The sequence below is a fragment of the Brevibacterium linens ATCC 9172 genome (assembly GCF_900169165.1).
In the GTDB taxonomy this organism is placed as follows: Bacteria; Actinomycetota; Actinomycetes; order Actinomycetales; family Brevibacteriaceae; genus Brevibacterium; species Brevibacterium linens.
In genome coordinates this window covers 115,343-173,013 of sequence record NZ_FXYY01000005.1, presented here as the reverse complement: position 1 = coordinate 173,013, position 57,671 = coordinate 115,343, and the positions used below count along the sequence as shown (strand labels likewise).

General features: G+C 63.9%; 46 protein-coding genes, 3 tRNA genes and 3 pseudogenes (2 of these 52 running past the window's edge). 18 read left to right on the top strand and 34 right to left on the bottom strand.

Going from position 1 to position 57,671, the window contains the following annotated elements; genetic code table 11:
* Together BLIN9172_RS06520 and BLIN9172_RS06515 are read left to right on the top strand one after the other, a co-directional pair.
* Window positions 1-970, top strand: partial view of a hypothetical protein gene (locus BLIN9172_RS06520; RefSeq protein WP_101554321.1) — the 3' portion only. Its footprint begins 326 nt before the window's first position; only the last 970 of its 1,296 coding nucleotides appear in the window; its start codon lies beyond the left edge, outside the window; the stop codon is at window positions 968-970.
* A gap of 233 nt (window positions 971-1,203) precedes the next feature.
* Entirely contained in the window at window positions 1,204-2,682 is a 1,479-nt protein-coding gene (locus BLIN9172_RS06515) for a catalase (RefSeq protein WP_101554320.1), read from the top strand.
* A gap of 164 nt (window positions 2,683-2,846) precedes the next feature.
* Here BLIN9172_RS06515 and BLIN9172_RS06510 read toward each other — a convergent pair whose 3' ends face one another.
* Complete coding sequence (locus BLIN9172_RS06510; RefSeq protein ID WP_101554319.1) at window positions 2,847-4,781, bottom strand: aconitate hydratase; 1,935 nt, start codon at window positions 4,779-4,781, stop codon at window positions 2,847-2,849.
* Between the two features lie 135 nt (window positions 4,782-4,916).
* Between BLIN9172_RS06510 and BLIN9172_RS06505 the strand changes: the two genes are divergently transcribed.
* The gene (locus BLIN9172_RS06505; RefSeq protein WP_101554318.1) at window positions 4,917-5,762 is read left to right on the top strand and encodes a DNA-formamidopyrimidine glycosylase family protein; all 846 of its coding nucleotides are present in this window, start codon (window positions 4,917-4,919) and stop codon (window positions 5,760-5,762) included.
* 140 nt (window positions 5,763-5,902) lie between these two features.
* Complete coding sequence (locus tag BLIN9172_RS06500) at window positions 5,903-6,853, top strand: aldo/keto reductase (protein ID WP_101554317.1); 951 nt, start codon at window positions 5,903-5,905, stop codon at window positions 6,851-6,853.
* Window positions 6,854-6,934: 81 nt separating this feature from the next.
* Here the strand turns inward: BLIN9172_RS06500 and BLIN9172_RS06495 are convergent, their stop codons facing one another.
* The 9 genes and pseudogenes from BLIN9172_RS06495 to BLIN9172_RS06455 all read right to left on the bottom strand — a co-directional run bounded on the left by BLIN9172_RS06495 (window position 6,935) and on the right by BLIN9172_RS06455 (window position 17,749).
* Window positions 6,935-8,170, bottom strand: a complete 1,236-nt coding sequence (locus BLIN9172_RS06495; protein WP_101554316.1) for a threonine/serine exporter family protein — start codon at window positions 8,168-8,170, stop codon at window positions 6,935-6,937.
* A gap of 128 nt (window positions 8,171-8,298) precedes the next feature.
* Window positions 8,299-9,793, bottom strand: a pseudogene (locus BLIN9172_RS06490) (GMC family oxidoreductase).
* A 96-nt stretch (window positions 9,794-9,889) separates the two neighbouring features.
* A complete protein-coding gene (locus BLIN9172_RS06485) occupies window positions 9,890-11,167 on the bottom strand; it encodes an MFS transporter (RefSeq protein WP_240812137.1) in 1,278 nt (425 codons plus the stop codon).
* Between the two features lie 134 nt (window positions 11,168-11,301).
* Window positions 11,302-11,922 (bottom strand): annotated as a pseudogene (locus tag BLIN9172_RS06480) (copper amine oxidase); the annotation flags it as partial.
* A gap of 31 nt (window positions 11,923-11,953) precedes the next feature.
* Window positions 11,954-14,260 carry an arylsulfatase gene (locus tag BLIN9172_RS06475; RefSeq protein WP_101554315.1) on the bottom strand — a complete coding sequence of 769 codons (2,307 nt, stop codon included), beginning with the start codon at window positions 14,258-14,260 and terminating at the stop codon, window positions 11,954-11,956.
* 63 nt (window positions 14,261-14,323) lie between these two features.
* Window positions 14,324-15,136 carry an ABC transporter ATP-binding protein gene (locus tag BLIN9172_RS06470; RefSeq protein WP_101554314.1) on the bottom strand — a complete coding sequence of 271 codons (813 nt, stop codon included), beginning with the start codon at window positions 15,134-15,136 and terminating at the stop codon, window positions 14,324-14,326.
* Window positions 15,133-15,780, bottom strand: coding sequence for an ABC transporter permease (locus tag BLIN9172_RS06465; RefSeq protein ID WP_240812138.1), 648 nt, complete (start codon window positions 15,778-15,780; stop codon window positions 15,133-15,135). Before BLIN9172_RS06465 ends, BLIN9172_RS06470 begins: the two co-directional genes overlap by 4 nt.
* A gap of 188 nt (window positions 15,781-15,968) precedes the next feature.
* On the bottom strand, window positions 15,969-16,745 hold the full coding sequence (locus BLIN9172_RS06460; protein WP_101554312.1) for an ABC transporter permease: 777 nt from the start codon (window positions 16,743-16,745) through the stop codon (window positions 15,969-15,971).
* Window positions 16,742-17,749 carry an ABC transporter substrate-binding protein gene (locus BLIN9172_RS06455; RefSeq protein WP_101554311.1) on the bottom strand — a complete coding sequence of 336 codons (1,008 nt, stop codon included), beginning with the start codon at window positions 17,747-17,749 and terminating at the stop codon, window positions 16,742-16,744. Before BLIN9172_RS06455 ends, BLIN9172_RS06460 begins: the two co-directional genes overlap by 4 nt.
* A gap of 134 nt (window positions 17,750-17,883) precedes the next feature.
* Here BLIN9172_RS06455 and BLIN9172_RS06450 point away from each other — a divergent pair, with 134 nt between their 5' ends.
* Entirely contained in the window at window positions 17,884-18,477 is a 594-nt protein-coding gene (locus BLIN9172_RS06450) for a TetR/AcrR family transcriptional regulator (RefSeq protein WP_101554310.1), read from the top strand.
* Between the two features lie 305 nt (window positions 18,478-18,782).
* Here the strand turns inward: BLIN9172_RS06450 and BLIN9172_RS18480 are convergent, their stop codons facing one another.
* From BLIN9172_RS18480 to BLIN9172_RS06410, 7 genes and pseudogenes are all read right to left on the bottom strand, one after another.
* Window positions 18,783-19,325, bottom strand: coding sequence for a hypothetical protein (locus BLIN9172_RS18480; protein WP_240812139.1), 543 nt, complete (start codon window positions 19,323-19,325; stop codon window positions 18,783-18,785).
* A 21-nt stretch (window positions 19,326-19,346) separates the two neighbouring features.
* A complete protein-coding gene (locus BLIN9172_RS18475) occupies window positions 19,347-19,973 on the bottom strand; it encodes a hypothetical protein (protein WP_240812140.1) in 627 nt (208 codons plus the stop codon).
* A 161-nt stretch (window positions 19,974-20,134) separates the two neighbouring features.
* The gene (locus tag BLIN9172_RS06440; RefSeq protein ID WP_257904159.1) at window positions 20,135-20,857 is read right to left on the bottom strand and encodes a MoaF C-terminal domain-containing protein; all 723 of its coding nucleotides are present in this window, start codon (window positions 20,855-20,857) and stop codon (window positions 20,135-20,137) included.
* A gap of 82 nt (window positions 20,858-20,939) precedes the next feature.
* Window positions 20,940-22,061 (bottom strand): annotated as a pseudogene (locus BLIN9172_RS18835) (zinc-dependent alcohol dehydrogenase).
* Window positions 22,058-23,377 (bottom strand): MFS transporter, encoded by a 1,320-nt coding sequence (locus tag BLIN9172_RS06425; protein ID WP_101554307.1) that lies wholly within the window; start codon window positions 23,375-23,377, stop codon window positions 22,058-22,060. The pseudogene BLIN9172_RS18835 and the gene BLIN9172_RS06425 overlap by 4 nt, the downstream one beginning before the upstream one ends.
* 154 nt (window positions 23,378-23,531) lie before the next feature.
* A complete protein-coding gene (locus BLIN9172_RS18460; RefSeq protein ID WP_240812141.1) occupies window positions 23,532-26,663 on the bottom strand; it encodes an amino acid permease in 3,132 nt (1,043 codons plus the stop codon).
* Window positions 26,660-27,964, bottom strand: coding sequence for an MFS transporter (locus tag BLIN9172_RS06410; protein ID WP_101554306.1), 1,305 nt, complete (start codon window positions 27,962-27,964; stop codon window positions 26,660-26,662). The genes BLIN9172_RS18460 and BLIN9172_RS06410 overlap by 4 nt, the downstream gene beginning before the upstream one ends.
* Window positions 27,965-28,245: 281 nt before the next feature.
* On the opposite strand from BLIN9172_RS06410, the gene BLIN9172_RS06405 reads away from it, so the two are divergent.
* Window positions 28,246-29,064, top strand: a complete 819-nt coding sequence (locus BLIN9172_RS06405; RefSeq protein ID WP_101554305.1) for an SDR family NAD(P)-dependent oxidoreductase — start codon at window positions 28,246-28,248, stop codon at window positions 29,062-29,064.
* Between the two features lie 4 nt (window positions 29,065-29,068).
* On the opposite strand, the gene BLIN9172_RS06400 is transcribed toward BLIN9172_RS06405, so the two are convergent.
* From BLIN9172_RS06400 to BLIN9172_RS06390, 3 genes are all read right to left on the bottom strand, one after another.
* Window positions 29,069-30,043 (bottom strand): AraC-like ligand-binding domain-containing protein, encoded by a 975-nt coding sequence (locus BLIN9172_RS06400; RefSeq protein WP_101554339.1) that lies wholly within the window; start codon window positions 30,041-30,043, stop codon window positions 29,069-29,071.
* Window positions 30,044-30,159: 116 nt separating this feature from the next.
* Window positions 30,160-31,425 carry an aspartate aminotransferase family protein gene (locus BLIN9172_RS06395; RefSeq protein WP_101554304.1) on the bottom strand — a complete coding sequence of 422 codons (1,266 nt, stop codon included), beginning with the start codon at window positions 31,423-31,425 and terminating at the stop codon, window positions 30,160-30,162.
* Entirely contained in the window at window positions 31,422-32,474 is a 1,053-nt protein-coding gene (locus BLIN9172_RS06390) for a phosphotransferase enzyme family protein (RefSeq protein WP_101554303.1), read from the bottom strand. Before BLIN9172_RS06390 ends, BLIN9172_RS06395 begins: the two co-directional genes overlap by 4 nt.
* 115 nt (window positions 32,475-32,589) lie before the next feature.
* Here BLIN9172_RS06390 and BLIN9172_RS06385 point away from each other — a divergent pair, with 115 nt between their 5' ends.
* Together BLIN9172_RS06385 and BLIN9172_RS06380 are read left to right on the top strand one after the other, a co-directional pair.
* Window positions 32,590-33,210 (top strand): TetR/AcrR family transcriptional regulator, encoded by a 621-nt coding sequence (locus BLIN9172_RS06385; RefSeq protein WP_101554302.1) that lies wholly within the window; start codon window positions 32,590-32,592, stop codon window positions 33,208-33,210.
* Between the two features lie 135 nt (window positions 33,211-33,345).
* Window positions 33,346-34,668 carry an NAD(P)/FAD-dependent oxidoreductase gene (locus tag BLIN9172_RS06380; RefSeq protein WP_101554301.1) on the top strand — a complete coding sequence of 441 codons (1,323 nt, stop codon included), beginning with the start codon at window positions 33,346-33,348 and terminating at the stop codon, window positions 34,666-34,668.
* A 69-nt stretch (window positions 34,669-34,737) separates the two neighbouring features.
* Here BLIN9172_RS06380 and BLIN9172_RS06375 read toward each other — a convergent pair whose 3' ends face one another.
* On the bottom strand, window positions 34,738-35,880 hold the full coding sequence (locus BLIN9172_RS06375; RefSeq protein ID WP_101554300.1) for a DmpA family aminopeptidase: 1,143 nt from the start codon (window positions 35,878-35,880) through the stop codon (window positions 34,738-34,740).
* A 161-nt stretch (window positions 35,881-36,041) separates the two neighbouring features.
* Between BLIN9172_RS06375 and BLIN9172_RS06370 the strand changes: the two genes are divergently transcribed.
* From BLIN9172_RS06370 to BLIN9172_RS06360, 3 genes are all read left to right on the top strand, one after another.
* A complete protein-coding gene (locus tag BLIN9172_RS06370) occupies window positions 36,042-37,511 on the top strand; it encodes an APC family permease (RefSeq protein WP_101554299.1) in 1,470 nt (489 codons plus the stop codon).
* Between the two features lie 40 nt (window positions 37,512-37,551).
* Window positions 37,552-38,166: a TetR/AcrR family transcriptional regulator gene (locus BLIN9172_RS06365; RefSeq protein WP_101554298.1), complete on the top strand. Its 615-nt coding sequence runs from the start codon at window positions 37,552-37,554 to the stop codon at window positions 38,164-38,166.
* A 519-nt stretch (window positions 38,167-38,685) separates the two neighbouring features.
* The gene (locus tag BLIN9172_RS06360; RefSeq protein WP_101554297.1) at window positions 38,686-40,101 is read left to right on the top strand and encodes an aldehyde dehydrogenase family protein; all 1,416 of its coding nucleotides are present in this window, start codon (window positions 38,686-38,688) and stop codon (window positions 40,099-40,101) included.
* Window positions 40,102-40,222: 121 nt separating this feature from the next.
* Here the strand turns inward: BLIN9172_RS06360 and BLIN9172_RS06355 are convergent, their stop codons facing one another.
* Window positions 40,223-40,831: a TetR/AcrR family transcriptional regulator gene (locus BLIN9172_RS06355; protein ID WP_101554296.1), complete on the bottom strand. Its 609-nt coding sequence runs from the start codon at window positions 40,829-40,831 to the stop codon at window positions 40,223-40,225.
* Between the two features lie 121 nt (window positions 40,832-40,952).
* Here BLIN9172_RS06355 and BLIN9172_RS06350 point away from each other — a divergent pair, with 121 nt between their 5' ends.
* Window positions 40,953-42,689: a CocE/NonD family hydrolase gene (locus BLIN9172_RS06350; protein ID WP_101554295.1), complete on the top strand. Its 1,737-nt coding sequence runs from the start codon at window positions 40,953-40,955 to the stop codon at window positions 42,687-42,689.
* Window positions 42,690-42,721: 32 nt separating this feature from the next.
* Complete coding sequence (locus tag BLIN9172_RS18830; protein WP_101554294.1) at window positions 42,722-42,961, top strand: DUF2316 family protein; 240 nt, start codon at window positions 42,722-42,724, stop codon at window positions 42,959-42,961.
* Window positions 42,962-42,989: 28 nt separating this feature from the next.
* Here the strand turns inward: BLIN9172_RS18830 and BLIN9172_RS06340 are convergent, their stop codons facing one another.
* Window positions 42,990-43,892, bottom strand: a complete 903-nt coding sequence (locus BLIN9172_RS06340) for a LysR family transcriptional regulator (protein WP_101554338.1) — start codon at window positions 43,890-43,892, stop codon at window positions 42,990-42,992.
* Between the two features lie 163 nt (window positions 43,893-44,055).
* Here BLIN9172_RS06340 and BLIN9172_RS06335 point away from each other — a divergent pair, with 163 nt between their 5' ends.
* Window positions 44,056-45,219 (top strand): acyl-CoA dehydrogenase family protein, encoded by a 1,164-nt coding sequence (locus BLIN9172_RS06335; RefSeq protein ID WP_180956945.1) that lies wholly within the window; start codon window positions 44,056-44,058, stop codon window positions 45,217-45,219.
* Between the two features lie 23 nt (window positions 45,220-45,242).
* Here BLIN9172_RS06335 and BLIN9172_RS06330 read toward each other — a convergent pair whose 3' ends face one another.
* Both BLIN9172_RS06330 and BLIN9172_RS06325 read right to left on the bottom strand, forming a co-directional pair.
* Entirely contained in the window at window positions 45,243-46,073 is an 831-nt protein-coding gene (locus BLIN9172_RS06330; RefSeq protein ID WP_101554292.1) for an amidohydrolase family protein, read from the bottom strand.
* A 99-nt stretch (window positions 46,074-46,172) separates the two neighbouring features.
* On the bottom strand, window positions 46,173-47,063 hold the full coding sequence (locus BLIN9172_RS06325) for an oxidoreductase (protein ID WP_205751057.1): 891 nt from the start codon (window positions 47,061-47,063) through the stop codon (window positions 46,173-46,175).
* Between the two features lie 43 nt (window positions 47,064-47,106).
* Here BLIN9172_RS06325 and BLIN9172_RS06320 point away from each other — a divergent pair, with 43 nt between their 5' ends.
* Window positions 47,107-48,783: an ABC transporter transmembrane domain-containing protein gene (locus tag BLIN9172_RS06320; RefSeq protein ID WP_240812142.1), complete on the top strand. Its 1,677-nt coding sequence runs from the start codon at window positions 47,107-47,109 to the stop codon at window positions 48,781-48,783.
* The gene (locus BLIN9172_RS06315; protein ID WP_101554290.1) at window positions 48,780-50,579 is read left to right on the top strand and encodes an ABC transporter ATP-binding protein; all 1,800 of its coding nucleotides are present in this window, start codon (window positions 48,780-48,782) and stop codon (window positions 50,577-50,579) included. Before BLIN9172_RS06320 ends, BLIN9172_RS06315 begins: the two co-directional genes overlap by 4 nt.
* Before the next feature lie 26 nt (window positions 50,580-50,605).
* Here the strand turns inward: BLIN9172_RS06315 and mgtE are convergent, their stop codons facing one another.
* The 8 genes from mgtE to BLIN9172_RS06275 form a co-directional block, all read right to left on the bottom strand.
* The gene (gene mgtE, locus BLIN9172_RS06310) at window positions 50,606-51,973 is read right to left on the bottom strand and encodes a magnesium transporter (protein ID WP_101554289.1); all 1,368 of its coding nucleotides are present in this window, start codon (window positions 51,971-51,973) and stop codon (window positions 50,606-50,608) included.
* A 106-nt stretch (window positions 51,974-52,079) separates the two neighbouring features.
* Window positions 52,080-52,448 (bottom strand): universal stress protein, encoded by a 369-nt coding sequence (locus tag BLIN9172_RS06305; RefSeq protein WP_101554288.1) that lies wholly within the window; start codon window positions 52,446-52,448, stop codon window positions 52,080-52,082.
* A 9-nt stretch (window positions 52,449-52,457) separates the two neighbouring features.
* Window positions 52,458-53,903 (bottom strand): sugar porter family MFS transporter, encoded by a 1,446-nt coding sequence (locus BLIN9172_RS06300; protein WP_101554287.1) that lies wholly within the window; start codon window positions 53,901-53,903, stop codon window positions 52,458-52,460.
* A gap of 64 nt (window positions 53,904-53,967) precedes the next feature.
* Window positions 53,968-54,465: a hypothetical protein gene (locus BLIN9172_RS06295; protein ID WP_101554286.1), complete on the bottom strand. Its 498-nt coding sequence runs from the start codon at window positions 54,463-54,465 to the stop codon at window positions 53,968-53,970.
* A 275-nt stretch (window positions 54,466-54,740) separates the two neighbouring features.
* Entirely contained in the window at window positions 54,741-55,610 is an 870-nt protein-coding gene (locus tag BLIN9172_RS06290) for an SDR family oxidoreductase (RefSeq protein WP_101554285.1), read from the bottom strand.
* A gap of 300 nt (window positions 55,611-55,910) precedes the next feature.
* Window positions 55,911-55,986 (bottom strand) — tRNA-Phe (locus tag BLIN9172_RS06285).
* A 71-nt stretch (window positions 55,987-56,057) separates the two neighbouring features.
* Window positions 56,058-56,131, bottom strand: a tRNA-Asp gene (locus tag BLIN9172_RS06280).
* Between the two features lie 37 nt (window positions 56,132-56,168).
* Window positions 56,169-56,241 (bottom strand) — tRNA-Glu (locus tag BLIN9172_RS06275).
* Window positions 56,242-56,490: 249 nt separating this feature from the next.
* Here BLIN9172_RS06275 and BLIN9172_RS06270 point away from each other — a divergent pair.
* Together BLIN9172_RS06270 and ybaK are read left to right on the top strand one after the other, a co-directional pair.
* Window positions 56,491-56,757 (top strand): metallopeptidase family protein, encoded by a 267-nt coding sequence (locus tag BLIN9172_RS06270; protein ID WP_308297944.1) that lies wholly within the window; start codon window positions 56,491-56,493, stop codon window positions 56,755-56,757.
* 207 nt (window positions 56,758-56,964) lie between these two features.
* Window positions 56,965-57,465 carry a Cys-tRNA(Pro) deacylase gene (gene ybaK, locus BLIN9172_RS06265; RefSeq protein ID WP_101554284.1) on the top strand — a complete coding sequence of 167 codons (501 nt, stop codon included), beginning with the start codon at window positions 56,965-56,967 and terminating at the stop codon, window positions 57,463-57,465.
* A 35-nt stretch (window positions 57,466-57,500) separates the two neighbouring features.
* On the opposite strand, the gene BLIN9172_RS06260 is transcribed toward ybaK, so the two are convergent.
* A protein-coding gene (locus BLIN9172_RS06260) for a YigZ family protein (RefSeq protein ID WP_101554283.1) crosses the window boundary here: on the bottom strand, window positions 57,501-57,671 show its end. It continues 441 nt past the right edge of the window; only the last 171 of its 612 coding nucleotides appear in the window; the start codon falls outside the window, past its right edge — the gene reads right to left on this strand; the stop codon is at window positions 57,501-57,503.

Genomic DNA, 57,671 nt, shown 5'->3' with positions numbered 1-57,671 from the left:
AGGCGCCGCGGCGACCTCGTCGATCATCGGCGGTCAGCTCGGTGTCGCCGGCACGGTCGTAGGCGCCGGAGTCGCGAGCATCGTCACTGCCCTGGCGGTCACCCTCTATGGCCGCAGCCTCGACAAGGGCAAAGAGAAGATCCAAGAAGTCGGGTCCAAACTCGCTCCGGCAGTCAAAGCGAAGATCGCGAAGCACCCCTCCGGAAAGAACACTGCCGTCGATCCCTCGCTCGTCGAGGATTCCGCCTTCGCCCCGCCGGAACCCACAGCGGGCAATGCGAACGTGATGGCCGCCTCGGCGCCGGATGAAGGGAAGTCCGAGGCCGGGGACGGTGATGGCAGCGAAACCGAGAGCGGAGCCCGCACCTGGTGGCAGAAGCTGCGCCGCAAGCGGGTCCTCTATCCGCTGACGATCGGCGTTGCCGCCTTCGGGATCGGACTCGGCGCGGTCGTCGTGGCCGAGAACTTCACCGAAGCCGATATCTCACCGGGCACATCGCAGATCTCACGATCGGTGACCGGGCAGTCGACGAACGACGAATCCGTCACCGACGACGGGACCTCGGATTCCGGAACGGGAGGGGACGAATCGTCGAGCGGATCCGGGTCGGGCACCGACGGCGGCCAGGGCCCTGCGAACAGCGGATCGAGCACGCAGAACGGTCAGTCCACCTCGGCGGGGGAGACCGGCACCGAGGGTGCGACAGAGGGCCAGAGCTCACAGGGCTCGGAGACGACGACGGGCACGAGTGACTCCACCGGCGACTCGACGACCACGGACGGGACCGATGCGAGCAGCGGTTCCACCTCGACCGACGGCACCGGCAGCACCGGGGACACCAGCGGCGGCACGAGCGGCAGCACAGGCTCCGGATCCAGCTCGGATGGTTCGGGCAGCGGCTCGTCGGGTTCGGGCGGATCCGGAACCGGCGTCTCCGGTGGTGGACCGGCCGCCTCGGCGGAGGGGTGAGTCTGACACGTCGAAGACGGGAATTTAGACAGCCCGGCCTTGGTTGTATGAAGTAGAGAACACCGCTAGGTTGAAATTAACTCCGACAGTGTTCTGCCGAAGTCGGGATATCGAGACTGGGCGAACGGCGCTGAGCCGACCGATCAGCTGCACCGCTGGGAACCGCATCTCACCGGTGGCCGTGATCGCGGCTGAGTGACGCCGCCAGAAATCAAACGGTTGAAGGAGATATTATGACGCAACATACAGATCATGAATATGCTGGCCACGACAGTACGAAGGCAACGACCACCGAGTCCGGTGCGCCGCGGGAATCCGATGCTCACTCGCTGAGTGTGGGCGCGAACGGGCCGCTGATGCTCCACGACGTGGCTCTGGTCGAGAAGCTTGCTCGCTTCGACCGTGAGCGAGTTCCCGAGCGCAGCCCCCACGCAAAGGGGTCCGGCGCATTCGGCGAGCTCGAAGTCACCGAAGACGTCTCCAAGTACACGAAGGCCGACTTCCTGCAGCCGGGCAAGAAGACCCCGATGCTCGCCCGCTTCTCCACCGTCGCCGGTGAACTAGGCTCGCCCGACTCCTGGCGCGACGTGCGCGGATTCGCGCTGAAGTTCTACACCGAAGAGGGCAACTTCGACATGGTGGGCAACAACACCCCCGTGTTCTTCGTCCGCGATCCCATGAAGTTCCCCGACTTCATTCACTCGCAGAAGCGCCTGCCCGACTCCGGTCTGCGCAGCAACAACATGCAGTGGGACTTCTGGTCGCTCTCGCCCGAGTCGGCTCACCAGGTCTCCTACCTCATGGGACCCCGCGGCCTGCCCAAGAGCTGGCGCCACATGAACGGCTACTCCTCGCACACCTACATGTGGGTCAACGCCGAGGGCGAGAAGTTCTGGGTCCAGTACCACTTCCATACCGACCAGGGTGTGGAGAACATGAGCAACGAGGAAGCCGGTCGGATGGCGGGCGAGGATGCGGACATGCATCGCCGCGACCTGTTCGATGCCATCGATCGCGGCGACTACCCGTCCTGGACCTTCAGCGTGCAGATCATGCCGTACGAAGAGGCCAAGGACTACCGCTTCAACCCGTTCGACCTGACCAAGATCTGGTCGAAGAAGGACTACCCGCTCATCAAGGTCGGCAAGTTCACCCTCAACGAGAACCCCTCGAACCACTTCGCACAGATCGAGCAGGCTGCGTTCAGCCCCTCGAACACCGTGCCGGGAACGGGGCTTTCGCCGGACAAGATGCTGCTGGGCCGCGTGTTCTCCTACCCAGATGCACAGCGCAACCGCATCGGCACGAACTTCAACCAGCTGCCGGTCAACGCTCCTGTCACGAAGACGAACTCGTACGACAAGGAAGGCCAGATGCAGTACCACCACTCGGGTAATGCACCGGTCTACGCCCCGAACTCGTACGGACGCTCCTACCAGGACGAGCAGGGCCCGGTCGACAACGGCTGGGAGGCCGACGGCGAGCTGGTGCGCAGCGCCTACAGCCTTCACGCCGAGGACGACGACTTCGGCCAGGCACACACCCTGGTCCGCGAGGTCTACAGCGAGGAAGAGCGCCAGGGTCTCATCGAGACCGTCGCGGGCGCACTCTCCGACGGAGTCGAAGAGCCGGTGCTGTCGAACGCGATCCAGTACTGGAAGAACATCGACGCCGAGGTCGGCGCGGCTATCGAGGCCAAAGTCAAGGGCTGAAGCAGCCTGAGATCGTGAGTGCCTGAGAGCTCGCACGAGACGGCGGCCCGGAACCTCCATTTCGAGGGGGATCCCGGGCCGCCTTCTCTTTTCCAATTGCTACCCGACGGCGGCTCAGCAACCTCGCGCGAGGTTGCTGAGCCGCCGTCGGGTAGTTCGTGGAGTCAACTGAGGTGGGCGGCTCGTTGGGCGATGCGACCGCCGGCGAGAACCATCTCGACCTGACGGGGCGATAGACCATGGCGGAATTCGAACTTCCGTCCGGCCGCCTCGGCGGTGATCGTCGTCCCCGCACCGAGCTCATCGCGCAGACCGCGGAACTCAAGCACATCTCCCTCGGACAATGACTCGTAGTCGGCCTCGTTGGTGAACTCCAGGGCGAGGACGCCGAAGTTCGCGAGGTTCTGCCAATGGATCCGTGCCAGCGATTTCGCCACCACGACCCGCAGGCCGAGATAACGCGGAGCGATGACCGCATGCTCACGTGAGGATCCCTGACCGTAGTTCTCTCCACCGACGATCGCATGCCCGCCGTCGTGCTCGGCGGCGCGGGTGGCATAGGTGCCATCGACCTGGATAAAGACGAACTCGGAGATCTTCGGGATGTTCGACCGGTATGGCAGAACGCGGGATCCGGCGGGCATGATCTCGTCGGTGGAGACGTTGTCGCCGACCTTGAGTAGGACCTCCAGATCGATATCATCGGGCAGCGGCTCGAAGTTCGGCAGGGTGGAGATGTTCGATCCCTTGACGAGTTCGACGCCTCGGGCTTCCTCCGGTTCCAGCGGCGGGACGAGCATCTTGCGGTTCGCGGAGTACTTCTCCGGAAGCCGCACCTGGGGGTAGTCCATGTCGAGGTCGCGGGGGTCGGTGATCTTCCCGGTCAGTGCGGCAGCAACCGCGGTCTCCGGCGAGCACAGCCACACGGAGTCCTCATCGGTGCCGGAACGGCCGGGGAAGTTCCGCGGCATGGTGCGCAGACTGTTGCGCCCGACCGCCGGGGCTTGCCCCATGCCGATGCAGCCCATGCAGCCGGACTGGTGGATCCTGGCACCGGACCCCACCAGCGAGGTCAGCCATCCGCCGGCGATGAGGTCGGCGAGGACCTCACGGGATGTGGGGTTGATGTCGAGTGAGATCTGCGGATGGATCTGTCGGCCGGCAAGTGTTTCGGCGACGACGGCGAAATCCCGCAGTCCCGGGTTCGCCGAGGAGCCGACGACGACTTGGAAGACGTCGTCACCGGCGACCTCGCGCACCGGAGTGACATTGCCCGGCGACGAGGGAGCGGCGATGAGTGGTTCGAGCTGGGAGAGGTCGATGGAGTCGTGGAGGTCGTACTGCGCGCCTGCATCGGCTTCGATTCGGGTGAAGTCCTCGCCCCGGTCGCTGGCTTCGAGGAAGTCCCGGACCGCGTCGTCAGCGGGGAATACCGTGGCCGTGGCTCCGAGCTCGGCGCCCATGTTCGCGATCACGTGCCGGTCCATGGCGGTGAGGTTCTTGAGGCCTTCGCCGTGGTATTCGATGATCTTTCCGACCCCGCCCTTGACGCCGTGACGGCGCAGCATCTCGAGGATGACGTCCTTGGCCGAGACCCACGGCGGCAGCGTGCCGGTGAGCTCGACGCCCATGACCTGGGGTGCGCTGATGTAGAGGGGTTCGCCGACCATGGACATCGCGATTTCGAGACCGCCGACGCCGATGGCCAGCATTCCCAAGGCGCCGGCCGCGCAGGTGTGGGAGTCGGAGCCGATGAGGGTGGCACCCGGTTTGCCGAACCGCGACTGGTGGACCGGGTGGGAGACGCCGTTGCCGGCGGGGGAGAACCAGAGGCCGAATCGCTGCGCGGCAGAGCGCAGGAACATGTGGTCTTCCGGGTTCTTCTCATCGGTCTGCAGAAGGTTGTGATCGACGTACTGGACAGAGGTCTCCGTGCGGATCCGGTCGATGCCCAGCGCCTCGAGCTCGAGCATCACCAGCGTTCCCGTCGCGTCCTGAGTCAGCGTCTGATCGATGCGGACCCCGATCTCATTTCCGGGCTCAAGCGTCCCGGATTCCAGATGTGAGCCGATGAGCTTCTGAGCGACGTTCTCAGCCATTGTCACCCTCCTTAAGAAGTGGTCGAATTGCTGGTGGTGCACGCTCTCACGTGGTCTGTCCACGTTAGCTCTCGTGCAGGGAACTCACAAGAGCGGTGTGGTGCCTCCTCGCGCGCAGGGGCGCATACTGGGCCCATGCCGGAATTGCCCGAGGTCGACGCACTTGTTTCGTTCCTGCGCTCGAAAGTCGTCGGTGACTTCATCACCCGGGCCGACGTCGGCGAACTGAGCATCCTCAAGACGGCCGATCCGCCGTTGGAGGCGATCAGCGGGTTGGAGATCAGCGGGGTCTCCCGGGTCGGCAAGGCCCTCATCGTCGAGTTCGACGGACTCGACCTGGTCTGCCGTTTCGCCCGCGCTGGCTGGCTGGTCTGGCATGAGGACGTGCCCGCCGGCCCCGTCAAGATGGGCAAGGGACCGCTGGGCCTGCGCATCCACCTGGCCTCCGGCGCCGGCTTCGACCTGAGCGAAGCGGGAACGAAGAAGAACGCTTCGGTGTCCCTCGTGAGCGACCGCACCGAGGTGCCCGCCATCGGCAACGCCGGACCCGATGCGCTGACCATCGACGAGGACCAGTTCGCGGCGGCACTCGCTGACTCGACCTCACGGATCAAGACCGTGCTCGAGGATCAGCAGCTCATCGCCGGCATCGGCAACGCCTACTCCGACGAGATCCTCCATGCGGCCAAGCTCTCTCCCTTCGCACCGGCCAGCGGTGTCGATGCTCCTGCACTGCTGGAGACGATGCGCAAGGTCCTCGGCCAGGCTAGAGACTCCCTCATCGATCTGCCTCCGGCGAAGGTCAAGGCGGCGAAGAAACGCGGACTGCAGGTCCACGGCCGGGCTGGCGAGACCTGCCCGGTGTGCGGTTCGACCATCGCGGAGGTCTCCTATGCTGACAAGTCCCTGCAATACTGCCCCGGTTGCCAGACGGGCGAGAAGAAACTGAGCGACCGCAGAATGGACAGGCTGCTCAAATAGTCGGGTGCTCGAACAGCCGACCTCACCGATGCTCGAAATTTTCCTGCCGGGCCCGTCGTTGCACCAGGCAGGCGAGCACGTGCCAACCACCGCGTGAACCGCCGTCCGAAATTCTCAGGCCGCCCAGACACAGGAGCATCATGACGCAGCAGGTACACATCCCCGGCACCGACCTGACCATCTTCCCCATCAACCTGGGCACGAACACCTTCGGCTGGACCGCTGACGAAGCCAGATCACATGCCGTTCTCGACGCCTTCGTCGCCGCGGGAGGCAACTTCCTCGACACCGCCGAGTCCTACCCGGCGTGGGTGCCGGGCAACACAGGCCACGAGTCCGAGACCATCATCGGCACGTGGCTCGCCGCCCGCGACATCCGCGACCAGGTCGTCATCGCCACGAAGGTCGGCGACCATCCCGACCACACGACGCAGGATCCCGAATATATCCGCACCGCCATCGACGCTTCCCTCGAACGTCTCCAGACCGATCACGTCGACGTCTACTACGCCCACCGTGATGATGAGGTGACCCCCATCGCCGAGGTGGCCCGAGTCTTCGACGAGATCGTGAGCGCCGGTAAGGCCCGGTACGTCGCCGTGTCCAACTATTCGAAGGACAGGCTCGCCGAATGGCTGGCCGTGGCCAAGCGGGAGAACCTCGCCGAGCCCGTGGCGATCCAGCCCCAGTACAGTCTCGTCAGCCGCCGCGACTACGAGGTCGAGCTTCAGCCGTTGGCGCAGGAGCACCACCTCGGCGTCTTCACCTACTTCAGCCTGGCTGCCGGATTCCTCACCGGCAAATATCGCACCGAGGCCGATCTGGAGGGCGCGAGCCGAGGCGGCATGGTCAAGGGGTACTTCAACGCCGAGGGCCTCAAGGTCGTCGATGAGCTGGTCGCGGTCGCCGAAGCCCACGACGCGGCACCGGCCACGGTCGCGCTCGCCTGGCTGCTGGCCAAGGGCGTGAGCGCCCCGATCGTCTCGGCGCGCGCGCCGGAACAACTCGATGCCCTCATGGCGGCCCCGGATCTCGAACTCAGTCCCGAGGAAATCGTGCGCCTCGATCAGGCTTCGGAGCCCTTCGCCTGAACAGAAGCGGTCCCGGCCGGTGCCGCCAGACGGTTGTCCCGGCCGACCGACGATGATCCGACCCTGCCGACCAGGAGTGTGTCAGGCGACGATCTCGTCCCGCGGTTCGACGGAATGGGCGATCGCGGCACCGATGACCGTGCCGATGGCGATGGAGAAGAACGTCGCGCCCGCGGCGAGCAGACTGCCCGCAACCCCGCTGCCGTCGCCGAACTCGAGCTGCGAGGCGTTGAGCAGGCCGAACGAACCGGGTGCGACAACGAGGAATGCGGGAACGAAGCTGATGCGCCAGATCGGTCCACGCGGCAGGCGGGAGAGGATGACGGCCACGAGTGAGGCGGTCAGCGCCCCGGCGAGACCGCCCACGGCGGCACCGAACTCGGCTCCGACGCCCAGCTGGGCCAGTGCGGCCGCCGCGATTGTGAGAACGATCGGCACGGTGTGTTCGAGTGGGGTGTAGAGGTAGATGATGAGGCCGATGGTGGCGGCGAGGACGCCGAGGGCGGAGAGCTGCCAGGTCGAATCGGCGAGCTGAGAGTTCCGCAGGGCCTGAGCTCCGGTACCGGTGATCGCTGCCGCACCAGCGACTCCCGCGATGAACATCGCCAGCTGCACTGTGGCCGAGACGAGCCGTGAACTGCCAGCCGAGAGTGCTCCGGCTGAGATCTCTGTCAGACCGGTGACCACGGCACTGCCCGGGAGCAGCAGCGCGAGAGTTGCGATGATCGTGCGCAGGGGACTCTCCAGCCAGTCGAGTCGGTAGCCGATGAGCACGATGACGGAGACGATGAATGCCGAACTCACCGGCAGCAGCGGATTGAGTTTGGGCCAGCGACCGTTGAGGGCGAGGATGCCGGCGACGATGAGCGAGCCGAAGGCTGCGAAGGCCAGATTGACCAGTCCGGGTTCGAGCAGCAGGCACAGCCCGATGCCGATGGGGACGGCGCCGAGCTGGGAGAGCCAACCGGGCCAGCGCGGCGGTGCAGCGTGGACCTGGGATTCGATCATTCGTGTGGCTGCGTAGACCGTAAGCCTGCGGGCGCGCAGGGCGTCAACGATGTCGAGCAGCTTCGCCGTCTGATCGAATCGCAGGTCAGGGCCGATGCGTTCGAACTTTGTGGAGTCTCCGGAACCGGAGGTGAGGAACAGGCCACGGGGAAGAGCAGCGACACGGAGTCTGCTGATGCCCAGGGTGCGTGCGAGACCAGACAGAGCGTCCTCGACGTCGACGGAGGAGATCCCGCTCGCGAGGAGCCCGGCCCCGATGGTGACCAGCAGCTGCTGCGTGGCCACAGGTGAATCGGTGTCCTCGTTCACTCACACACCCTCTCGCTCGCAGGCCGGCCGACAAAATCGAAGACTACCAGCCCTCAACTGCTACCTGACGGCGGCCCAGCAACCTGGCGCCAGGTAGCTGGGCCGCCGTCAGGTAGCAGTTGGGTAGGTCAGGGGGTGGTGATTCCCTCGAGTGGGGAGCCGACGAGGACGGCGGCAGCGCGTTCGGCGATCATAATCGTCGGGGCGTTCGTGTTGCCGGTGGGTATCTGCGGCATGATCGAGGCGTCGGCGATGCACAGACCTTCCAACCCATGGACCTTGAACGTGGACGGGTCGACGACGGATGTCTCGTCCTGTCCCATCCGGCACGTGCCGACCTGGTGGTGGTAGGTCACGACCGAGCCGCGCACATAGTCTTCGAGCTCGTCGTCGCTGACCTCGGGACCGGGAAAGATCTCGGTGGGCTGCCAGCGTGACAGGGCCTCGGCGCGTCCGATCTCACGGCACTGCCTGACCGAGGCCACGAGGGCGTCGACATCGGCCTGTTCGGACAGGACGTTCGGGTTGACCAGGCTCGGGTCCTGCGGGTTCGGTCCGCTCAGCGTGACCTCGCCGCGACTGGCCGGTCGGACGAGACCGCCCTGCAGGGTGAAGCCGTTGACCGGTCCCGACTGCACATTCGGTGCGGAATCCTGGGCATACATCGGTACCGAGAAGAACAGGGGCTGGGTGTCGGGGACCGGAAGGTCCGGGTCGGATTTCGCGAACAGATGCACCTCGGCGGGGGCGACCTCACCCATCGGCACTGGCTGGGATCCGGTGGTGAAGATGACCGGGGAGAGCCAGTGATCCTGCAGGTTCTTGCCTACGCCTGGCAGGTCGTGGACGGGATCGATGTCGACCTCGCACAGTTCGTCGGCGGGGCCGATCCCGCTGCGCATGAGCAGTTCCGGTGAGGCCAGGGCCCCAGATGTGAGGATGACTTCGTGGGCCGACAGTGTCCCCACCCGTCCGCGGAAGTCGACCTCGACGCCCGTGACCTGCTTGTCATCGATGAGGAGACGTCGAGCATGCGTCGAGGTCAGGATCGTGAGATTCCCATCGCCGAGGCGGGGTTTGAGGTATGCCCGCCACGTGTTCAGCCGTTTGCCGTCGCGGACGTTGAGTTGGATCCGGGAGATGCCTTCGACGCTGCCGGAGTTATAGTCCGGGTTGTAGGTCAGGCCGGTCTGCTCACCGGCTGTCCGTGATCTCACCGTCATAGTTCTCGATGGCTTTGAACACGGACAGAACCTCGTCCCAGGACCAGCCGGGGCAGCCTGATTGAACCCACTGCTCGTAGTCCCAGGCGTCGCCGCGGACCCAGATGACGGCGTTGAGGGCATTGGAGCCGCCCAGGACTTTGCCGCGCGGCAGGTGGATCTTACGATTCATCGCACCCGGCTGCGGGGTCGTGTAATAGTCCCAGTCCTGGGCCGAATGCCACAGCAGACCCAAGGTGTTCAGGTGGTCGATGTTCGGGTTCGTCTCGTCCCCACCGGCCTCGATGAGGCACACTTTCTTGCCTGCGTCGATGAGCCGGCGAGCGATGACGCACCCGGAGGATCCGGCTCCGACGACCACATAGTCGAAGTGTTCGGTGGGAAGTTCGGTGACATTCATGACGCCAGACTAGTGACCTGCTTCACTGTCCGGTAAGGGAGCGGGGTGGGACTCTGCGCGCAGACGCAAGCGAAGTCCTCAGCCGTGCACGCAAGGTCAATTGGGTGCCTGTGGGCAGGGGGAGTGCTCCACCCTCTCAATCTGCGACGTCGACGATTTCGGCTTCCTGCGGCGAGCCCGTGCGTCGACGAAACTGAGAACCAGGACCACTAGGCAGAAGCCTGTGATCGTCGCAGCGGCAATTCCCACTGCTGTACCCAGCGTGCTGGCCGTGGCGAGTGCGCCCATGCCGATCGCGGTGGCGGCCTGCAGGGTATAGGCGACCAGGTAGAGCAGGGACAGCGTCGAGCCACGGTGGCGCACCGGCGCAGCTTGGTTGATCACACCCAGCCCGCCTGTGAATGTGAACGAGTAGGCCACCCCGCCCACGATGCACCAGGCAAGAAAGAGTCCGATCGAGCCGAACGTCGCTGCTGCGGCCATGAGAGCCAGGCTGACGATCGTCGTGAGTGTTCCGACCAGCAGCGAAACGTGCGGCCGGAGACGGGAGAGGAACAGGCCGGTGACACCGATGGTCGCCGAGGAGCATCCCAGCAGCAGTCCTGCCAGTGCTGCGTCGGAGGTGCCGGCGAACTGGCCGATCATGTGTGCCCCCAGCGAGAGGAAGATCGCTCCTGCACAGTAGGCCAGTGCCACCGACAGGGTCGCGATCGAGAAGCTCAAGCGCAGTTCGGGAAGAAGGCGCGGAGCTTGAGGTCGCCATCTGTGTGTGTGGGTGGGGCGGTCGTGAGGGGTCAGGGCAAGTGTGATCATGGCGATGACGGTCAGTGTCAGCAGGAGAATGTAGCTCCAGAACAGGGGCATGGGTGCGAAGCGAGCCAACACGCCGCTGAAGACGAGGGCCAGGGTGAGCCCGGCGGCGGTCGACACGGTCGCCAGAGAACTGGCGAGTCTGGAATTGCCCGTCGTGTTGTTTTCGACCAATGACGCCGTCGCGGCGCCCATCGCCAGCCCCGAACCCGCACCCTGGAGCACGCGGCCCAGAAACAGGAACGCGACATTCGGAGCGATGGCGAAGACGATGGCAGACGCCGCGATCAGAGCCACGCCCCAGATCATCACGAGACGTCGCCCGAACTGATCGGAGAGGTTGCCGAACAGCGGGAGAACGACGATCAGCGCGAGCTGGTAGGACGCGAACACCAGAGTCACGACCGCCGAGCTCAGTTCCCACTTCTGAGCGTAGATCGGGTAGAGAACACTCGGCGCCCCACTTGACCACAGCACAAGCGCCAGCACCGAGGCAGAGGTCCAGAACGCTCCAGTCCTGCCGAATCTGCGCAGCGAGGGCATCAGCGCTCGGAGCCGGGGCACGAGCACGGAGTTCGTCCGCGCTTCTCGAGGGAAAGGGCCGTCATGCGAGTGCTCCTGATCAGACTGGGCGGTTGTGCTCTGCTACCAGTTGTATCAGCACTTCGGCGAGAGCCTTCCCTCGCTGCCGGGGTGTCTCATTCCTCGCAGCAGTCTCCGTGCCCTCCCGACGCCGGTGCCGGGACATCGAGGACGGGGGAGCGATCGAAGAATCCTTCCGGCCGCAGCTTGAATCCGACCGTGTCCACAGGCATGATCGGCCAGTCCTCGACCCGCGGGAAGTGCGTGAGACCGAAGCTGTGCCACACGACGATGTCCTCACCGTTGACGTTGCGATCGGCGGCAGTCCACGCCGGCAGACCCGCATGCCCGGGGTGCTGGTTCGGGAAATCACCGGTCGGGTAGCGCTCGTCCTGGTGATACTGCGAGACCCACAGCGCCTTCGACGCGAACGTCGCCCGACGGTGGATCGAGGAGTCCTCTGCCGCGAGCAGAGTCGGCAGTCCCGTTGGATGGAGTTTGTATCCGACGGGTTCGCCGAGGCGGTTGAGAGACTCCGGGTTCGACACCACCCAGGTCCTGGCCACCGACTGGTCCGCATCCCGCTGAGCCTGCTGCTCAGTGCCGAGAATGGTGCGCTTGCGGCTGAAGGCGTTGCCGCGCGGGTTGGTCTCCGAGGTCGGCAGGCGCACGACGTCCTCTTCCTCGACGCGGCACTTGCCGCCGTCGAGTGCGAAGTCGAGGCGTGCCCCGAATAACAGACGCGACACACTACTAGGTATTCAAGTCTCAGTCGGCCAGATTTTTAAGCGGTGCTGTCAGCTCGGCGATACGTGTCGGATTATGAGGAGAGACTGCACCCGGGACATAAGTCACGCTGTGCAGCCTGCCGTGCTCGAACCAGTGTGCCCCGTATTCTTCGTACAGATCCCAGTCCACAGGTGAGCCGTAGTCGTAGCCCACGCTGATCCCGGTGAAGGGCGCCATTCCGAAGAGCATGGGAACCTCATCGACTCGTGCCAACTCAGTTCGGGACTCTGTGAGACTGAGAGTCCACCGTAGGTACTCTGTCTCGGCGAACTCCAGGCGCAGCTGGTGGACCCCAGGGGCGAGCCTCTTCCCTTCTGCACAGCACATCTTCCCGTAGGCGTTATAGCTGATCATCGGTCGTCCCGCAGCCAATCTCAGGAGGTACCCTCCGCCTTGGTCGCCGTGGGCGACTACCACGCCGGAGGTCTCCGAGGTTGTTTCGACCCGGACGTCGATGTGAAATGACCTGAGGACTGTGAGCTTCGACGAGCGGAATCGCTCCAGCGCAGTTTCGTATGGCCGCAGGACCACTCGATGTGTCAGCGAGTTCTCGGTCTGCGGCCGAGTGGTGAGCAGACTGCCGTCATCGTCGAGGGGGAAGACGTTGTTTTTCCAGGCCTGAGCATGCCAATCCTTTGACATCCGGGAGACATCAGAGGGATTGTCCGCTGCGAGGTCCTCAGTCTCGGTGGGGTCGGTGGAGAGGTCGTAGAGCTCCCACTTTCCACCGGCGGCGCCTTGCGACCTGAGCGGAGGCGTGGGTGAGACCAGCTTGAGGTTCTCTTCGATCATGCCGCGCCTGCCCACGCACTCGAAATATTGGCTACTTCTGCCGCCTTGGGTTTCGTCGGTGAACGCCTCTGCTCTGCTCTGACCATCCATCGATTCGGCGACGGTGCCGTGCCGTGTGCTCAGTGGCTCCACCCCGGTGAGTTCAAGAATGGTCGGTGCCAGATCCGACACGAAGACGAATTGATCTCTGAGCCCGGGCCGAAGGTGCTCCGGGGCATCCGGCCACGACACGATGAGCGGTGAGTGCACTCCGCCTTCATAGGTTGTGGATTTGAACGATCGGTACGGAGTGTTCGAAACTCGTGCCCACCCTGTCGGATACTGGCTGAACGCACGGGCGGTGCCGATGCGCTCGGGGGCCCGAGGCACATCGGTGACCCAGTCGTCGGGGAGCCTGTCAAGACCACCGAATTGGGCGAAGTAGCTTCGAGTCCCGCGCGGGCCGCCCTCTGCACTGCCGCCGTTGTCGCTGGCGATGAGGACAATTGTATTGTCGGCGTCTCCGTTCTCCTCGAGACGGTCGATGAGTCTGCCGACAGATTGGTCGACTTCGCTGACTGAGGCGGCGTAGACCTCCATGTGGCGAGCGAAGAGGGCCCTGTCATCTGCGCTGAGTGACTCCCAGGCGGGGATCTGGTCGGACTCGTTGAACTCAGGTCCCGGCAGCCGGGCATCATCGGGGATGATCCCGAGCTCTCTCTGCCGGGTGAAGCGCTTCTCTCGCAGCACAGTCCACCCTGCTGCGTACTTTCCCTCGAACTTCGCGATATCGACATCTTTGGCTTGGATCGGACCATGGACGGCGGTATGGGCGTAGTAGAGGAAGAAAGGTTTGTCGGCATCGTTGGACCGCAGACGGGTGATCATGTTGAGAGCTTCCTCGGTGAGTTCGTCGGTAAGGAAGTATCCTGCCGGGAACTCTTTGCGGTCGATGACCGAATTGTCGCGAATCAGACGGTGTGGGTGGTGCAGTGAGGTGAATCCGTCCATTGGGCCGAAATAGCTGTCGAAACCGCGCTGCAGTGGCCACGACGATTTATTTGCCGCATCATGAAGCCTCGAATCGAGCGTCAGGTGCCACTTTCCCACCATGAACGTGGCATAGCCTGCGGCACGCAGGGATTCGGCCAAGGTGGGTGCATTGTCGGGGATCTCGCAGGTGAAGCCTGGATAGCCGGGATCAGCGTGGGCGACGAAACCGAAGCCGGCTCGGTGCGGGTTGAGCCCGGTCATGAGCGAGGCACGCGAGGGAGAGCACATCGGAGCTGTCCGATAGTTGGTGAAGGTCCACCCGGTGTCGGCTAGTCGGTCGATATTCGGGGTCTCGATCTCACTTCCGTAAGGCCCCAGATCGCTGAAGCCGAGGTCATCGACGAGCATGACGATGACGTTGGGTGCTCCCTTGTCGGCGCGAGGCTTCTGTGGCCAGTGTGGCATCGACTCCGATGTGAATTCGCCGATATGTCCTTCGAATCCGGCGGGGCGCTCTTTCATGATGTGTACTTCCTGTCGGTTCTTGACACTGCGGTCTTGTCGCCATACACATCGACGGTCATCTCAGCCCGCCTTTCGGATGAGTTCGAAGACCTTGCTTCGCAGCTCGGCGAACTGCGGTAGTGCCCGGGTGGTGAGCTGGTCGCGTGGCTGTTCGAAGTCGACAGTGATGATCTCAGTGACCTTCGCGGGTCGTTGACCGAGCACGATGACACGGTTGGAAAGGTAGACCGACTCGTCGATGTCGTGGGTGACCACGAGAATCGTCATGTCGAATTGCTCGCGGATGCGCAGGCACAGGTCCTCGAGCTCGAACCGTGTCTGTGCGTCGACTGAAGCGAAAGGTTCGTCCATGATAAGCACCTCGGGGCGGTAGGCGACGGCGCGGGCGATTGCGACGCGCTGTTGCATTCCGCCCGACAGCTGCCAGGGGTACTTCTGCGCGGCATCGCCCATCCCCACGGCTTCGAGTGATGATGTCACCCGCTGTCTGCGCTCTTCGGCGGGCAGGTGCAGATGCTTGAGCGGCAGCTTGACGTTATGTTCCACCGATAGCCACGGCATAAGCGAACGCGTGTATTCCTGGAACACGAGCGCGAGCTCTTCCGGTGGCCCGTCGATGACGTTGCCGTCGATCATCGCCTGCCCTGAGGTGATCGGCTGCAGCCCGGCGAGGCACTTGAGCAGGGTCGTCTTGCCGATGCCTGAGGGCCCCACGATGCAGGCGATCTCGCCCTGCCGCAGGTCGAAGGTGAGGTCCTCGATGACTGGGACGTCACCCTTCTTCGTCGTGTAGGACTTCTTCAGCGCTGAGACTTCGAGGCGAACCGGACGGTCGATGACGGGGGCCGTGGTACTTGTGTGGATGTGTGTCATAGCTGTCGCTCCTGTTGCTGGGCGGCGATGTACCAGCGGAGGATACGTCGCCGAAAGAGGTCGAAGAGGAAAGTGGCTAGATAGCCGAAGATGCCGAGCAGGATGATGCCTGCCCACATATCGGCGATTGCGAAGGTTTGCTGCGCCAGAAGGGTCTTGGCTCCGAGGCCGGTCGACGAACCGAGCATCTCACTGGCGATCATAACCACGAACGCGGCGATGAGGCTGACCTGCATGCCGGAGAGGATTCGCGGTGCTGCTGCCGGCAGGGTGACCTGGAACAGACGTTCGGACCAGGTCAGGCGGTAGACCTTGCTGACCATGTCGAGGGTCTCGTCGTTGGCCCGTACACCGTCGATCGTCGAGATGAGAACCGGGAACAGCGCAGCGACGGTGATCGCGAGGATTCGCGTTTCGTTGCCGAACCCGAGCAGTGAGACAAAGATCGGCACGAGCGCCACCGGCGGGATGGCTCGGAAGAAGTGGATGGCGGGTTCGAGCAGCCAGGACAGAAATCGCATGGTGCCCAGGACCAGCCCCAACAGTACGCCGAGGAAGGACGCGATGACGAAGGAGGCGACGAGGTTGGCCAGCGAACTGCCGATGTCGATGAGGAACTCGGATGTCTGGGTCAGCTGCCACAACCTGATGAGGATCTTCTGCAGCGGCGGGAAGAAGATGTTCGTCGACCCCGTCGAGACTATCCACCACAGAGCGATGAGAACGAGAGGGACACCTACCTCGGCGACGATCAGCAGCCACCGGGGGCTGTGGGCCGATCACTGGTGGCGGGCCTGCCGGGTGCGTGAACGAGTCGGCTTGAGAATGGTCATCACGGGTTCTCCTTCCGGAACTGCGGATGCCAGTGGAGGACGCGTCGCTCGATGAGCGAACTGACTCCCTGGAAGGCGAGGCCGAGGAGGCCGAGGATGAGGACGTAGGCGAACAGCTCGGGTTGGTTGCCCGCCAGCTGTGCCTGCAGCAGGCTCTGCCCTAGGCCCGGCCCACCGCCGAGGAGACCGGCGACGACCGCGACGATCAGGGACGTCGGTGCGGCCACGCGCACGGCGGTGCCGATGTAGGCGAGTGCACTCGGCAGGACGATGCGGGCAAGCACCTCGGCGCGAGCCATTCCGAAGGTCTCACCGGTGGCCTTGCGCACGGGGTCGGTGTCGAAGACTCCGGCCGATGTCTGGACGGCGATGGCGATCGCACCCCCGATGACGACGAGGAAGATCCCCATGATCGGAGTGGGGCCGAGGACGAGGACGAGGATGGGCAGGACGACGATCGGGGGAATCGGTTTGAGGAATTCGACGACGACACGAGTCGCGTGCATGATCAGCGGTGACGAGCCGATCGCAACACCCAAGGCCACGCCGATGACGATGGCGATGAGCAGACCGAGGACCGCAATGACGAGCGTGTCGAGGGCTGAGAGCCACAGGTCGACGGTGGTGAGGAGCCGGAACATCGCGGCGATCGCTTCCCCGGCCGAGGGCATCGGCGAATCCGCGAGCGGGCCGACCTTCGAGGCCAGCTGCCATGCTCCGAATGCGAGCACCACGCCGAGGCTGCCGATGAGGACGCGTTTGAGGGCCGTGCTCATTGTCGGCCACCTCCTTTGAGGACCGAGCTGAGATCGACCGGCTCCGTGAGGATGTCGAGGCCGACGAGTTTCTCGTTCACTCTGCTCAGGTCCTGACGACTGATGGCTTCAGGCCAGTAGGGGATCGTGACCTCGTCGAGGGACAACCCGGATTTCGTGTAATCGATGCCGGCCTGTGTGGCCTCCTCGGGATGGTCGTTGGCGTAGGCATTCGAACGTTCGATGGCGCGCTTGAAACCGTCGATGGTCTCGGGCTTGTCCCGGTAAGTCTCGGTGCCGACCGTCCACATGCCTACAGCCGAGGGGCCGAAGAAGTTGAACGAGGGAGCGACGAGGAAATTCGCCCCTTCGGCCTTCGCCTTCGAAGTGAAGGGATTGACGAGGGCTGCTGCATCGACCTGACTCTGTTTGAGTGCCGCAGTCGCCGAGGTGAAGTCGAGAACGACCCAGTTGATGGACTCGGGGTCGACTCCGGCCTCGCGGAGAGCATCCACGACGGTGACTTCGAGCTGAGCTTTGCGCGCCGGTACGGAGATCGTCTTGCCGGCGAGATCGGTCAGGGATTCGATTCCGCTGTCCGGGGCGGCGAACAGCGCGGTGTCGTCGAAGCTCTCGGGGTCGGCGGCAGCCTGCTGCTCAGGGCCGAAGCCGTCGGCACCGGCGACGACGCCGATGGGCATGTGGCGGCCCAGCGCGGTGAGGATTGAGATGCTCGGCGAATAGGCGACATCGACCTGCCCGCTCTGCGCGGCGGCCAGGCCGGCCGGTGGGTTCTTGACCAGGGAGGTTCGGATCTCGATGCCCTCTTCGGCGAAGAAGCCCTTCTTCATTCCGGTGACCAGCGAACCGTCGCTGGTCAGTCCGATGGTCGAGACCTTGAGCAGGTCGAGGCTCTGCGCACCACCGCGGGCATCTTCGAATGAACACGCGCTCAATGTCGTCGTCAGTACGGCTGCTGAGGCAAGTGAGGCGAGCACCCGTCTTAGGGGTACGTGTTCGAGCATGCGCGACTCCTTCGTCGACTAGGGTCTGTACCAGTGCGAGCACAGGTTAATCTCCACTTGGTGATTAAAACCATATATGATTATTCCCTGGCTATCTCGACAAATCAAGAGTTCTGTGAAGAAAGGTGCGACCTGTGCCGAAGATCGTAGATCATCAAGAACGGAAAGAGCGCATCGCCGAGGCGGTGGTGCAGGTGATCGCACGTGTCGGCTTCGACCGGCTGACGATGCGCGAACTCGCAGCTGAACTCGGCTATGCGCATGGGGCGGTGGTCCGCTACTTCCCGAATAAGCAGACTCTGCTGACCGCGTCCTTCCTTCATCTGTACAACCAGGCGGACGAGCGGATCCGACGCGTCGTCGAGGGCAGGCGCGGATTCGATGCGCTCGAGGCCATGTGCCGTGAGATCCTTCCTTTCGGTGAGAGTGGGCGGATGGCTGCGCAGGTCGTGCTCCCGTTCTGGGTGCGAGCCTCACAGGACGACGAAATTCTGGCCGTCCACTTCGAGAACAACAATCGGTGGCGCGACCTCATGCGTTTGTGTCTTCTGCAGGCTCGCGATGACGGGGCAATCCGAGAGGACGTCGATATCGACATTGCCGCCGCGGAGCTGGCGGCGCGGAACGCCGGGTGGCAGATGCAGGCGTGTCTCATGGCCGAAGTCACCTCCGACACGGTGATCGAGGCGGCCCTGATGCGCCATATCGAATGCCTCCGGAAGGGGTGAACCGCAGTATCCGCTGCATGCCCTCAGTCGGGGCGCTCGAGCTCCCTTCCGTACTGATGGCTAAGCCGTGGGCGGCTCTGTTCAGGCGATCAATGCGATCGATGTCCATTCGGTGCGGCGCGAGCTCAACTGGGCGATGAGCGCTGCGGGGCCCTGGACCGACGCGCAGGTCCGGGGCCTTTGTCGTGGGGTCCCGAGGGGCCTGTGGCAGTCCGATCGGCAGGTGAAGAAGAGATCCCTGTTGCCTCATTGCAATACCTCCGGGAACACGGATACGTTGCCTTAAATAGGAACCTCCGGATGCGTCACCCGTTGTTCCAGGCCCGATTGACCACGGGCTTGACCGTGTCGGGCTTCTTCGCCACCGACAGGGTCTCGAGGCGGCCGGTGAGATCGAAGATCTGCCTGGACAGGGCTGCGGGTTTGATGCGTTTGAATGCGGCGTTCATGGTGATGATTGGACGTTTGCGCGTCTTCTTGTGCCGGATTGCGCGTTGATGCGGGGTGGCCGGGGCATCGTGTTTCTTGCTCACTTTCGCTCCGCGCCGGGTCTTGGAGATCAGTTTCTGCTGGGGCAGGAGGTAGTTGGTGAAGATCCGGTCGAGTTCCCAGATCTCGTTGAGTAGCTCGAGCTCGGCAGGGGTGTCGTAGCGGAGGTAGCCGACGAGTTCACGGACTCTGGCCCAGTTCTTCTGCTCGATATGAGCACCATCGTTCTTGTTGCCTGACCGGGACCGGGTGAAGGTGATCTCGTGTTCGGTGTAGTAGGCCAGGAGGTGTTCGTTGATGAACTCGGACCCGTTGTCGGAGTCGATGCCGATGATGGGGAAGGGGAAGACGCTCGTCACGTGTTGGAGGGCTTCAAAGACCTATTTCGCGGCCTTGTTCTTCACTGACCGGTTCACGGTCCAGCCGGTGCTGATGTTGGTCACGGTCAGGGTGAAGCAGTATTCGCCGGAGGCGTTTCCGCCTTCGTGGCCGACGAGGTCGATTTCAACGAATCCGGGCACAGCGTCGTCCCATTCAGCCCAGGTGCGGATCGGGATCTGGGACTTCAGCAACGATCCGGGTTTCGTGTGCGAACGTCCTCTGGGCAGCATCTTCTTACGTTCATCGGCGAGTTTCCGGTCGATCGTGGCCGGGCTCATCGCCATGAGCAGTTCGGCTTGGGCATCGGTGATGGCCAGTTCTTTGTCGCGGCGAAGCATGGGCACCAGGGTTGGCAGCATCGCGGCCATGAGTTTGCCAGCGGGTGCCCGCAGGATCGCCCAGCAGGTGATCAGGGCCGGCAGCAGGTCGGGAGTGTAGATCGGGGCCCGACCTGATTTGGGTTTCACAATCTTCGGCACGAGTGCCTGTCGTAGGGCTGTGCGGGCGTAGTCGCGGTGGAAGCCGGTGAGGTCGACGAGTTCGTCGAGGATCCGGGACTTGTCGGCGCGGTTGGCGTTCTTGTAGGCGAGGGCCTTCTTCTTCGTCACGGCTTGTCGTTGCTTCATTGGCAACTCCATGAAAATCAGGCGTACCCGTCATCGAAGCCGATGGTGTGGAGCCACTCCGGTGGCGGAGGTTTTCATGTGAGGCAACGATGTGGGTTACGCGGAGGTTTTCTATGAGTCAACGCGGTTCTCCACGAGGTCTCTGAGTGTCCGCGGCATGATCAGACCGGCTGCACGTCGGGGTAGCGGATCGAACCGAGTGGGTAGACGTGTCCGCTTGCGCGTTTGTGCTCGGACTCTCCTGCCGCGTTGACCCCGAGGAAGATCCCCGTCGTCATCAGGTTGTACCCGAGGTCGTGCAACCACACGGATGCGACGGAGATGCGGAATTCCCGGAAGCAGAAGATGTAGAGACCTTCATCGAGCTTCCACACCGTCGACATGTCCATGTCGCCGTGACCGCGCTGAGCTCCCTGCAGGTTCTGCCAAGCATAGCGTTCGGTCGACATGTAGACATGTTCGTACAGATGGTTCGGGCTGCAGCGGTAGATGTTGCGCATCCCGATGAGGTCACGGGATTTGGCCGGGGTCGGTCCGACCTGGTTGAGGCCGTCGACGGTTGCCGCGTTGAAGCGCTGCCTGACCTGTGGCTCACCCTCGGCTTTCTCTGCGGCGATCGCGGAGTTGACCACGATGGCGCGGCCGGTGCGCTCCGACCAGGTGATGGTGACCGCTTCACCGGCTGTGCTGGTGAGAGGAAGGTTGAGGAACCACGCTCCCTCACGGATTCGGACCGCATCGTAGGGATCGGTGGCCTGGTCTCGATCGCCCCACTTTCCCGATGCTGACCATGACACGCGCTCGGCACCGAAGGACAGTGAGATCGTGCTCCCTTCGTCCAGATTGAAGGTGATATCCCGACCCTCGAGGGAAGCTGCGGGCAGTCGCTAGGTGTCGATGCCCGCGGAGAACTCGTCGTAGCTCCTCCATTCCTCGGCGTCTGGGCGTGAGTTGCTGTTGGCGATTTCAACCATATGATCCTCCTGTAGTGGTGTTGATGACTGCTTTCAGTACTCCTTGCTCACGGTCACGGACGTGGCTGAGGGCAAGGGGGGGGGGGGGACGTCGGCGAAGTCGTAGTGGTGGGTGATGAGTTCTTCGAAATGAAGTTCTGATGAGCTGAGCAACTCGATAGCGGGTTCGAACCCGCCTGCGGACAGGAACGAACCGTGGATGTCGATCTCGTTCAACAGGGAGGATGTCCTCGTCCTGATGGAACGTGATCGGAACTCTGGATCCGCATGCGCCTGCCAAAACGACGACGCCCCCGCGCCGCGCAAGATGCACCGATTCCTCCTGCGCCGAGGCTTGGCCGGCGGTTTCGATGACGACGTCTGCTCCCTTCGGCAGGAGTTCTCGAACAGCGGTAGGAACGGCATTGTGGTGAACATTGATGATGGCGTCGGCTCCGAACCGGGTGGCGATGGCCAGCCGAGCCTCTCGGGTGCCCGTCACCACTACTGTGCCGGCACCACGAGCCCGAACCGCCGCGACGGTCAATAGGCCGATCGGCCCAGGACCGATGATGGCGACGGAGTCACCCGGGTCGACCCCGGCTCGATCGACAGCACGGAAGGCGACGGCGAGGGGTTCGACAAGTGAGGCCCGGTCCCGCGAAAGACTATCGGGAACTCGATGTACGAGGGCCTCTTGAGGGACAAAGACATATTCGGAGTAGCCGCCCCAGAGACCGGGCGAGGTGTGGGCCGGGATGTTGATTCCATACTGCCGCCCGACGGCGGCCACCGATCTGTCGTCGAGTTCGCACAGGTTGTAACGCCCGCGTCGACACTGATCACAGGCATGGCACGGCAGTAGCATCTCGACAGCCATACGGTCTGCTACCCGCAGACCTCTCCGTCGGGCACCCGCGGATCCTATTTAGGCGATCTCTCCGACGAGCTCATGTCCGGGGATCAGGGGATAGGTGACCCCGAGGTTGCCATCGATCAGGTGGAGATCGGTCGCGCACACCCCGACCCTGTGCACCTTGACCAGCAGATCGTCCGGACCGAGTCCCGGACGGTGCCGTTGCACCAGACGTATTCGGCCGGGCTCGGGGATCTCATACGCAGACACGGTTCTCATCGGAGCGCTCCTTCCGGTTGATGATCGTGCCGTCGTGCGACGCGCGGCGATGTCTCACGGAGGAAGAAAGCCAACCCGAACACAACGAGTGAGGCCGCACAGCACATGAGGAACGTGGCATCGAGGCCAGCGTTGTCTGCGATGACGCCGCAGATCGCCGGCGCGATGAACCCGCCGCCGATCTCCCCAACTCCCATGATGAGCCCGAGGATCGAGCCGACGATGCGCGGAGATACTGTTTCGGCGGGAATCGTCGCCATATACAGCGCGAAGCAGCCCATGCCGGTGTAGGTCAGGATCACTGTGGCGAACAGCCAGCCGGGCGAGTCGACCCAGATGATGGCCAGCGGGGCCAGAGTCGCGATGAATGCAAAGATGATGATCGTGGTTCTTCGGCCTAGCCGGTCGGAGAAGGCGGGAACGAATGCACCCCACAGCACCCAGCCCAGCCCGATTCCGCTGAGCACCAGCTGGATTTGGCCGGCGTCGAACCCTTTCACCTCTGCAAGGTAGACAGGAGCGAACGTCTGCGTGGTGATGAACCAGGTGATGAAGAAGACCGCGAGGACGACGCAGAGGATGACGTTGCGGTTGCGCAGGGCCGCACCGAATGTAGCGGGTCGTTCCTCGATCGGGATCGAACTGGTCGGAGCCGCGATGTGCTCCTCGCCGGGAGCTGCTGTGGCCTCGGCTGTGGTCTTCAGCCGGAGTTCTTTGACCAAGAACAGGATGAGCAAGGTGATGATCAGCCCGGGAACGATCGTGAAGAGGAACGCGCTGCGCCATCCCCATGCCTCGGCCATGGACACGGTGACGATCGGTCCGACGACGCCGCCCAGGAGCCCATCGGAGGAACCCTGGACCAGACCCATGTTCAGGCCCCGGCGCTTCTCGGAGGACGAATACAGCACAAGCGTCTGGGAGATCGGCAGCACGCCTCCCTCGGCGATTCCCATCATTGCACGCACCAACAACAGCGAGGCGATGCCGCCCACCAGGCCCGAGAGTGCCGAAAAGCAGGAGAATGCCAGGACCATGATCACCAGCAGGGGCTTGCGTCGATCGAGTTTATCCGACAGCACTCCGATGAAGAGGCCGGACAGAGCCCACGTCAGCGCGGGAATGCCGCCGAGGAGGCCGAGCATAGTGTTGTTGATGCCCAGTTCGTCTTTGAAGAACGGGCTGAGATAATCCAGTGCCAGCCGGTCGAAGAACACGAAGCCGAACGCGGCGAAGAGGATTGCCACCAGCACGTTCTGATACGCACCGCCCCGTGGCGGCGGCGCGGTTTTGCCATCCCTGATCTGATCAGTCATCGTTGACTCCTTCGTCATCACAACCTGTTGACATTGACCAGACTAAGGAAGTCCAATGGCCTCTCGACGTGCAACTTCGGACACACACCTGGCATTTTCGGCCCAAAGAAGGCCGACCCCTGCCCGAGCAGGGGTCGGCCGCCGCGAACGCTGTCTACCGTGTGAAGACCCTTCGTCCGGCAAACCAGGTCGCCTCGATGCCAACGCCGGCGAGATCGTGTGGATCCGTGACGAAGGGGTCGCGATCGGCAACGATGAAGTCTGCGGATTTGCCCACGGACAGCGAGCCGCATTCGTCGTCAAGGCCCATCGACACTGCACCTGAGAGTGTGAAGACTTCGATCGCCTCGGCGAGGGAAATCGCCTGTTCGGCCCACAGCGTCCCCGGGTAGCGGCCACTGGGATCCTGGCGAGTGACCAGACCCTCGATGCCCTCCCACGGGTTCGGGGACGGCGAGACCGGCCAGTCGGAGCCACCGGCCACCGTGACACCGGCGTCGATCTGGGTACGCACCGGCTGCATGCGGGAGGCGCGATCGGCCGGCAGCACCTGCTTGATCGCTTCGGAGATGGGCCCGGGAGTCCAAATGAAGGGTGAAATGTCGGCATCGACGCCCAGGGCCGCCATCCGCGCGATATCGCTATCAAGGACGAACTGACCGTGCGCCACCTGATAACGAGTGCCCGTGACGCCTTCGGCGCGCAGGACTTCGACGGCATTGATCACGGCGTTGACCGAGGCATCGCCGGTGCAGTGGATCTTCGCCGAGAGCCCGGCTGTCGCCGCCCGCCGCAGCCAATCGAGCAGCAGCGCGGGATCCAGCAGCGTCTGACCGCAGTGGTGGTCGGCATGGAGGCCGTCGGACAGATAGGGCTCGATGAACGCCCCGGTCTGTGTCGGTGGGACCCCGTCGAGGAAGATCTTGACGAAGTCGGGCCGATGATGTCGGCTGCGATACTGCTCGCCGTCGAAGATGAGGTCGTTTCCGATGGCGTCGAAGCCGAAGATTTCGTCGTTCACGAGCATCGAGGACACGACCCAGGCATCGAGCTGCCCCTCCGCGTCGAGGGAGGACAAGGCGCGCATGATCTGTGTCGAGACGCCGGCGTCCTGGAACGCCGTGATCCCGAACGCATGAAGCTCGTCGATGCCGCGGCGCGAGGCCGCACGCTCTTGGTCGGCGGTGAGCGCACTAGCTTCCGTCTGCAGCGCCGCGACCGGCAGCCCGGCCGCTTCGAAGAGCACTCCGGTGGCGCTGTCGGTGATCCCGGCCAGCGTCATCGCCGCCGTGTTCGCCCACCGATTGTGGTGGGCGTCGTCGGTGAGCACTACCGGGTGGCCACCGGAGGCGGAGTCCAACTGCGCCAGTGCTTCGGGCGCGTTGATGGACTCCAGGGCATCCGAGGCCCAGGGGGAGCCGGCGATCCAGGCCCCGGGGGCCACCGCGCCGGAGGTCACATGCGCGGCGACCGTGGCGATGATTTCGGCGACATCGGCGCCGAGCGGCAGTCTCAGCTCGAAGAGTTCCTCTTTGCCGGAGACGAAGTGGTGGTTGTGCACGTCGACGAAACCGGGCATGACGAAGGCATCGCCTAAGTCGATGACCGCCGTGTCGTCACGGGTGTGGGCGAGCACCTCGGCGTCGTTGCCGATCGCGGTGATCCTGCCGTCCTCGACGACGAAGCCGCGGGCACTGGGCAGGGTGGAGTCGACGGTGTGGATGCGACCGTTGTGGAAGATCTGATGCATGGGTGATTCTCCTTGGGAAGCAGTGGAAGAGACAGTGCAGGAACCGGTGATCGCTGGGGCCGTGTCCTGTACGTGGCCGGGGTCGAGTTGCCCGTGACCGGGCACGACCTGTTCGAGGTCATCGGCCAGGCCGGCATAGACTTTCGGTCGATTGGCCTTGAGCCACGCCCCGTAGATCAGCCCACCGAAGGCCGTGACGGCCAGCAGCCACGGCAGCAGGCGGATGGCCATGGCATCGGATCCGGCGACGATGTCGAAATTGGCGATGGCCATGACGACGATTGTGCCGAGAAGGAGGAAGCTGATCAGCGGCGCGAGGAGTGTGGACAGGAGCTTCGGAGACCTGGTCCGTCGGAAATGGACGAGGATCGACAGGGCGGCCAGGGCTTGCAGGACGATGATCGACAGGGTGCCGAAGCCGAGCATCGGCGGCACGATCGCTTCCAACGGACTCGCGCCGGTGAGCATGAACACGAGTGCGACGAGGGCAGCGAAACCTGCCTGCACGAGACCGGCGACGACCGGTGTGCCATTCGATCCGGTGCGAGCCAGCGCATGGGGCAGGATCCGGGCCCGTCCGAGCGAGTACAGGTAGCGGGTGGCGGAGTTGTGGAAGGCGAGCATGGCGGCGAAGAGGCTGATGAGTAACAGGATGAGCATGATCGTCAGAAACGTCGTCCCCACGTACTGCTCAGCGAGGCTGAAGAGCAGATCTCCGGCCGCCAGATGGTCGAGAGCCACTCCCTGCGTCTGGGCGACGCCGATGGCTGACACGACCGCCCAGGTGGTCAGGCCGAGGACCAGCCCGATCGCGATGATCGCGGAATAGGTGGCCCGGGGAATTGTCTTCAGTGGCTGCTTGGCTTCCTCACCGAAGAGTGCGGTGGCTTCGAACCCGAGGAACCCGGTGGCGGCGATGAGCAGTCCGATGGGGAAGGACCCGGAGAAGACGGCCGCGGGACTGAACGCCTCGAGGGCGAAACCGGTCTGCACGAGCACTGCGACGTCGAAGACGACGAGGAGGGCGACCTCGAGCACGAGCGCGATGCCGAGGATCTTCGATGAGAAGTCGACGCCGCGTCGGGCCAGAAAGAAGGAAACGAGGATCGAGGCCAGACCCCAGACGTACCAGTGCACGTCGAGACCGGTGAGGTCGGCGATGATGGTCTGCATGAAGAAGCCGCTGGTGCCGATCGTGCCGACGACGAAGAAGTTGTAGCCGATGGTCGCAATGAGTCCGGCGATGAGCCCGCCCGTGCGGCCCAGGCCCTTGACGACGAAGGCGTAGAAGCCGCCGGCATTGACGAGCTCCCGGCTCATCTGCGCGTAGCCGACGGAGAAGATGAGCAGGATGATCGCCATAAGGAAGAATGAAGCCGCTGCTCCACCGCCATTGCCCAGGGCCATCGCCAGGCCGGCGACCACGACGATTCCGGTCAGCGGCGCCACGGCCGCCAGGACCAGGAACACGATTCCGGCCGTTCCAAGGGCATTCTTCTTCAGTGCGCTCGAGACGACTGGGCTGCTGCTCGTCATGACAGGTCCTTTTCTGCGGTGGTGGCATCGGCGGTGACAGTCGTCGACCGGAACGAAGTTTCGGCGGCCGGGCCGGTAACACGGGTGAGAAGTGCGGCACCGGCCATGGCGACGACCAAGACGACGAAGGCGGTGATCAGCAGTGCAGTGAATCCGCCGGGGCCGGCGATGAGGGCACCGGAGACGATCGGGCCCAGGGCGAACCCGCCGCCGATCATCAGGTTGACGGTGTTCATGGTCTGAGGTCCGCCGCCCAGGGCGGACACTGATCCGATGAGGTAGGGCAGGACGAAGGTCCATCCGAACTTGAATAGGATTGCCGCCACAGCGAAGCGGAGCAGAGCGGGCCCGCCCAGAAGAACCAGCAGCGAAACGGCTAGGACGACGAAGCCGATGAGCAGGTAGAGCCTGCGACGGGGGCTCGAGCCCAGGACCGTTGCCAACAGCGCCGAGGCGATGCCGGCGACGGTTGCGACCATGAGCACGAGGGAGGTGGCGTTCTCTGAGTTGCCGGCCGCCGTCGACAGCTGTCCCATGAAGGTCCATACACCGGATAAGGCGATGTAGAAGAGCAGGATGGAGATGAGCCCGGCCACGAAGTTCGGGATCTTCGAGCGTTCTAGTGTCGAGTGCCCGATGCTCATACGGGCGGGCTGGTCAGCCTTCGCTGCCCCGGTGCCGACCTCCTCGGCAGTTCGTGCCGAGGCATCGGGTCCGGTCAACGAGACGCCGCGCAGCATGGGCACGAAGAACAGGCACACCACGGCCAGACCTGCCAGAGTCCAGTACATCGCGGAGACATCCGCATCGGCATAGATGGCGGGGAATACAGCGAGGATGAGTGCGCCCATGATCAGCTGGCAGACGACGAAGAGTCCGAACGCCCGCCCCGGATTCTCAGCCTTCGGGCCCAGGGCCAGGAGAACGACGGTGATCGAACCGGCCGCTAGTGAGGTGATGATTCGAACGATGAGGAGGACTTCGAAACTCGAGACAAATCCCGACGCGAAGTTGCCGAGGATGACGATCGCGGTGCAGAAGCCGACCGAGTGCACCAAGGGCACGCGGCTGAGCCAGAGGTAAGCCGGCAGGGTGGCCAGGCTGAAGGCGCCGAGCTCGCAGGAGAACAGCAAACCGATCTGACTCGCGTCGAGCCCGAATTTCGCCGTCAGCGGGAAGGCGATGACCGGAGCGACGAGGAGAACTGTGTAAAGAACTGCGGAGAACACTGCCGTGAGGACGTAGATCCTGCGTGAGAGAGCGTCTCCGGACAGAGTGGGCGGTGCTGAGGTGCCGCGCATGATTCGTGACCTTTCAACGGTGAATGGTGCTGACAGAGGTGCAGAAGGCGCCTCGGCGCGGCTCGGTAACTGTGCCGGATGGAGCCTCCGCGAACTTGCCCTTCAGCCTAATTCGTCTCCCCTGGACAGGTGTTGTCCCTGCGTGCACAGTTATGCGCTGAGAGTGTTGGAAGATCTGGCCCCCCGGCGCATCGGGCCGATGCGGGTGACAATGAAAGCGCACACTCACACCCGCTGCGGTCCCCGGACCGGCGGGCCCACTCATCGTCGAGAGGAATCCGATGACAGCACCCGATACCGCCGACCATCGCCCGCGCGTCGTCGTCATCACCGGAGGCGGCACGGGCATCGGCGCCGCCGCCGCCGCCCGGTACGCAGCAGACGGCGATGCGGTCGTGATTCTCGGACGCCGGCTCGCACCGCTGCAGGAGGTGGCGGAGGCCACCGGTGCCCATCCGATCGTCGCCGATTCCTCGGATCGTCTGTCCAGCGAGGCGGCCATCGCCGAGGTGGTTCAGCGGTTCGGACACCTCGACGTCCTCGTCGCCAATGCTGGTGGGCACGGGTTCGCAGCTGCTGCAGAGACCGATGACGAAGCCTGGGTGCAGTCCTTCGACGGCAACGTCACCACGGCCTTCACCATCGCGCGTGCGGCACTGCTGCACCTGGAGGCCAGCGGTGGCCAGATCGTCATGGTCTCCTCATTGGCGGGACTGTTCGCCGGGCCCTCCGTGGTCGGGTACACCGTGGGAAAGCACGCGCTCATCGGCTTGACGAAGTCGCTGGCACGCGACTATTCGCCTCGCGGAGTCCGTGTGAATGCGGTGTGTCCCGGGTGGGTTCGCACTCCCATGGCGGATGGGGAAATGGACGAATTCGCCTCCCACGCCGCCCATATCGATGATCGCGAAGCGGCATACGCCGAGATCACGAAGGACGTGCCCCTGCAACGGGCGGCCGAACCGACGGAGATTGCCTCGGTGATTCGCTTCCTCGGCTCCCAGGAGTCCTCGTACATCACCGGCGCCACAATCGTCGCCGATGGTGGCGCCCATATCGTCGACCTGCCCACACTGGGCTTCGAACACGCGGGAATGTGACTGCTCAGCCGGCCATCGTTTGACGCAGCTGACTGGCGGAGATTGCGAACCTGGCTCTGAAGACCCGGCTGAAATGAGCGGGATCGCAGAAGCCGCAGTCGGCGGCGATAGAGGCGATAGTGCGCCCCGCCAGCGCCGGATCGAGCAGGTCCGAACGGCTCCGTTCCAGACGCTTGTCCCTGATCAGCGCGGAGACCGTGGTGTCGGTGTCTGCGAACAGGTCGTGCACATGCCTGGTCGATATGAAATGGGCCGCGGCTATCGACCCGGGTGTCAGGTCATCTGCCAGGTTGGCATCGATGTGGCGATAGATCTTCTCCAGCTGCATCTGCCTCGGGTCCTGCACTCCGGAATCGACGCCCAGGACGGTCGACAGCAGAGCCTCGAGCAGATCGAGTCCGCTCTGGGCGACCTGTCCCCGGGTATGCAGAGGCAGAGAGGTGATCGTCGCCGGCACCTGCGCGAGCATGCTCGTGACCATCGATCCCAGGGCACTGTCGCCGCCCAGTGACACCGCCGTGAGCTGTTCGACGATCGATGCCTGCAGATTCAGACGGTCCTTGGGGAACATCATGACCAGATTGGACACGACGTCGTCGAACATCAGCGAGTAGGGTCGGGACGTGTCGTAGAGCGCCAGGTCACCGGGGCGGATGAGCACCTCCTTGCCGTCCTGGACGATGACCCCGCTGCCGGAGAGCAGCATATTGAGTTTGAAATAGCCGCTGCCTCCCGCCGCGATGGTCGTCGGCGTCCGCTCGACCAGGTGCGGCTGGGTCGTCAGCTTGGTGAAGACCGCCTTGTCTGCGCTTGAGGTGCTGACCTGAGCTGCGAACGGTCTGTCCGAGGCTCCGGTGACCGTGAGGGGAACGAAGGAACGGGAGACGATATCGCGGAACTCGGGGATTGACCCGGCCCGTGCACTCGTGTCCCGGGGCCCGGCCGAAGGCGGACGAGCCGGGGTGGTCGTTGTCGACATCATGCCTCCTTGCGCATCTTCATCGATCTCTCTCGGCAGTCCCAGTATGCGCCAACGTGCCTCTGATTGTCTGTCCCTGACCACAGGCTGGACGGGACACAGTGCTGCGCGTCGGCTCAGACCGCGACTTCTCTCAGTGATTCTTCGAGGGCGCCCAGCAGCAGCGGCAGCTCATCGGGTCCGAACGCCAATGGGGGCCGGACCTTGAGGACACTGTCATGGCGTCCGATGCGCGAGATGATGACATGTTTGGATTTCATCGCCTCGACGACTTGTCTGGTCAGTTCCGGAGCAGGCTTGCCGTCAACGGCGAAGTCGAGGCCGAGGAACATGCCGGCGCCCTTGGCCGTGCGCAGGAAGTCGTGATCGGCCACGAAGTCGTCGAAGCAAGTCAGAGCCTTCTCGCCCAGACGGTGTGCCTGACCCATGAGGTCCTTCTCCGCCATCTCGTCGAGCACCGCCTGGCCGACGGCCGCGGAGACCGGATTGCCGGCGAAGGTGTTGAAGTACTCGTTGTACGGACCGAATTCGTCCATCACCCTCGCCGAGGTGATCACGGCGGACATGGGGTGGCCGTTGCCCATCGGCTTGCCCAAGGTGGCGAGGTCGGGGGACAGACCGACACGCTGGTAGCCCCACATATGTGTGCCGGTGCGCCCGAATCCGGATTGGACTTCGTCGGCGATGACGAGACCGCCGGCGGTCCGGATCCGTTCGGCGATGCCTGTGACGAGGCCTTCGGGCAGTCGGGGCATGCCTTCGGTGGAGAACAGCCAGTCGAAGAGGCATGCCGATACTCCGAATCCGGCTTCCTGCAGCGAGGCGATCGCGGTGTCGAGTTCGGCCAAGGTGGCGGCGAGGACCTCCGCTTCCGGGCGCGTATCGGTGTCGAGATCGGGAATGCGCAGTGTGCGCACGTGTGGGGCGAGGCCTTCGCGGGTCTTGAGGCCCGTGGTCATCTGGGCCAAGGAGATCGTGGTGCCGTGGTAGCTGAAGTCGGAGACGATTAGCCCGGTCGCCTCAGTGAGCTGACGGCTGATGCGCAGGGCCAGTTCATTGGCCTCGGAACCGGAGTTGCCGAAGAACACACGATCGAGCCCGTCATCGAAGGTGGCCAGAAGAGTCTCGGAGTAGTCGATGATTCGGGAGTTGAGGTAGCGAGTGTGCACGTTGAGGGTGCGGGCCTGTTCACACAGGGCAGTGACGACTCGTTCATTGCAGTGACCGACATGGGGGACGTTGTTGTAGCCGTCGAGGTACTTGTGACCATGGATGTCGGTGAACCACACACCCTGGGCGGAGACGAGTTCGAGCGGTTCGTCGTAGAACAGCGGCGAATAGGGGCCGATGGTGTTGTTGCGGCGGGTGATGAGGTCGTTCATGTGGTGGCTCCTGCGTTCTTCTGCGCGGTGATGAGTGAGGATGCGAGCTCGACGAGGTGGGGTAGGACCTCGTGGACATGGAACTCGGCGGCGGGTTCGCCTCGACGGTCGGCTGCCCAGCCGAGGTAGGTCAGCCCCCGGGCGACGAGGAGGGCGGGGAAGACAGCGAAGTCGGCCGGTTCGAGGCGGCGGTGTTGCTGGTAACCGGTCAGCAGTGCCTCCTGGTATTCCTTCCCGCGCGGGTGCCGGAGGAAGAAGTACAGGGCGGTGGCGAGGTCGAACAGATGCCAACCCGAGGCGAAGTCATCGAAATCGATGAGCACGAGCCCGGCCTCGGTGCGCAAGACGTTCTCCGGAGTCAGGTCGGCATGAATGGGCCCATAGCGGTGGGGGCTGTGACCGTACTCGTCGAGACTGGTCCGGATGACCTCGATCGCGGACGCGAGTGTACTCAGAGCGTCGGCGTTGTCAGCGGAGTGCAGTTCAGCCACCCGCAGGGGTGCTCCCCACAGCGCGTCCTCACCGACGAGCCCCTCGCCATTCCAGCGGGGATGCGAATCGTTGACGGCGAATCCTGAATCGATGGTGGCCTGGTGGACCTGGGCGATGAGTTCGCCGAGGTGGTGGAAATCGTCCGGAGTGTGATTCGCGGTGCCGTGGAAAGCCGAATGCTCGTCACCGAAGTTCCCGTCGTTGGCGATGTAGGCCTGGAGGTCGACCTGATGCACCCCGGCGGGGTGGGCGTGGCCGACGTGCACGAAATTCTGGGTCTTGGTGACCGGAATGAACCGCGGTACGGGAACGCCGAGCCGTTCGAGGCTGCGGACGAATTCGAGTTCCCGGTCGAGTTCTTCATCGGTGTGGTAGCCCTGCCGGTGGACCCGGAGTACGTAGTGGTCGCCGAGGTGATTGAGCGCGAACACACTGTTCTCGCGATGCTTGAGCAGCGTCAATGAGGTGTCTGCCGGAAGCTCGAAGGCCGGCAGTGCCTCACGAGCCAGGTCTTCAGCCGCTGACGTTTCTGTGGCCAGCTCGTCGTTGTTCGACATCGTTGTCCCTTCTGTGCGGAGCCTGCTTGAACAAAACTATACTCTCAGTACAGAAAGTGTATCCACTATTCAAATATTTTGCCTGTGCGGCCCTCGGCTATGAGATGATCGACGGGTGAGCAGCCAGACCGAGACTCCGCAGCCGGCACGCAGCCTGCGTGAGCGGCGCAAGGAGCAGACGCAGGCGGAACTGGTGGCCGGAGTGCTCGACGTGATCGATTCCCTCGGTTTTGAGAAACTGACGATCGAGAGGATCTCCCGGGCTGCGGGAGTCTCTCGAGGCACCGTCTACGCGCACTTCCCGGGAGGGCTGACGGAGCTGGTCAGCGCCGCATACGCTCAGATCGGCTGTCTGATCGTCGAGACGACCACCGCCCATATCGAGGCGGCCGACACCTGGTGCGATGAACTCATCGCACACGCCAGAGCCATGTTCGACTTCGCGGCGAACTCTCGCAGCGGTCACTTCTACAATGTCTCGGGTCCGGCCTTCATCGCGACCGGCGAGGCCCGGGGGATCGGCTCCGGGACGAGCCTGATGATGATCGCCGACACCCTCGATCGCGCACAGGAGCAAGGACGACTGCGGCTCCAGATCGCCCCGGACGCCCTTGCCATTCTGCTCGTCGGGGCCATCCGTGAAGCCGCGACCGAGGTGGCCGGCGGTGCTGCCGACCCGGGGCAGGAAATCGCTGCATTCGCGGCGCTGGTCTCCGGTCTGGCGAAAGTCGCCTGAACGTCGTTTCGTTCTGTCGCTGGTTTCTGCGCGTTCTCGGCCAATGATCGTGCACGCGTGCGCAAGTCGAGCACTCCTATGATGGGGGAAGATGAAAAGGACAGCGACCATACGCACACAAGGAGTTCCTCGGGTATGTCAAAGAAGATTCTGATCATCGGTGCCGGGTTCTCCGGACTCATCGCCGCCCGCGAGCTGCAGACCGCTGGTGTCGACGTCGAGATCTTCGAGGCTCGCGATCGGATCGGCGGCCGCGCCTGGACCGAGGAGCGCATGGGCCGTCCGCTCGAGCTCGGAGCGACCTGGGTGCATTGGATGCAGCCCTTCGTCTGGGCGGAGATCGCCCGCTATGGGCAGGAGATCTACCCCAGCCCCGAGTATGACGGTGCCTATTGGATCACCGATGGTGCGCCGGTCGCCGGTGCCAAGGAGCGGATGAACGAACTCCTCGAACGTCCCCAAGAGAAGATCTTCGAAGGATCGAAGGACTTCTTCCCCTACCCGCACGACCCGCTGTACGTCCTCAGCGACCGGTACCAGGGCCCCGCCGAGGTCGTCGACCGGTTCAAAGCCGCCGACAAGGGTGGGGTGCTCGATGTTCTGCAAAACGGTGACTTCAGTCAGGAGGAGATCGATCTCTGCGATGCCTACTGGTCCGCCGCCTACCAGGGCAACCTGGAGACCGCCTCACCCCTGATGGCCAAGCATTGGGCATCGCTGTCCGATCATCGCCTGTCTCTGCTCGATGAGCAGACACTGGAGTTCAAGCTCACGGATGGAATGCGCGGACTCTATGAGTCGATCGCCGCGGACCTCAGGTGTCCCATTCACCTCTCGACGCCGGTGACGACAGTCGAGCACGAGGGTGGGGCGCGGATCACGCTGGCCGATGGGACCACCGTCGACGGCGATGCCGTCATCGTCACGACCCCGGTCGGTGCGATCAACACGATCGACTTCCTGCCGGAGTTGCCCGCACCCATGCGGCGCATCGCAGACGAGAAGACGAACAGCAAGGGCTGTAAGATCTGGATCAAGATCGACGGCCACCATTCGTTCCTGGCATCGGCACCGACGGGTAGCCCGCTGTCGATGATCAAGAGCGAATACTTCCTCGATGACAACACCACCATCATGGTTGGATTCGGTACAGATGCTTCGCAGCTCGATCTTCGGAACACGGAGCAGGTGCAGGAGATCATGAATCGGTGGCGAGACGACATCACCGTCCTCGACTGCGATGGCCACGACTGGACGAACGACCGGTGGAGCGGACAGACCTGGGCGACCGTGAAGTCGGGGCAGTTCGTCGACGGCTGGTCGAATTTCCACGACACCACGACGCGGATGCACTTCGCCGGTGCCGACTATGCCAAAGGCTGGAACGGCGTCTGTATCGACGGTGCCATCGAAACCGGAATCACCACCGCCCGCAGGGTGCTGAAAGAGCTCAGCTGAAACGCACCGCGCCTGCCAGGATCAGAGCCTGCCCCGGACCAGCACTGGTCCGGGGTAGGCTCGTCTCGTTTACTGGAAGGCCGTCGTGATTTCGTCGTGTGGGAGAGCGAAGCTCATATGTCCCTCGCGGCCCTGCATGTCCTTGGCAGCAACCAGAGCGTTGACGACGGATTCCTCCGTGGCCTGCACAACAGCCTCGTACAACGGATCGATCTGTCCCCAAGCGAGGTAATCGTGAGATTCAATGACAGGCCCCTGCCCGGACATGGTCGAGTGAAGACCGCCTTCGTTGGCAGTTGAGAAGCACAGGAAGATGTCTCCAGAGAAGTGGCTGCCGGTCGTACCGGTTCGTGCCAGCCCCAGGGGGACTCGACGAGCCAGCGCTTCACACTGGGCGGGAAGGAGTGGAGCGTCGGTGGCGATGATGACGATAACGCTGCCGGCGCCCGGGACGGCTCGCGCTCCTGTCAGCTCTGCCTCGAACCAATTGGTCGTCTCCATCGGGTTGGGTGCCAGCGAATCGCGCCCCAGACGGTGACCGGAGAGTGTAAGTTCTTTCCTCGCTCCGAAATTCGCCTGCACGAAGGCTCCCACGGTGTATGCAGTCGTACCGTAATCGACGATCCTTGATGAGGATCCGGAGCCGCCCTTGAACCCATAGCAGTTCATCCCGGTGCCACCACCTACATTGCCTTCAGCCACGGGCCCGGACGAGGCAGCGTCCAAAGCAGCGACTGCGTGCTCGGGGCGGACGGTCTCGGCATTGATCGAGTTGAGGTAGCCATCCCAGGTCTCACCGACAACAGGCAGCATCCAGGCTGCCGCCGATGCCGGAAAATTTGCGGCCATCCATCGATCGACTCCTGAGTGCGCCGCTCCGACGGCGTGGGAATTGGTGATGACGATGGGGGTTTGAAGCTGTCCCGATTCCTCGATCCATGAGCGTCCGCTCAGCTCACCATTGCCGTTGAGGACGGAGATTCCGGCAGCGCTCGGGAGAGCGGCTTTGGACTTCCCCCGCGGAAGAATGGCGGTCACCCCGGTTCGAGTGACCACCGGGTCGTTGGCGACGAGGGTTGTGGTACCCACCTCGAGTCCCGGCACGTCGGTGATCGCATTCCACCTCCCGGGGTTCCCGTCGAAGGTTACCGAAAGGTCACGGGCGCGAACAGCTGCCGGTTCGCCTGAGGAATCGTCATCGATATTGAACATTGTTTAATCCTAACGTCCGTGTATACACTATTGAAATAGGGTATTAATCGCCTGTACTTGAACAATGTTCACATGAAGTCATGCAGCAGCGGTCACTTGGGATTGCGACCGTGCGACTCGTACAGTCGACAACGCAGACAAACGTAGACAAAGGAGTCTCCATGTTCTCACTGACGACGAAAGCCCAACGCTCGCAGGACACGACCTTGGCTGCGGGCAAACTCGGCACCTGGGACATCGTGTTCTTTGTGATCTCAGCAGCGGCGCCTCTGACAGTCATTGTCAGTGGGGCGATCACTTCGTTTCGTATGGGTGGGATCGGTGCGCCCGGAGCCATCGTCTTCTGTGCGATGATCCTCATCTTCTTCGCACTCGGTTTCACCGCGATGTCGAAGAGCGTGAAGAACGCGGGGGCGTTCTATGCCTATGTGTCGCGCGGTCTTGGCAAGCCGTGGGGGATCGGCGTCTCCTCGGTCACGGTCTTCGCCTACGTGTCGCTGGTCATCTCGTTTTACGGCTTCATCGGCTTCTTCGCCCAATTCACCGCCGTCGAGCTCTTTGGCCTCGATCTTCCGTGGGGCGTGTGGTCCCTTCTGGCAGTCGCGACCGTCGCATTCCTCGGCTACCGCAAGATCGACGTGGGGGCAAAGGTCCTTGCGGTGCTCCTGACCTGCGAGGTGGCGATTCTGCTGATTTTAGCCGTCTGCACCCTTGCCGACGGCGGTCCTGAACCCTGGAGTCTGGCATCCTTCGATCCTGCCAATGTCTTCTTCGCGCCGGCAGCGGGAACGCTCTTCGTCATGGGCTTCGGTGCGTATCTCGGTTTCGAGAGCACAGCCATCTATGCCGAGGAAGCCAAGGACTCGGAGAAGACCGTCCCACGGGCAACGATCGTTGCCGTGGCGTTCCTCGGCATCTTCTACGGGTTCACTTTCTGGGTTCTCACAGTGACGTTCGGGGTCGAAGGCGTCGTCGAACTGGCCCGCAGCGATTCGTTCGAAACGATGGTCATCACTGGTACCGGCGAGGTGGCCGGTGCGTGGGCCGCCTTCGTGATGAAGATCCTTATCGTCACGAGCTTCTTCGCTTGTGTCCTGTCGTTCCACAATGCCTGCACTCGATACCTGTTCGCGCTGGGCAGGGAAGGGCTTCTGCCTCGCGGACTCGGCCGTTCCAGCCTGAAGCACGGGGCTCCGGCCGTCGCGAGCCTGACCCTCAGCGGTTTCTCTGCTGTCGGTGTCATCATCGCCATTGTCATCGGTGCCGACCCCTTCCTCGGCTTGGCACTGTGGACCTACGCCACCGGTGTCCAAGGCCTGGTGTTCGCCCAAGCGGTCACCTCTGTGGCGGTGGTGTGGTACTTTCTGCGTGATAGGCGCGGGCACAGTTGTCTGCGGGTCACCATCGCCCCGATCCTCGGCGCACTCGGGCTCATCATCGGCTACCTCCTCATCGCCACCAACTTCGAGGTGGTGACGGGGCTGAACGGTCCGATCAATAAGATTCTGCTGGTGCCCACACCGGTGCTGTTCATCAGCGGCATCGTCACGGCTCTGATCATCCGAGCGAAGAGTCCCCGGTATTACGAGAGCCTCAATCAGCCGCGGCCCGGGCTCGGGGGACGCGAGTGAGAAGCCCTGAACGCCTGCACGCTCGCATACACTTGCGGCTATGAGCTCCGCCAGTCAACGCCGTCTCGAGCGTCAGACCAAGATCGTCCGCGCATATTGGCGAGTGGCAAATCTGCATCCCGGCAGAAATGTCAATATCCGGACCGTTGCCGGTGAAGCCGACATGAGCCCTGCAAACGTCCTGCACTACTTCGGCACGCTGAAGGATCTGCAGTTCGTCGCCATCAATGGTGTGATGCATGAGTTCGGGGAGAAGCGCCAAGCGATCCTGGATCGGCCGGTCAGCGCCTCCGAACGACTCTGGGCGATGATCGAGGCTGGCGTACCGGACGTCATCAGCACCGAATTGCGCCACGTCTACGAAAGCGTGTCGATCCTTGCCGAACATCCCGAATTCCTGTATGCGCACCGTTCTCTGACGGAGCGCCAGATCATGCTCTATCGGACTCTGGTGGAGATCGGATCCGGTACGGAAGAGTTCATCCTGGCGTCTCCGCCGAGTAGGATCGCTCGGAATCTGGTGGCCCTCGAGGATGCCTACGACCTCTATCCTCTGGTCGGCGACACGACCTCCCGCGAAGAGTGTCGAGCCTCGGTGCGCAGCTACGCAGAACTCGCCCTCGGCGTGACTGCACCCCAAGGAGAGCCTGGGTGAGGTCCACGGTCGACTGCCTCGAGTCAGTTCCACATCTCCTTGAAACACCGCGTAGAGGATCATTGTCAACGGGAAGGAAGTCGGTCGTCGGCGAGAGAGATCCGCCGTCGTTGGGTCAAGAGAAGCTTTCGTGGTCTCTCTGGACCGCTGTAGCGCCAGGTTCCCGACGCCACTATCGGAGCGCGCTGAGCGATCCCACTCGTCTCTCTCACTTCACCTTCCGTCATGTCGGCGGGCGGTCGACGTAGTACCTCTGTCAGCCGGAGTTGGGGCGAGGGCTGCGATTTGCCTGCTTTCAGATCACGCCTGCGCCGACAATCAATGTCTCTGCTCTCAGGGCCAAGACACAGGGCACTCCATGAGAGAACCTGAAGACACAGTCAATCTCTGGGTGAATCACATGGATGTGAATCTCTGCATCAACGGGGGACCGACCGGAGCGAACCTCGGCTACTCCCGACATATTGACACCGCTGCCAACTTCGAGACCAATCGTTTCACCCCGTAAATAGGAGAATCATGAACACCGACCTCACCACTTTCGCAGGACTGCTGTCGACCATCGAGGACCCCAACGGCCGCGAACTGCTCGACCCCGCCACCGGCGAGGTCGTCGGTCGTACCCGTGAAGGCAGCGTTGCCGATATCGACACCGCAGTTGCTGCCGCGGGCAAGGTCCAGGCGGACTGGGCCGCACGGACATCGCAGGAGCGCAGCGAACTGCTGAACCAGGCTGCCGACGCCGTCGAAGCCTCCGCCGAGGCGCTGGCCGAACTGCTCTCGAGGGAGCAGGGCAAGCCGCTCAACGGCCCCAACGCCCGCTTCGAGGTCGGCGCCTGTGCCGCGTGGCTGCGGGCCAATGCCGCCTTCGAGCTCGAGCCCGAAGTCCTCGTCGATGACGGGGAGACCCACGCCGAACTCCACTACGGACCTGTCGGCGTCGTCGGTGCCGTGGGGCCCTGGAACTGGCCGATGATGATTTCCGTGTGGCAGTTCGCGCCCTCGCTGAAGATGGGCAACACCGTCGTCCTCAAGCCCTCCGAATACACTCCGTTGTCCGTCCAGGCGCTCGTGGCAGTGGTCAATCAGGCACTGCCGGCCGATGTGCTCTCCGTCGTTCCCGGCGACGGATCCGTCGGTGCGGCGCTGACGGAGCATACGCAAGTCGACAAGATCATGTTCACCGGGTCGACGAAGACCGGGCAGGCCATCATGCGCTCGGCCGCGGACAACCTCGCACGCTTGACGCTCGAGCTCGGCGGCAACGATGCGGGCATCGTGCTCGAGGATGCCGATCCGGAGGCGATCGCTGGTGACCTGTTCTGGGGTGCGTTCATCAACACCGGTCAGACCTGTGCGGCGATGAAGCGCCTCTACGTGCCTGAATCCCTCTACGATCAGGTCTGCGATGCCCTCGCCGAGGTGGCTTCCCAGTCACCGATGGGCGTGGGATTGGACGAGAACAACGTTCTCGGACCGCTGCAGAACAAGCAGCAGTACGACATCGTCGCCAAACTCGTCCAGGCGGCCAAAGACGGGGGAGCCCGTGTGCTCATGGGCGGCGATCCGGTTGCTGACCAGCCCGGCTACTTCTACCCGACGACGCTGGTCGCCGACATCGACAACGACAACCCGCTGGTCGCCGAGGAGCAGTTCGGTCCGGTGCTGCCGATCATCAGATACACGGATCTGGAGCAGGCCATCGGCTGGGCGAACGAACTCGAAGTCGGGCTCGGGTCCTCGGTGTGGGGCAGCGACCTCGAGGAGTGCAAGAAGGTCGCGACTCGCCTGGAGGCGGGTTCGACGTGGATCAACAAACACGGTGCCGTGGATCCGCGCATTCCGTTCGGCGGGGTGAAGAAGTCCGGGTTCGGACTCGAGTTCGGCCTCGAGGGCCTCAAGCACGTCAGCGTTCCGCATGTGATCAGCTGGTGATAACGGCTCCCCTCACCCGGCTCGTCCCTTAACCCTCTCCGCTCCGCGAGGTACACGCTCAACCTCCCCGACGTCACTGATCCCGCCCGGCGGCGGGGAGGTTGAGTGACGCCGGGGAGGTTTAGTCGCTAACCAGTATCCTCTGTATCGCCGGCGCAGCGATTGCGACGATGTCGTCAACGTCGGCTTCGGCGAGAGTGGGTACACCGATGACGGACCTGCCGGTGATGATACCGACGAGCATCGACGACGCCAGCGCTGCCCGCAGTGCGGCACCGTCGTCGGCGCGATCCGCGGTGCCCTCCAGCAACCGGGACTGGATGAAGTCAGCCAGCTGCTTGCTGGCATTCTCATTGACGATGGCACCGCGCAGCATCGCCATCAGCGGCTGCGATTCCTCGGGTGCGGACTCCCAGGCGCGTAGGAATGCCCGAACGACTCGTTCGCCGAGGCGCTCATCGGGTCCTTCGAAGGCTGTATCGAATCGCTCCAGCGCGGATTGTGGGACGGCCATCACCGCGGCGAAGAGCTCCTCCTTCGAACGATAGAACTGCATCACCTGAGAAGCATCGACCCCTGCATCGGCGGCGACGAGGCGGATCGTCGTATCGGTGAAACCGTTGTCGGCGAATCTGGCTCGCGCGGCATCGAGGACCACCCGGCGGGTGTTTCCGGATCCAGGACGCCTGCCGCGCTTGGACGTGGATGAGGATTCGCTTTCCTTGGTCATAGAACCAATATATCTCCCAGGAAAACTGAACTCAACGCGTGTTGAGTTTAGGGCTGATCGGACGTAGGCTCTCAGCTAGACGCGAAACCTGTTGTGGGTTCGTGGAGAGAAGGAGTTCACCATGAGCGATGATCAGAAGACATACATTCCATCCAACCCGCTGCCAGAGGCCAGAACCGGTGTACTCACCGCATTCGATCCCGGCACGCGAGTTCTCGAAGCCGGGTTCCGAATTGCACCGCAGTTCCGAGAACTGCCGGTCGACATCATCTTCGAGAAGGACACGCCCGTCCAGCTGCGCGACGGCACCACCGTCCATGTCGACGTCTTCCGCCCCACAGGTACGGAGAAAGTACCGGTCATCGTGGCATGGAGTCCCTACGGCAAAGCCCAGGGCACCTCGGCGAGTGTGATGGGCGTCTTCGGTATGGTCGGACTCGATAACGGAGTCGTCTCCGGGCTCGAGAAGTTCGAGGGGCCGGACCCGGCCTACTGGTGTGCACGTGGGTATGCGATCGCCAATCCCGATATCCGCGGTGTCGTTGACTCCGACGGTGACAGCGTTCTCTGGGACCGGCAGGAAGGTCGCGACTGCTTCGACGTCATCGAATGGCTGGCCGTCCAGGACTGGTGCTCGGGGAAGGTCGGCATGAGCGGAACTTCGTACCTTGCTGTCTCGCAGTGGTTCACCGCGGCCGAGCAGCCACCCCACCTGGCAGCCATCAACCCCTGGGAAGGTGTCAGCGACGTCTACCGTGACCTCGTGCTGCGCGGCGGCATGCCCGACACCGGATTCACCCGCCAGCTGCAAGAGGGCAGCTTCTTCGGCAAGAACAACAAGGAAGACGTTCTCACCGAAGCCGAAGAACACCCGCTGATGACGCAATTGTGGGAGAACAAGATCCCGGACTTCGGCTCAATCGCCGTTCCTGCCTACGTCGTGGCCAGCTACTCCAACACTCTCCACACAGCGGGCACTTTCCGTGCGTGGCGGCGGATGGCTTCGGAGCAGAAGTGGCTGCGCATCCACAACAGCCAGGAATGGCCCGACTACTACGAGGAGTCGAACGTCGAGGACTTGCGAGGCTTCTTCGACCGCTTCCTCAAGGGTGACGACAACGGCTGGGACAAGACGCCGCGCGTGCGGTACTCGACGCTCGATCTCGAAGGCGGCGACAAGACCGCGATCCCTGCCGCGCAGTTCCCTCCGGCGGAGGCTGTCGCGACGAAGTTCTACCTCGAAGCGAACTCACGGACTCTGACGACAACCGCACCGACCGCCTCGGCGGAGGCGGGCTACGACGTCGATGCGAACCCGGCCGCGGTCTCGTTCATCACCACATTCGAGGACGAAACCGTCCTCGTCGGCTATCCGAAGGCCCACCTGTGGGTCGAAGCACGCGGTGCCGACGACATGGACCTGTTCGTCCTCGTGCAGAAGCTTGATGTGAATGGAACACCGTTGCAGGCCTTCACCGTGCCGAACCATAATGCGCAGATCCACGATGTCACCGACCACGGTGCCTCGATCCTGCGCTACAAGGGCTCCGACGGTCGTCTCCGCGTCTCAATGCGCCACCTCGACGAGTCACTCTCGACCGATGACGTTCCCGCTCACAGCTTCGACCGAGTCGAGAAGCTGGCAGCGGGTCAGGTCGTCGATATCGAGATGGACCTGCTGCCCATCGGTCTGACTTTCCACCCTGGCGAATCTCTGCGATTCATCGTCAACTCCGGTAATCTCCTGGGCACGATGATGCCCGGAATCCACGAGTACGTCGGAGCGAACAGCGGGCTGCACGTCGTTCACACGGGTGGAAAGCATGCTTCCTATCTCCAGTTGCCCGTGCTTGGTTGACCTGCAGTCGGTGCTGACGAAAGAAGTCGCGTATGTCCCTGAATCGGATTGAAATGCGACCTACCGCCGCGGAACTTCAGTCCAACTTCGACCGGCCGGGCCTGTCCCTCGCCGAGGCGGCCGCTGACCTGACCATGAATGAAGCGCACCTGACAGCTCTGCTGGGTATGAGGGTCGTGGGCCCAGCTGAGGTCTGGCTCGTTCCGGACTACTTCGAACAGGCTGTGAGGGATGTGGGGAAGGAACCCGTACCCTTCAGCATCCTCACCTAGAGCAACAGACCTGCAGCGCAGCAGTGGTTCACACTGCGGCAGGTACCGCCTCAGGCAGGATCTCCTGCATGATCTCGACGACTCGGGTCAGGGCCTTCGAAGGATTGTTGCGGCGCCAGCCGAGTGCCAGGGTGAACGCGTCTCCACCCTCGGCGAGCCGAACATAGGTGACTCCGTCGATGCGGATATGGTTCGAGGACTCGACGACGATCGAGATCCCGACCTGAGCGCCGACGAGTGCGAGCAGACTGTACGGGTCCGGTGCCTCCTGCGCGATGCGCGGGAGGAAGCCGGCCTGGTCGGCCAGCCGCATCATCGCCTCTCGCACCTGCGAACCATGTGAGGGCGCATAGGTGATGAACGGCTGCTCTTCCAGGTCCGCCATGGACACAGAGTCCCGACCGGCGAGTTCGTGGCCGGTGGGAACCGCGACCATGACCCTCTCCTGCCGGATGACGTGGACGGCGATGCCTGCCGGCGCCGGGGGTGAGACCACGGCCAGGTCCGCGACCCCGTCGCGCAGCGCGAGAGCGGCTTCTCCGCAGTACATCTGAGGATGCAGCTCAAGTTCGATTCCTGGTTGTCGCTCGGCCACTTCTCGTGCGAGCAGTGACAGGATCGAATAGCCGCTCGTGCCGCCGAAGCCGATGCGCACTCGCCCAACGATTCCTTCCTGCGCCGAACGGGCGATTCGACGGGCTCCCTCGACCTGATCCCGGATCGTGTGAGCCGGTTCGAGCAGGGCTTCGCCCGAGGGGGTGAGCCTGACTCGCCGGGTGGTCCGCTCGAATAGGCGCGCATCAAGCTCTGCCTCGAGTGAGCGGATCATCTGGCTGAGGGCCGGCTGGGCGATGTGGAGCTTCTCAGCAGCACGCCCGAAGTGGAGCTCTTGTGCCACGGCGATGAAGGCTGAGAAATGGCGCAGATCCATCTCGATCACTTTCCACTGATAATAAAAACGCATCAATATGTTCGATATTATCTCTTGGACTCTGGGTAATCCAGATGGCAGTGTTGGAATCGCGGCAGCCACGGACGACATCCGCAGCGCCCGATCACCTCTGACCCGACAACCGCTGGAGCATGACATGACCATGACGAATCCCTCCGACCTCCTCAACCTCGATGGCCTCTTCAGCGAAACCGAGATCGAACTCCGCGACAAGGTCCGTGCTTTCGTCGATGCACGGATCCGCCCGAACATCGCCGATTGGTACGAGAACGCGGTCTTCCCGGTCGAGATCGTGCGCGAGATGGGCGACCTCGGTCTGTTGGGCATGCACCTGCACGGTTACGGCTGCCCCGGCCGCTCCGCCGTCGAATACGGCATCGCCGCCCTCGAACTCGAAGCCGGCGATTCGGGACTGCGCACCTTCGTCTCCGTTCAGGGATCACTCGCGATGTCCGCGATCCACAAATTCGGGTCCGAAGACCAGAAAAACCAGTACCTGCCGGGGATGGCCAAGGGTGAACTCATCGGCTGCTTCGGCCTGACCGAGCCCACCGCCGGCTCCGATCCCGCATCCATGGCCACCACCGCGACCCGCAGTGACGACGGCTCCTGGATTCTCAACGGCGCCAAGCGCTGGATCGGACTGGCCTCGATTGCTGACGTCGCCGTCATCTGGGCCGCGACCGACGACGGGATCCGCGGCTTCCTCGTCCCCACCGAGACCGAAGGCTTCACGGCGACCCCGATTGAGCAGAAGCTGTCGATGCGCGCCTCCATCCAATGCGACATCACCCTGGACGAGGTCGTCCTCCCAGCCGATGCCATCCTGCCCGAGGTCAGTGGGCTCAAGGGTCCCTTCTCCTGCCTCAACGAGGCCCGCTACGGAATCATGTGGGGTGCGATGGGCGCTGCCCGTGACTCCTACGAGGTGGCGCTGAAGTATGCGCAGGAGCGCCTCCAGTTCGACAAGCCGCTGGCGGGATACCAGATCTCGCAGGAGAAGCTCGTGAATATGGTCCTCGAGATCCAGAAGGGGATTCTCGTGGCCGTGCAGACAGGGCGTCTCAAGGATGCAGGGAACCTCGACCCGGTGCAGATCTCGGTGGGCAAGCTCAACAACTGCCGCGAGGCCATCGCGATCTGCCGCGAGGCGCGCACAATGCTCGGCGGCAACGGAATCACCCTTGACTACTCACCGCTGCGGCATGCGAACAATCTCGAATCCGTGCGCACCTACGAGGGCACCGATGAGGTGCACACTCTCATCCTCGGCCGTCACATCACCGGTGAGCAGGCGTTCAGATAAGAGCTGGATTGGAACGGCCACACCTAGGACCGGTGTCGCGAGACTCCCGCCACCCACACCTCGGCGGCGGAGGACGTGACCGCACGAATCGCCTCTGCGCTCGTCATGCCGACGGTGATGAGGTAGTCGAGTTCCTCGTGCAGCGAGGGTCCGTGGTGGACCGGAGCGAACGGAGTCTCGTTCGCATCGGTCCCGGCGATGAGCGTGATCCCCGCACCGAGCATGGCGCGAACATTGTCGAGCGCGACCGCAAAGGCGGCATCAGCATGATCGCCGAGGCGGGCGTCGGCCATCGCCCGCATCATTACGAGCGTGGGGGAGACAGCAGTGCCCTGGTCCCGCATCCGCTCAAGGGTGTGCGGTGCCAGCGCTCGGTCGAGTGGGGCATGGGTGAGGACGTCGACGCCGGCGTCGAGACCGCGGTCGAAGGCTGCGGCGGTGACGACGTGTGCCACGGTCAGCAGCCCACGCGCATGTGCCCCCTCGACCAGAGCAGCCAGCGACTCGATGCTCAGCGCCGGAACCTCGGTGGCAGCAGGATCCTCGACGATGATCTTGATGAGGTCGGCATCGTTGTCCACCCGCCAATCGAGGAATCTCTCGGCATCGGCCGGACCCGTGACCGCGGACTCGGCGGGGAATCCCATCATCTCGATCTGGGTGCTGCCCGGCGCCGAGGCGGCTGAGCCGGCACTGAGGATCGCGGGCAATTCGGCGTCGGAGCGCAACCCGTCGACAAGCGAATCTGGGTGCGTCCCGAGGTCGACGACGGTCGTCAGGCCCGCACGGACGGCATCGATCAGCCTTGATCGTTCGCCGAGGTGGACGTGCGTGTCGATGAGGCCCGGGACCAGGTATCGGGCGAGGCAGAACCCTCGGTTGCGGGATCGACGAGTCGGACATTGCGCAGCACAGTCATATCGTCACTGAATTGGCTGTCACTGTGCGGGTCCTCATGGTGCAGGCAGCGGGAACGTCACCTCGGTCAGCTCTTCGGACACGGTCCACAGACGACGAGCCACCTCGGCGTTCTTGGCTCCTGGCGCACGTGAGGCGAATCCCGGTGCTCCGCGGACCTCGAACAGAGATTTCGGTCCCACGAAACTGTCGCCCGGGATGTCGGCGACTGCGGCGCAGAGCGTCGGGCGCGCGCCTTCCTGTTCGTTCTGACCGATCAGTCCGATGAAGGTCCGACTGACGGCTGCGCGCAGCCGATTGCCGTCACCGGCCTTGAACAGGTTCGTCGTCGCCAGCCCCGGATGCGCCGCGGTCGCAATGACCGGCGATGACTTCTCCGAGAGCCGACGTTGGAGCTCCGAGGTGAAGAGCAGATTGGCGAGTTTGGACTGCCCGTAGGCGGCCATCGCCTTGTAGGGTCTGCGCGTCCAATCGAGATCGTCGAATTCGATGTATCCCGACTTATGGGCCAGGGAAGAGAGGGTGACGACGCGGTCGCGGATCTGCGGGAGCAGCAGGTTGGTGAGCGCGAAATGGCCGAGGTGGTTCGTTCCGAACTGGGACTCGAATCCGTCTACGGTGTGCGACAGCGGCGGGATCATGATTCCCGCGTTGTTGATGAGGATGTCGATCGGGTCGGTGAAGGCGGCGGCGAAGGACCGGACCGAGTCGAGGTCAGCAAGGTCGAGCAGGCGGACGTCGGTGCTGCCCGGCATGGTCGCTGCTGCCGCTTCGCCCTTGTCGAGGTTGCGCACGGCCAGGACGACGTGAGCGCCTCTCCCCGCCAGGACACGGGCGGCAACCCGACCGATTCCGCTGTTCGCTCCGGTGATGATGACCGTGCGACCGGTCATCGAAGGGAGGCTGTACTCAATTGCTGATGTCATAGGCGCCATCGTAGACCCACCAGAAGATGTTAGGGTAACCTTCGTGTCGAAGACTCCCTCATCAGGTTCGATTCTCCTCCGCAGAGCCGCTCGGCGGCGTCTCGGTCTCCTGCTCCCCGGCATCATCACCATGTCGCTGTGGCAGGTCTGCGAAGCGCTGGTCCCGGTCGCCATCGGCATCGTCGTCGACGTCGCGATTATCCCGCTGTCCGTCCCGGCACTCATCGTCTCCATCGTCGGCATCGGTCTGCTGTTCACCGTGCTCAGCCTCGGCTACCGCTTCGGCGCCCGTTTCTGCAATTCTGCCCGCGAACACGAAGCACACGCCCTGCGTGTCGAGATCACCCACGCCGCACTCACCTCGGCGAACCTGCCACCGGACCGCGCCTCCGGCGAAGTCCTGTCAATCGCCTCGGCCGACGCTGACACGGCGGCACAGTCCTTCGCCCAGGCCGGACGCGGCATCGCCTCGGTGCTGGGCATGATCACGGCCGCCGTCTTCCTTCTCATCGCGGACCCTGTGACCGGCCTCGTCGTGCTCATCGCCGTACCCATCGGGCTGATCATCGTGGCACTGCCCGGCCGCTCGGTGTCTGCGAAGGCCAACGCCCAGCTCGAAGCCGTGGCGCGAGCCGGCAGATCAGCCTCGGACCTGATGCACGGTCTGCGCGTGATCAAGGCCATGGGCGGAGAACCCTGGGCCGTGGGCCGCTACCGACACACCTCAGATGAAGCCGCGAACGCCGGCATCGCCACCGGTGAGCGAACTGGGCGGCTCGCGGGGCTCGGTGCCCTCGTCATGTCTCTCGTGCTCGCGATCGTCCTCATCGTCGCCGGTCTGCGCCTCATCGACGGACAGCTCAGCGTCGGCGCACTCATCGGCATCCTCGGCATGACCGCGTTCCTCACCGAACCGATGCGCGCCCTGGCCGAGATCGTCGGTCTCTTCGCCCAATCCCATGGAGCCGCCCAGCGGATCTCTCAGCTGCTGACCGACATCGACGGCGCCGGAGCAGCGCCGACGACCGCACCCGCAGCAACCATCGACATCGACGACGAGAAGATCAGCGTCCGGGGCTGGGCGGCAGGGGAGGGGCGCACGGTCGACTTCACCACTCAATTCGGCTCCCTGACCGCCATTGTCGTCGAACAAGCCGAGACAGAGACCGCGCTGATCACGGCTCTGGCTGGCCATGCCCGCAGCACCGGGCTGGGCCAGATGCTCGTTTCACCGCACACAGTCGACCTGTTCGAAGGCACGATCCGCTCCAACATCACCATGATCCTCGGCGCAGGCGATGCCCCTGTGGCGCCCGAGGTGCTCACCGCCTCGGGCGTTGATGAGCTCCTTGGCCTCGTCGACACCGGGCTCGACCACCGAATCCAGGAACTCGGCGGCAACCTGTCCGGCGGGCAACGCCAAAGAGTGGCCCTGGCCCGCGCCCTCCATGCCGATCCTCAGGTTCTCGTCCTCCACGAACCGACCACCGCGGTCGATGCCGTCACCGAAGCACGCATAGCAGACCGAGTCCAGGATCTGCGCAGCTCACGCGGGAACGCTGCCACGATCATTCTCACCAGCTCCCCGGCCTTTCTCGCAGCAGCCGACTCCGTCGTGTTCGTCCCTGACACCGGTCCTGTCCTCAGCGGGAAGCACGCCGAGCTCCTCGCCGCCGCTGGCGCATCCGCCGAGGCCTACCGAAACGCGGTGACCCGATGAGCGCATCTGCCGAGCAGACCGACCAGACCACCCTGTCGATCGCCTCCAGACGCCGCTCGTTCGCGCATCTGGCCCCGTTGCTTCGCTTACGGTGGGGCTGGCTCGTCGTGCTCGTTCTCGCCGGGATCGCCAACGCCGGTGCCGGGCTTGTCGGACCATGGGCGATCGGTCGTCTCGTTGATGTGCTCCCAGCTGGGGCCGGTTCAGACGTCGTCATCGAGTGCGCGATCGCTGTGGCCATCGCCGGTGTGGTCATGGCGTTGGGCACCTGGATCGGGGCGTGGGCGCTGGCCCATATCGCGATGCCCATCGTCGGTGACCTGCGCACACAGGTCGTCGAATCCGCACTGAGCCTGCAATCGCAGCGCGTCGAATCCACAGGTACAGGTGATCTGGTCTCCAGGGTCGCCGATGATTCCCGCAAGATCAGCGAGGCCGCCGCGCAGGTGCTGCCGCTCATCGTCGAATCACTTCTCATCGTCATTGTCTCTGCCATAGGTCTGTCCGCGATCGACTGGCGCCTGGGCCTCGTGGGTCTCGTTGCGGTGCCGATGTACTGGCTCACCCTGCGCTGGTATCTGCCCAGGTCGGAACCGATCTACAAGGAGGAGCGCGCCGCGTTCGGCAGGCGTGCCGGACGCCTCCTCGGCGGTCTCACCGGTGCCCGAACCCTGCGTGCCTACCGCGCCGAGGCGGGGGAGCTGGACCGCATCGATGCTGCCTCGGGGCAGGCCCGGGACCTGTCGATCGGAGTGTTCAGTTTCCTCACTCGCGCCTTCTCACGCAATAACCGCGCCGAGGCTGTCGTCCTCTCCCTGCTCCTCATCGCCGGATTCGTCCTGGTCTTCTCCGGCCAGACCACGGCCGGTGCTGTGACTACCGCGGCTCTGGTCTTCCACCGTCTGTTCAATCCCATCGGTGCTCTGGTCGGGCTCTTCGACCAGATCCAATCCGCCGGAGCCTCGCTGACTCGTATGGTCGGCGTTATTGACGAGGCATCGACGTCGCCGAGGCGGTCGGGCGAGATTTGCATCAACCGGCCTGCTCTCATGCTGGAGAACCTGTGGTTCACCTATGACGAGGATCCCGGGTCGAGTAATCATGTCCTCAAGGGTGTGAGCCTGCGCCTCGAGCCGGGCGAAGTTGTCGCCGTCGTCGGCACCACGGGAGCAGGGAAGTCGACGCTCGCGCGGATCGCGGCGGGCCTCTCTGTGCCCTCGTGCGGGTGGGCCGGACTCGATTCGGGCACGGCCGCCTCGGCGGGGGAAGTGGAACTGACTGCGCTGCCGGAGTCAGTGCTGCGCTCACACATCAGCATGGTCGCGCAGGAGGTTCACACCTTCAATGGAACCCTGCGTGAGAATGTGGCGCTGCCGGTCCCGGACGCCACAGACGAACAGATCGCTGCGGCGTTGACCAAGGTCGGGGCTGGCTGGGTCGGCGAACTGCCCACAGGACTGGATACCGAGGTTGGTGACGGCGGCATTCGCCTGAGCGCGGTCGCGGACCAGTCGATCGCGTTGGCTCGCCTGGTGCTCGCAGACCCGGACTTCGCGATCCTTGACGAAGCGAGCGCCGAGGCAGGATCCGCCGGCGCTCACGTGCTCGAAGCCTCTGCCCGTGCTGCAGTGGCCGGGCGTGGGGCCCTCGTCGTCGCCCACCGTCTCAGCCAGGCCGAGACCGCGGACCGCGTTCTCGTCATGGCGCATGGACGGATCGTCGAAGAGGGCACTCACGAGGAGTTGGTCGCCGCTGGTGGCCGTTATGCCCAGCTGTGGTCGGCCTGGTCCGCCTGAGCTGAGCACCCTGCGACTGACATTCCTCAGCTCAGTCCCAGGACCGTCGTCGCAATGGTGAAGTAGATGATCAGGCCGGTGGCGTCGCAGAAGGTGGAGATGAATGGGTTGGAGAACACCGCCGGGTCGGCGCCGATTCGCTTCGCGATGATCGGCATCAGCCCGCCCACGGTTGCGGCCATGATGCACACCGACAGCAGGGTGAGTCCGATGACCAGGCCGATCGCCCACCCGTAGACGAGGCCTGCGACGACGAAGCCCAAGAGGCCGAGTACGGCTCCCAGCATCGCCCCGACGCGCAGTTCGCGCCAGATGACTCTCCCCAGGTCGCGGATCCTCACCTCTCCCACGGCCAGCGCACGGGTCACGGTCGTTGCGGCCTGGTTGCCGGTGTTGCCTCCCGTACCGGTGAGCAGAGGGATGAAGAGGGCGAGGATGACGACCTGGTCGAGCCGGTCCTCATAGACCTCGAGGACCTGGACTGTGAGGATCGCGGAGACCGCGAGGACGAGCAGCCATACGATGCGGCTCTTGACCAGCCGGATGATGGTCGAAGACAGATAGGAGCGATCCAACGGTTCGGTACCTGAACCGCGAGCAAAGTCCTCCGCATCTTCCTCGTCGATGATGTCGAGGACGTCATCTATGGTGAGGATGCCGACGAGTCGTTCCTCCTGGTCGGTCACCGGCATCGCGATGAGCCGGTGGGAGAGGAACTCACGGGCCGCCTCCTCCCGGTCGCTGAGCGCATGGGTGCTGATCGAGTCGCGGACCATGTCTTCGACGATCGTGTCCTCATCGGCGGCGAGGAGGTTGCGCAGTGAAATCACGCCCCGCAGCACCCGGCCGGCTCCGACCACGGGCAGCAGGTAGACGGTCTCGGGCCCATCGATGCGGGCACGGACGACCTCCAGCGCCTGGGCCGCCGTCCAATCCTCGTGGATGCCGAGGACCTCCGGAGACATGTACCGGCCGATCGCGGACTTCGGGTAGCCCAGCACTGCCGAGGTCATCTCACGTTCGTCGGCGGTGAGCCCCTTCATCAGCCGACTGGCCACACTCGCGGGCAGTTCGCCGAGCAGCTCGGCTCGGTCATCGGGGTCGAGGCCCTCGACGATGTCGGCGACCTCGGGTTCGCGGAGATTGCCGATGAGTTCGGCCTGATACGCCGGCGGCAGGTCCTCGAAGACGTCGAGGGCCTCGGCCTTGGTCAGCACCCGGAAGAGCATGGCCGACTGCAGAGGCGTCGAGGTGTGAACGAGGCGCCCGATCTCAGCGCGCGGCACCTGCCGGGCCAAAGCGGAGATCTCGTCGAGAGTGTGGGGATCGATTCTGCCGGTGAGTGCGGATTCGAGTCGGTCGGCCGCCTCGGTGCCCTCTGTCGTATTGGCCACGCATGCCCCCTCACCTCGAACGGAACTTCCGTCCTCAAGCCTAAGCCATGGATGAGCGGCGACGGGCCCCGCGGCGACACCTGCGCCGTGGCACGAGTCTGCCGAGTCAGCGTCGGGTCGCGTCCCGGCGGACGGTGAGCACAGGGACGGGGGAGCGCAGAATGATTCGCTGAGCGACCGACCCGAGGATCAGCTTGCCCACGCGTGACCGGGCACGGACGCCGAGGACGAGGCGGTCGACCTCCGAGTGCTCGTTCAGTTCGTCGATGACAGCGGTGACCGGGTCGCGATCCCCGCGTCCGGACCGGTTGATGACGGTGACCTCGAGCCCGGAGGGGGCCTCCGCCTCGGCGAAGTCATGGAGGGTGAGGTTGATGAGCAGCAGCCCGGTACCGAGCTTCTGCGCCTCGGCGACGGCCGATTCGAGGGCAAGCCGGCCCTCGGGACTGTCGGTGACGGCGACGGCGACTGACATGGAGGCTCCTTATCTGCGTCCGTACTCGGCTTTGAATTCGCGTTCGAATTCCGCGAGGTCCTTGTCCTTCGTCTCCGGCAGCATCAGTGCCAGGAAGACGAAGGCGATCACGGCGAGGCCGGCGAACATGCCGAAGGTCGCCGTCATGCCCAAGGCCTCGATGAGCGGCGGGAAGAACTGGGCGACGATGGCGTTCATGATCCACAGCACGAACACGCAGATGCCCATTGCGAAGCTGCGGATCTTCATCGGGAAGATCTCCGAGAGCATCAGCCAGGTCAGCGGGCCGACCGTTCCCTGCATCGAGAAGACGAAGAGGACGAGGAACGCGAGCACCGTCCACGCCTGTGCCGGTCCGGGCGGAACGATGACCGCGGTCAGGGCGATGAGCGTGTGGAAGACCGCGATGAGGGCATAGCCGGTGAGGAACATGACCCGTCGCGGCAGCTTATTCAGCAGATACATGCCCAAGGAGATGCCTGCCAGGGAGAACACGCCGTTGGCGATGTTGCCGATGATGGCGACACCGGAATCCAGGCCCGCGCTCGTGAGCAGCTGAGTTCCGTAGTACATGACCGAGTTGATTCCGGTCAGCTGCTGGAAGAAGCCGAGTCCGGCACCGACGATGACCAGTCGCAGCACCCACCGGGTGCCGAGGTCGGAGAATCCGCCCGTGGCCTCCTTAGCATCCTCGGCTGCGAGGTGGGTGACCTCGTCGATCTCGGCCTCGGCGCGTTCGGGGGAGCGAACCTGCTTGAGCACGGCCAGAGCCTCCTCGGTGCGCCCCTGCGAGATCAGCCAGCGCGGGCTCTCGGGCTGGAAGATCATGCCCACGAGGAGGGCGATCGCTGGCACCAGGGCAACCAGCAGCATCCAACGCCAGATCGAGTCGACGTGTCCGAAGAAGTTGAAGATCACGGCGTTGATGACGAACGCCGCAAGCTGACCGCCGACGATCATGAGCTCATTGCGGGTGACATAGCTGCCGCGCTTCTCCGACGGAGCGATCTCACCGAGGTAGACGGGCACCGTCGCCGAGGCGCCCCCGACGGCGATCCCGAGGACGAAGCGGGCGCCGATGAGGAACTCCGGACCCGGGGCGAGGACACACCCGAGCGTGCCGATGATGAAGACGCAGGCGAGCAGCAGGATCGTGCGCCGCCGGCCCCAGGCATCGGCGACTCGACCGCCGAAGACCGCACCGAAGGCGGCGCCGACCATGAGAGAGGCGACGACGAGGCCTTCGCTCAGCGCGGTCAGGCCGAAGTCCTCGCTCAGCGGTTCGAGGGCCCCGTTGACGACCCCGGTGTCATAGCCGAAGAGCAGACCGCCGAAGGTGGCGACCGTGGCGATGATGCCGAGGCGGTGAACGGGGCGACCTGTGCCGACGTTGGGGAGTTCGAAGTTCGTGCTTGCGGTGGACGTCGATCGCCGGCGCGGGGATCCGGGTGGCATGGGCGGCTCCTTTCCCCTTCAGTCCTAACACATGGGAGCCTGCCGCAGGCGGAGAGGGTGGAGCTCAGTCCTCCTGATACGAATCGTCGATGACTTCGGGCATTCCATCGATCACCGAGACCTCTTCGGTTCCGTCGTCGGCCAGGGCATCGACATTGAGGTCGTCGCCATCGAGCTCGGCGACTTCGAATTCGTCATCGTCGTCGGAGACCATCTCGTCGCCGACGCGATTTCCCTGCTCGGCTGCAGGCGACTGATCGGTGTTGAACTCGTCGGAGAGGCCGGGAGCCTCGTTCTCGTCGTCCCCGCCGGCGTCGTCGACGAGAGCATCGTCGGCCCCTTCGATGCCCGTGCCTTCCGGCCCTTCGGCACCGGGCTCGACGGGAGCCTCGGCGGGCTCGTCGTCGATGCCGGAGTCGAGGTCGACCTGTTCGGCCTCGGCTTCAGCGGCCGCGAGCTCGGGATCGTCCAGTTCGTCTCCTGTCGGCTCGGCGAGATCGGGATCGCCGAGGATGGGGTCGTCTTCCAGTCGGTCGGCCGCTTCCGAATCGAACTCGCTCATGATCTCTCCTTCGCTCGCAATCAGGTTCGGCCCCTCATTCTTACACGTTGATGGACCGCAGGCCATGGGGGACAGAATCATTTCCGGTCAAAGCGGTCCTTCCACTCCTGCCGATCCCAGTGCGCCAGAAACTTCTCTCCGGCACCTCGGCCCGCCGAGATGACATCGAGTTTGCCGGCCGTCGTCAAAGCGAAGTCCGTGCTGCTGTGGCCGGTCGTGTCGACGAACACCGTCCTTTCGGTCACCGACGATGGCCCCGGCCGAGGATCTGCCGCTTAGTGACGTGCCACGGAGACCGGCACGTCTCCGTCCGGTGACCTGTGCTTCTGGCCCGGCCCGGTCCGGCCGGTGAAGTGGTCCATCGTTTGGTTGACACCGAGGAAGTCCATGACCTTGTCGAAAGCTCGGGTCGGCAGGAGACGGGCACCCGGAACCAGGCGGACAAGCGAGGGCATGACCAGCTGCTCACGACCGGATTCAACGGAATCGAGGACCCGCGTGGCCACTTCGTTCTCTTCGAGGATCGGGAGCAGGCGGGGGAATTTCGTCTGCACTCCCCTGAACATGCCGGTGTTGATATAGAAGGGGCACACAGCAAGCGTATTGACCCGGCTGCCGTCGGCGCGCAGCTCTCCGCGCAGTGACTCGGTGAAGCCCACCGCCGCCCATTTGCTCGCTGAGTAGTCGGTCTGTCGAGCGACTCTGGTCAGGCCGGCAGCGCTGGCGATTGTGACCACGGAGCCGCGGTCGCGCTCGATCATTCCGGGCAGGAAGGCCTGGGTCGTCCAGTACAGGGCGAAGGTGTTGACGTCGTAGAGGCGACGGACCGCCGGTTCCTCCATGTCGAGAAGCTTCTTGCCGGAGACGATGCCGGCGCAGTTGACGAGGATGTCGATCTGACCGGTCTGCTCGGCCATGGCGGCAACCTGGTCGGCATCGCCGACGTTGAGGGTGAAGGATCGGGCCCTGGTTCCTGCGGCCTCCACCTCGGCGCGCACCGCGTCTCCGAGTTCGTCCGAGAGGTCCCAGATGATGGCCTCGGCTGCGCCGCGGGCCGCCGCGTCCAGAGCCATGAGTCTGCCGATTCCGCTTCCGGCCCCGGTGATGAGGATGCGGTTGCCGGCGATCGTCGTTCCACGCGTCATGTCTGTGCGTCCTTGCAGTTCGGCGTCAGTGCTGTCCCTCGCGAGCAGAACCCGCTCAAGCGGACCTCTCGAAATGTTACTCAACCGTACATCAGTGTGCCGTGGGTCACACAAGAGCGGGTTTGCCAATGGCCTGTCGACCCGGGGAGCCAGCCCTCCTCTCGCCCTGCACCACCACGACGTGGGCGGGTCATCGAACTCACCTTCAACCTACTCCAGGTGATTCGGATTTCAAGAGGTGCGCACAGACGCGGAGAAGCCCCGCTTCCCCAGTTTTCACTGGGAAACGGGGCTTCCGTGTGGTGGCTCCGACCGGCGTCGATCCGGTGACCTTTCGATTTTCAGTCGAACGCTCTACCAACTGAGCTACAGAGCCGAGCCGCCGACATACTCATCAAGTATGTCGAGAGAAACAAAGGCTCTTCCGAAGAAGAGCCTTATGCTCCGCGACCCTGACGGGACTCGAACCCGCGACCTCCGCCGTGACAGGGCGGCGCGCTAACCAACTGCGCCACAGGGCCTTGCTGTTGTGATGGAAGACCTTACGATCCTACACCGTACCCCCAACGGGATTCGAACCCGTGTCGCCGCCGTGAAAGGGCGGTGTCCTAGGCCTCTAGACGATGGGGGCCCAGGTTGTCCTCGGATTCCCCGTGGGCAACGACGTTAAGCTTATCCCACCCGATTCGCGGAATGCAAAACGAAAAGAGGTGTCCTCGGTCACACGGCGGAAACGGCGCATTTCGACGTTTCGTGCGACCGCCTCGGCGAGGGGATCGGGGCCATTAGAGTGGGAGGCATGGAGGCTCTGAGTGAAGAGGAGTTCGATGCGATCCTCGGCGAAGCCCTGGATCTGCTGCCGACCGGGGTGACCGAATAGCTGGACAATGTCGCCCTGTTCGTCGAGGACCGGCCGGAGGACGGCGACCGGCACCTGCTCGGCCTCTATGAGGGCACACCGATCGGGGAGCGGGGGATCGCTGGGTTCGAGATGCCCGACAATATCTTCATCTATCGAGACAACCTCATCGACTTCGCCGAGGATGTCGATCACCTGCGCGAGGAGATCGTCGTCACCATCGTCCATGAGATCGCCCATTTCTACGGTCTCGATGACGACCGGCTCCACGAGCTCGGGTGGGGGTGAGCGTCCCCGGCCGAAGGGGCTGACGGGCTTACCGGCGAGTCACTTGACGTTACGGGAATTGGCGTCCGAAAGCCTACTTCGCCTATTGTGGGCGGGTACCTATCAGCACCGATACAACATTCCGTCCGTATCGACGCGGGGACACGGAGCCGTGAAAGCTGCGCCTCCTGGCCCCGCTGACCTGCGGGCAGGAGGCACTACCCCCTTATGACAGTTGCATCCAAGACTTCCAGCGCGGCGACCCCGGCCGTGCGAGTGCTCAACCTGGCAGGCATCGACTACAGCCTGCGCAGCTTCGACCACGACCCCGCCACCCGCCGTTACGGTTCGGAGGCCGCAGACAAGCTCGGAGTCAGCTCCGACCAGGTGTTCAAGACCTTGATGATCCAGGTCGACGGGCAGCCCGTGACCGCGCTCGTCCCCGTCTCCGGTCAGCTCGACCTCAAGGCCCTGGCCTCCGCGCGCGGAGCGAAGAAGGCCCAGCTGTCCGGTGTGGCCGAGACCGAACGTCGCACCGGCTACCCCGTCGGCGGAGTCTCTCCGTTCGGACAGCGCCATGCCGTGCCGGTCGTCGTCGACCGCACAGCGCTCGACCATTCGACAGTGTTCGTCTCGGCCGGCCGTCGCGGTCTCGAGATCGAGATCCACCCCGAGGATCTCGTCATGCTCACGAACGCCCAGGTCGCGAAGATCGCCGCGCTCGACTGATCAGCTCTCGCTGATCCGAGCGTCGATCCCCGGCCTCACACCCATTCGACCTCACCGACCTCGGGCTCTGCCCGACCGGCGGTGAGGTCGGCGTACATCGCCACGGCATCGGCCACCTCGGCGAGGGGAACCAGGACATCGAGTCCGACCTCACCGCCGTAGTCGGCCCTCGTCGCCCACCCCCGCTTCCCGGCCGTCCGCTCCAG

What these genes read in the sequence shown, in the direction of transcription:
- BLIN9172_RS18475 (WP_240812140.1), bottom strand. Translation starts at nt 19,973, where the DNA reads ATGAAGCAACGACAAGCCGTGACGAAGAAGAAGGCCCTCGCCTACAAG.
- BLIN9172_RS06365 (WP_101554298.1), top strand. Translation starts at nt 37,552, where the DNA reads ATGAGCTCCGCCAGTCAACGCCGTCTCGAGCGTCAGACCAAGATCGTC.
- ybaK (WP_101554284.1), top strand. Translation starts at nt 56,965, where the DNA reads ATGACAGTTGCATCCAAGACTTCCAGCGCGGCGACCCCGGCCGTGCGA.
- BLIN9172_RS06395 (WP_101554304.1), bottom strand. Translation starts at nt 31,425, where the DNA reads ATGAACGACCTCATCACCCGCCGCAACAACACCATCGGCCCCTATTCG.
- BLIN9172_RS06335 (WP_180956945.1), top strand. Translation starts at nt 44,056, where the DNA reads ATGACGAATCCCTCCGACCTCCTCAACCTCGATGGCCTCTTCAGCGAA.
- BLIN9172_RS06390 (WP_101554303.1), bottom strand. Translation starts at nt 32,474, where the DNA reads ATGTCGAACAACGACGAGCTGGCCACAGAAACGTCAGCGGCTGAAGAC.
- BLIN9172_RS06290 (WP_101554285.1), bottom strand. Translation starts at nt 55,610, where the DNA reads ATGACGCGTGGAACGACGATCGCCGGCAACCGCATCCTCATCACCGGG.
- BLIN9172_RS06515 (WP_101554320.1), top strand. Translation starts at nt 1,204, where the DNA reads ATGACGCAACATACAGATCATGAATATGCTGGCCACGACAGTACGAAG.
- BLIN9172_RS06315 (WP_101554290.1), top strand. Translation starts at nt 48,780, where the DNA reads ATGAGCGCATCTGCCGAGCAGACCGACCAGACCACCCTGTCGATCGCC.
- BLIN9172_RS06360 (WP_101554297.1), top strand. Translation starts at nt 38,686, where the DNA reads ATGAACACCGACCTCACCACTTTCGCAGGACTGCTGTCGACCATCGAG.
- BLIN9172_RS06505 (WP_101554318.1), top strand. Translation starts at nt 4,917, where the DNA reads ATGCCGGAATTGCCCGAGGTCGACGCACTTGTTTCGTTCCTGCGCTCG.
- BLIN9172_RS06355 (WP_101554296.1), bottom strand. Translation starts at nt 40,831, where the DNA reads ATGACCAAGGAAAGCGAATCCTCATCCACGTCCAAGCGCGGCAGGCGT.
- BLIN9172_RS06425 (WP_101554307.1), bottom strand. Translation starts at nt 23,377, where the DNA reads ATGACTGATCAGATCAGGGATGGCAAAACCGCGCCGCCGCCACGGGGC.
- BLIN9172_RS06405 (WP_101554305.1), top strand. Translation starts at nt 28,246, where the DNA reads ATGACAGCACCCGATACCGCCGACCATCGCCCGCGCGTCGTCGTCATC.
- BLIN9172_RS06500 (WP_101554317.1), top strand. Translation starts at nt 5,903, where the DNA reads ATGACGCAGCAGGTACACATCCCCGGCACCGACCTGACCATCTTCCCC.
- BLIN9172_RS06460 (WP_101554312.1), bottom strand. Translation starts at nt 16,745, where the DNA reads ATGAGCACGGCCCTCAAACGCGTCCTCATCGGCAGCCTCGGCGTGGTG.
- BLIN9172_RS18830 (WP_101554294.1), top strand. Translation starts at nt 42,722, where the DNA reads ATGTCCCTGAATCGGATTGAAATGCGACCTACCGCCGCGGAACTTCAG.
- BLIN9172_RS06375 (WP_101554300.1), bottom strand. Translation starts at nt 35,880, where the DNA reads ATGTTCAATATCGATGACGATTCCTCAGGCGAACCGGCAGCTGTTCGC.
- BLIN9172_RS06340 (WP_101554338.1), bottom strand. Translation starts at nt 43,892, where the DNA reads ATGGATCTGCGCCATTTCTCAGCCTTCATCGCCGTGGCACAAGAGCTC.
- BLIN9172_RS06380 (WP_101554301.1), top strand. Translation starts at nt 33,346, where the DNA reads ATGTCAAAGAAGATTCTGATCATCGGTGCCGGGTTCTCCGGACTCATC.
- BLIN9172_RS06470 (WP_101554314.1), bottom strand. Translation starts at nt 15,136, where the DNA reads ATGACACACATCCACACAAGTACCACGGCCCCCGTCATCGACCGTCCG.
- BLIN9172_RS06305 (WP_101554288.1), bottom strand. Translation starts at nt 52,448, where the DNA reads ATGTCAGTCGCCGTCGCCGTCACCGACAGTCCCGAGGGCCGGCTTGCC.
- BLIN9172_RS06370 (WP_101554299.1), top strand. Translation starts at nt 36,042, where the DNA reads ATGTTCTCACTGACGACGAAAGCCCAACGCTCGCAGGACACGACCTTG.
- BLIN9172_RS06475 (WP_101554315.1), bottom strand. Translation starts at nt 14,260, where the DNA reads ATGAAAGAGCGCCCCGCCGGATTCGAAGGACATATCGGCGAATTCACA.
- BLIN9172_RS06325 (WP_205751057.1), bottom strand. Translation starts at nt 47,063, where the DNA reads ATGACATCAGCAATTGAGTACAGCCTCCCTTCGATGACCGGTCGCACG.
- BLIN9172_RS06350 (WP_101554295.1), top strand. Translation starts at nt 40,953, where the DNA reads ATGAGCGATGATCAGAAGACATACATTCCATCCAACCCGCTGCCAGAG.
- BLIN9172_RS06410 (WP_101554306.1), bottom strand. Translation starts at nt 27,964, where the DNA reads ATGCGCGGCACCTCAGCACCGCCCACTCTGTCCGGAGACGCTCTCTCA.
- BLIN9172_RS06400 (WP_101554339.1), bottom strand. Translation starts at nt 30,043, where the DNA reads ATGTCGACAACGACCACCCCGGCTCGTCCGCCTTCGGCCGGGCCCCGG.
- BLIN9172_RS06300 (WP_101554287.1), bottom strand. Translation starts at nt 53,903, where the DNA reads ATGCCACCCGGATCCCCGCGCCGGCGATCGACGTCCACCGCAAGCACG.
- BLIN9172_RS06510 (WP_101554319.1), bottom strand. Translation starts at nt 4,781, where the DNA reads ATGGCTGAGAACGTCGCTCAGAAGCTCATCGGCTCACATCTGGAATCC.
- BLIN9172_RS18460 (WP_240812141.1), bottom strand. Translation starts at nt 26,663, where the DNA reads ATGACGAGCAGCAGCCCAGTCGTCTCGAGCGCACTGAAGAAGAATGCC.
- BLIN9172_RS06295 (WP_101554286.1), bottom strand. Translation starts at nt 54,465, where the DNA reads ATGAGCGAGTTCGATTCGGAAGCGGCCGACCGACTGGAAGACGACCCC.
- BLIN9172_RS06455 (WP_101554311.1), bottom strand. Translation starts at nt 17,749, where the DNA reads ATGCTCGAACACGTACCCCTAAGACGGGTGCTCGCCTCACTTGCCTCA.